Raw genomic sequence first — 47,269 nt, 5'->3', positions numbered from 1 at the left:
GTTTTCTGAATGAGGCTAATGTAAGTCAGCCTCGTAGATTAGACTTCTGCGTTTACAGCAACTAAAAACTGTGGAATCAAGTACCAAAAAATTAATTATCCAACGATAATTAAATAATCTGCCCGGATACAAATGCTATGTCTTCTATCTTTTCACTGAGCCGTTCAGCCAACGCTAAAGCGAATCCCGTGCCATAGCGTTTTTCATCTGCTGTCACATTTATTAAAATACCTTCTCCTTTCAAATCATTTATCAACTCAACCCTAATCGGTAAGCTGGTATGGTCACGCACATCTTCATCAGTATTCACCAACCCTTGCTCTAATAACTCATTGCGAGAATGAAAATGAACGTAGCTAAATGTAGCCTCGAAGGGTGGCCCTCCTAACATGGTTTGTATTTCTGAATATGGAAAACGTCTAAAGGGCAATATTTCTTTTTCAGCATCGAAAGCCTGTCTTGCCAGCATCTGCCAGTTATTAGCAAAGTCAAGATTCAACTTTATCGGAATATGATTAAGGAACAGTCCAAGAGTCAAATCAGCGCCTTCCCTCTCAGGCCTACCGTTAACAGACATCCCTGCGACAAAGCCAATATCTTGTAACTGATGAGCTGTTGTCAGATAGAAACCAGCAAAAAACATACTTTTTAACGGAATGCCCCAATCTGATACATTTTTTAGCAATTGCTTCACTGTTCGTTCCGGCAAGACCAGTACTGCTTTCCTATAATCAGTATCTTGATATCTATCCGTTTTTTCTTTAGCTAAATATTGACTAAAAAACTGTTTCGCCTTGTCGTTACTGAGCGCTTCACGCTCAAGTTTGACAAATTCTGACAATGGTGCTGGTTGCTCCAATAAAACAGACTCGCCAGCTAAATTGGCTTGATACAATCTCAAAAGCTCAAGGATAAAAACAGACTCACTCCAACCATCAAGGATCGCATGATGAAAGGCATAAGCTAACCGAAATTGTCCTTCATTCAATGCCGCCGCATGTACCCTCATTAAAGGAGCCTCTTCAGGATCAAATGGTTGGCTTAACTCAACCATTACTTTTTCGTGACGTGCTGCCAACTGTTCATCATCAAGATTTGTGTAGTTTTCCACTATAAGTGGCAATGATGGTAGTGATTCAACCAATTGCATCACTTCACTAAAAGAGGCCAAATCAAATCTTGTTCTGAGAACCGGGTGCCTTTTGGCTATTGCCTGAAGCGTGTTGTGAAGTATTTTTTCATCCAGTGGCAAGTTGACATCCCGAGCAATAACATCAAGGTAGATTGCTTTACCACTGTATAATCCCTCAAACAGCATCCCTAGCTGCAATCTCGTCGCCGGATAAGCAGTTTCGATATTAACAGGCAACCTTTGCTTATCCGTTTCATTTATCAGTTGGTTCTCATTCTGCTGACTGAGAGCTTCTTCTGTTTGTGCCAAACCGCGGCAAATCCCACACAATGTCGGATTGCGAAATAACGTACCCAGCTCAATCATCAAGCCCTGTTTCTCGGCCTCTGCAATCACCTGGATCGCCAGAATCGAATCACCCCCTAGAGAGAAAAAATCGGCTTCAGGCACTGCGTCGAACGGGCCCAATACTTGTTGCCAAATCTTTGCGAGCAGTGCTTCATCTTCCGTCAGTCCATTACCTGTTTGTTCTGAGAGCACCAAATCTTTACACATCCCCCTAAGTGTCGAGGTACGAAATAAGGTAGAGAGTGTCAGATTGAGTCCTCGTTTTTCGGCTTCCGCGATAACCTTAATAGCCAATAACGAATCGCCTCCCAACGCAAAAAAATCAACATCAGGCACAACGTCAAATGGCCCTAAAATTTGTTGCCAGATCTCTGCCACCAGCGCTTCTGTCATAGAGAGTTCACCAGATACCACCTCTTCTAATCTCTCAGCCTCTTTCCAACCCATCAAAAATCGACGATCCACTTTACCACTGCTTGTTAAAGGTAGCTGTTCATGCTGAATAAACTGACTAGGCCACATATAGCTGGGTAACAACGCTTGAACCCGAGTGATGATAGCTTGCTCAACATCAGTGCTTTTATAAGTTGTATGATCAGTGTGAATTGTATAATGGGCGACCAGTTGTTCAACATGGCGATCACTGTCAATGTTCAGCACAACACAAACAGCGCTCACATCCTGGCAACTTTTTATTGCATGCTCTACTTCTGTCAGCTCAACTCGATGACCCCGCACTTTGACCTGATCATCAAGCCTGCCTACAAACTCAATCAGTCCATCATTCGACAATACCCCTTCATCACCAGTAGCAAACATTCTGGCTCCTGGTTGGGTGGAGAAAGGATCAGGTAAAAAACGCAGGCTGGTTAACCCAGGTTGATATAAATATCCCCGTGCGACAGACTGTCCCCCAATATAAATCTCACCACGCTCACCTGGCCTGACCGGTCTCAACATTTCATCCAATAAGTACATTTCCGCATCGACGATAGGTTTACCTAAGGGAGATTTTATCGCACCAATACTTAACGATGACATAGAGTAACTACTTACCAAGGTTGTTCCTTCAGTCGGGCCATATACGTTATTAAATAAAAAGTACTTGTCTGGTTTCTGCTTTCTGGACAAATATTTAAACGCATGAGTGACTGACATTGCATCGCCACCAACAAGCAATTGAGGTACGCTATCCAGAGCCTCTTCGCGATAATCTACTAATACGTGAAATAAGGCAGGTGTCAGTAGCAATATCGTAATACCATGTTCAACAAGGCATTTCGGCAGCTCATCAATGGCTTGATATGAAGGAGAAGCCAATACCAATGTCGCCCCATTAGTCAATGCTCCCCATATTTCAAAGGCAGAAGCATCAAAAGCCGCAGGTGCTAACTGCAATATTTTTTCATTAGGTCCGAAATGAACGTACTGCTGTTTCTGGCTAACGAGGTTGGCAACGCCATGATGAGTCACTCCCACTCCTTTGGGGCGTCCTGTACTTCCCGAGGTATAGATAACGTAAGCTAGCTGTTGACTGGTAACTTGTGGCAGGATTTTTGGCACTACAGATTGGATTTCATCGATATAAACAGTGGCAACATTTTCAATGACCGTTGAATCTTTCATCATGGTTCGAGTCAACACCAACCTTGCACGCGAGTCCGTTATCATATAACGAAGTCGCTCAGTCGGATAATCGGGTGGTAGTGCTAAATAAGCAGCACCAACTTTAAGCGCAGCCAACATCGCTATGATCATGTCAGAAGAGCGCTCAATATAGATTCCAACCACATCTTCAGCCCCGATACCTGACTCCACTAGTCGATAGGCAAGTTGGGTAGCACGGTCTTGCACATTTTGGTATGTCATTTCTACATGATGTGCACTAATGGCGATCTTATGAGGAGCATTCTCAACCATCGCATCAAATTGTTCATGCAACACTATGAGTTCTTTCATTATTTATTCCTATGAATAATGTGCAGCAGTCAATTTGACTGGCAAGCGATGGTAACCAGATAGAAAAGTCGAATAGATAGGACTGGGTTCTCCATTCAAAGAGATCTCATCAACGAGCTCCACAAGCGCCTCCAGCAGTGCAGTAATTTCTATTCTAGCAAGGGCGGCACCAAGGCAAAAATGAGCCCCATATGAAAAAGAAATATGTCGATTATCACTCCGATTCAGATCAAGCTGATTGGGTTTAGTAAAAACAGTTTCATCGAAGTTAGCAGACCGATTCCAAACAATGACAACATCACCAGCCCTAATCTGCTGACCGCCTAATTCAACACCTACCGTTGCGGTCCGACCACCATGTAAAGCCGGCGTGGTCCATCGCAACAACTCCTCTACTGCCTTACTAATTTCTGCTTCACCTCGTCGCAATTGAGCCCAGCATTCTGGATATTCGGCAAATGCTTTTATGATCCCTATCAATGCCAACCGAGTTGTCTCATCGCCACCCAGTAACACGCTATAGCAATTGAAGACTAATTCTTCTTCTGTTAATATCAGGGAGTCTTGAGTCATTGCTATCAAGTTACTGACAAGATCATCTTCCAATGGCTCGATTTTGCGAGTCTGAACACATTTATAGAAATACATCAACACTTCATTTCTGGCAAGGCGGGTATCTACTTTATCAACTGACAAAGAGTTCGAAGCCAGTGCTGCACTTGCATTGACAAATAGTTTTGCTCGATCCGATTCTGGAATTTTTAAAATGTCACATATGGCTGCTAACGGAATATGTGGTGCTACATCAGTGGCAAAGTCACATTGCCCGGATGCCACCGCATTATGTACAAGCTCATGCATCGCATTTTTGATTATTTTCTGTACCGACATCAGGTTTTTAGGGCTGAAAGACTTTAACAACTCTTTACGGATTTGACGGTGTCTGTCTCCATCAGACACTGCAAGCATGCGACCACCCGCTGTGTCTCCATCATGTAACAGTGTAGCCATGACATTTCCACGAACAGAGGTAAAGGTTTGGCTATCACGGTAAACCCGTATAGTTAACTCATGGGTGCTGACAACCCAAAATCCTGATTGACCATTGACCGCAGGATGCCAAGCGACAGGTGACTCATTACGTAATTGCCGCCAGATATTATCTATATCAGGACGTAAATGAGTCAGGGGGTCCGTGAGATTTATGTTATCCGGCACTTTAGCTACATTTGAAATAAGACTCATATCGCCCCCAATTCATGCGCATCAAGAATTTGAACTTCTTCACTGTCCATAAATCGAACATGAAAACGCAAGCACTGCCCCATACGCTGATAAATATCCAGAAATGCCTTATGGTTATCCACTTTGCCCAACACCATGTTAATTTCATTGGTTTGTGAGCCTCCCGGCAAAGTAGTTCCTGCCCACACATATGGGCGATATGACGATACACCATCAAGAGAGAGAAGCTCATCTTCCCCATTAATTCGGAGAATTTCACATGGACGTGTTGGCGCAATATGGCAGATATTGAAATAGACGTGCTCAGGATTGAACACAGGGAGATCAATCATTTTTCCCAGCGCTAATCGTGCAGCCATTTCAAGCAGACTAATATTGAGGCTGATTTTGGCCATCTCGTTGATACCCCCGCCCACTCGACCATTCACTTCAATGATCCTAGGTCCCTGCTCGGTCAACTTCAGCTCGGTATGGGTGATCCCCCGATTAACTCCTAACACTTTGATGGCACTTGACGTTAATGCATAAATTTGGTTTTGTTCTCTATCACTTAAGACTGATGGCCAGATATGACCATATTCACGAAAAGGGGGACTAAGTGGCATCTTGCCGGTCACATTTATATGCTTAATCTCTCCGTTAACCACCAAGCTTTCAACCGAGACATAGTCGCCAAAAGGCAACGATGGCCGCCCCCGGAGGAACTCCTCCAATACCAGTGAACGACCACCATCAAATCCAATCTGTTTATTTGAAAGCAGTTTTTCTACAAGTCTCTTTCCTGTTTGCGTATCTTCAATAAAATAAGTATCGATGCTGCCACCACCATAGGCTGGTTTTAACACTGCGGGAAGACAAACCTGTTCAACAGCTTGCTCCCAATCTGACACAGTGTTAATGAGGTAGAATCTTATCGACTCAATGCCAGCCTCTTGTAAAGCCACTCGTTGCTTATTTTTGTCAGTAAGTCGATATGCCGTTTCGAGATCGTGAAAAGGCAAATTCAAGTGTTTTGCCAGCGTAGCTGTAAGACGTAAGGCACGCTCACTAAATGTCACAATCCCCGCAGGATTAAGGAGAGCGAGTTCTGATACCGCCCTTTCAATATCAGAACCATCAACTACGTGACCAAATCGTGAGAAGTAGGATATACGCTCTCTTGTGTGTTCGTTTGAATTGATAACAACTACAAGTGGTGCAACCCCATTCAATTCAGTGACAATATCTTTGGGAAGGGCTGCGCCTTCATCATAAATCACTATCAGGGGTTGATTATCAAAGGATTGTGGGTCATTACGCAGAGAAACCGGGCGCATATCGGTCCAAACTTCTTCAATCCATTTTTTACATGCTTCTTGCGTCCCACTAAAACCGGTCGCTCGCCATCCGGTAGCGACAGGCCATTCAGAATGAACACAGGCATATTGCTCTTCATCATTTATTACAACCAAATATTCATCCGTCAAACCTTCAAAACTGGATGAATACTTCATTTGTGTTTGGGTATTTTCATCACTCATTAGTGCAGACTTCCTTTTTTAAGCAAGCTTGATGGATACACAAATAAATGTCGTAAAGCTGATCTCGATAATAGAAGTGATCTCCAGGGAACATGACTAATTGGAAAGAATCATGTGTCAGCGATTGCCACTCTTGTAAATGATATGGGCTCACCCACGGGTCACGATCACCGCCGATGGCTAAAATAGGGCAATGTACCTTGCCACTGGCTTGTTTGTGCTCAGCCACCAACAAATAATCAGCACGCAATACAGGCAACATGAGATCAATCACATCCTCATGAAGCAGTTTCTTATCTTCATTTCCTATATTGGTTTTTAGCTCTTCAATCCAGGCTTCCCGGCTCATGCGGAGTATCTCTTCTGGCACCATGCCATTCAAATGTGGTGGACGTGCTGCTGATAAAACCAAATATTCAACGGTTCGGTTAGCTTGTTCTAAAAGTAATGCCAATTCATGACATAACAATGCTCCCATACTATGACCAATAAGAAGAAGAGGATCCTGTGTATACAGCAATACATCTTTTGCCGCTGTAGCCGCCAAATCTCTTATACATACAGGGAGTGGTTCAATACTTCGAGAACCTCGTCCCGGATACTGAAGCACCAGCACTCGATAACTACCAGCCAACAGTTGCTGAACCCAGTCGGTCATAGAATAAGCACTGCCGCCGCCAAAAGGCGCAATCACAACAGTCACTGTCGTTTGCTCCTGATCGCAGTAATTCCATAATCCTGGCGTCAGTTGAACACGTTTCATTCCAGCGTCTCTCCGGAAATTTTCAATTTGGGATCACTCCAATATGTAGCTATCCAATCCAGGCATTCTTGTTCTGATCCCGAAAAACCCACATTTTGCCACCCTACCGGTAATGTCCGCCCTTCTGGCCAAATGGAGTACTTACCTTCTTTGTTACATACCACTCTGTAATTCATGATGTTTCGCTCCGCCGTTTGATAGTCACCACTTGATCCGCCAGAGCAAGCAGGTCAATATTTTGCGAGGCTACAATCCAGATCCCCGACCACTTTTTAGGCAGTGCTAACCATATGGCTCGGGCTGTATCAGTATCCAGAGATGAATCGCAATCATCGACGACATAAACTTCAGCTGAATGGCATAACATACGGGCTAATGTCAAACGTTGGCGCTGGCCTCCTGATAACTGTTTGACACCACCAGAACCCAGCACAGTATCAAGCCCTTCAGGAAGAGCAGATGAACCTGGTTTCAGATATACTGCCGCTAACGCCCGCTCCATGATTTCATCACTGACAGAGACGTTACCCAGCGCCAAGTTATCTCGAACAGTACCGCCAACAAAGCCAGCACCTTGACGGGCATAAGTAACTTTAGGGCTTTGCCACCAATCGGCGTCTCCACAAACTTCTTTGTTATTCCAAAGCACACTTCCTGATAAGTGTCGTTCCAGCGCTAGCAGGCCGCGAAGCATACGACTTTTACCAGAACCGACTTCTCCATTAACGACAATGAGTTGATTGGGTGTGGCTGTAAACGAAATAGGTTGTGTATCGCTATTGCAACAAAGCCCCCTCACCGTCAGTGATTTCAGCATGTCATCAGCAATAAGGACTTCTCTAGCAGGCTTCTCTGTCTGTAACAGTGGCTGAATTCGCTCGTAGCAGACATCGGCATTTTTATAGTTAGCCAATGCGCGACCGAAAAAGAAGATCTGCTCACTGACCCAACCGATATAAGTCAAAAACAGAGCCAATTTACCAATAGTGAAATCACCACTGACAATTCGGGTACTGACAACAATCAAGACAATAGATGTACCTAGCATCACGATGTTACGAAATAACCCCGACAGCAGATCAGTGAACATTTGGTGCTTTGCCTGCACCGTCCGACGACGTTCAAAACTTGCCGAAAGTCGTTCAATATGCAGATCCAACTTTCCACCAAGGCGAAGGTCACGGATTCCTGCCAGTATATCGGTGATACGACCCGCAATTTGGCCTTGATATTGACGTTTCTCTTCCTGTAATGCTCCGACCTTATGCTTGATAACTACGCCCAACCACAAACCACCAACCATCGGCAAAAGCGCCAATGTTGTCACAATGTCGGTACTTAGCAACACGACAAGTGCTATCAACAATAGTACCGCCCGGTAGAAGAAATCCGCTGTCCAACCGAGAAAGGAGGCTACTTCATCGCTGTCATTACGAATACGGTTGAGCATATCCCCTTGAGAAAGACGCAGGTCCGCACCAGAGTGACTGCAATTTATTCCCTCCAGAATGCGTTGTTTAAGATATGCGCTGACCTTAAAAATAAGTGTAAAATCAATCTGTAAGCCAAAAATCAGTATCACTGAGCGTAGTACCATCGTGCCTACCGCCAATGCCAATAGCCACCAAACCGCTGAGCCTATAGGATCGATAACAGCACTATCAAGAAGCCGGCTGATGGCAAAACCAACGACCAAAGGTAAGCCATGGATCATTGTCCATATAACCATGCTGGTGAAGTAAAGAAAGGAAAATCTGTGCACTAAACTCAGTAAAGCAGGCAACATTTTTGATGGGAAAAAGAGGGTTAACCCCGTCATGATATAAGTTCCCTATTTTTTGTTAACGTTTTGATCTCTGCGCCATGAAGGAGTTCCTCGACACGGCCTTCATTCATGATAATGACTTGGTCAGCAGTGGATAATGTATGCAGGCGATGGGCAACGATGATAACGGTACGATTAGCGCTAATTTTTTCCAGTAATCTCATCCAACTCTGCTCAGTACGAGGATCTAGTAGAGAAGTACCTTCATCGATAATGATTAATTGTGCGTCTTGAAGCATGGTTCTTACCCCGGCAATCATTTGAACTTCCCCTCCCGACAATAAACGCCCCCCGACACCCACCAAAGTATCCAGCCCCTCTGGTAATGTCTTCGCCCATTTATGGATCTCTAACTCTTCGAGCGCGTGCCAAATTGCATCATCTGAAATGCTGTTATCGAACAGGGTTAAATTTTCACGTAGCGTTGCTGAAAATAAATGCGCCTCTTGGCTTAACACCGCCACACGACTGGCAAATTCATCAGGATGAATGGAAGTGACCTCAACACCAGCAAGGGTAACCCGTCCGCTATCAGGCTGAGCCAACCCACACATGAGATTTAGTAATGTGCTTTTACCTGCCCCCGTGCGCCCCACAATGCCTACTTTGCTTCCAGCGCCCACACTGAAGCTAACGTTATGTAAGACTTGTTTACCCTGATCTTCATAACGAAAGTCAACCTGATCAAATTGAACTGACAAGGGGCCTTCTGGTAGCTGATTCTCTACACTGTCGTGATTGACTTTCTCCTCATCTCGTAACATCTTGACTATCAGTGATAAGGTCGCAATCAATCGTTGTACCTGATCTACTTCCGAAGACATGTCTTCCATTGGTTCTCTGAGTCGGTCAACATAAAGATAAATCATGGTTAACGTACCAATACTGATACTGTTATGACCGAGTAATTGCAGCCCAAATCCAAAACCCAGACCAAAACTCAAGGCAAAAAATAGCTGGGTAATCGGCCAAAATATGCGTCCGCTGACATAGGCTTTACGTTCTATTTTTAATAAGCCAGAAAGCATCTTCTGTAGTTGCAAAGCAGGCCAACGGCTCCTTCCCAATGAATGCAAATCATCTTGTGCGGCAAGAGTATCGCCGATAAAACCAAATATGTGCGCTCTCTCTTCACGGGCTTTTTTCCATCGCACTACTGCGAGGTTAGTAAGTTTCACCAGAACATAAGCCACAACGAGAACCAACACGGTAATTGCGATACCTATTTCTGGGATAATAGAAAACAAAATCACCAAAGTGCCTAATGCTAATGCGATATTTCCTATAATCCGGAATCCGGATTCCGCAATAGTTTTTCCAATGATGTCCGCATTCCCCTCTATCTTTTCAAGGAGCTTACCCTGAGCTTCACTTTCAATTTGCAGGATAGACCGATTGTGCACAACATGATGAAATAGCTGACGCCTAAGTGCATCGGCAATACCCCAACCTGCACTGGTACTGCAATAACTGGTAACCAGACCAGCGATAACACCGCCAAAAGAGATGATTGCGTATCCCAAAGCCAAGAGGACAAGCTCATAAACGAAAGTACCTGCGGTAGCTTTATCGATGTAATGACGGATCACAAATGGCCCCACTAAATCGCAAACAAGTGTGACAACTAATGCCAGGAAAGTACCAATAATGGCTTTTTTCATTGTCCGGGCGCTCTGCCAAAGCAACTTAAAACCTGTTAATGGGTTAGGAGAGTTCATACCTTGCATATTCGTTTGTATTTTCATATTAATTTTTATGAGTTATCCGTTCATTAAATTCAGATAGGACCGTTTTCATTTGCTCTTTTGGCATGACATCACCTGCAAATTGAGCACGAATTTCCATCTGCCCATCATTCACACTGATGTTAAAACAAAGCAAATAATCCATCGGTGTTACCCGAGGCTTCCAGTAACCCGTTCCCTCTGTGGTAATATCAATAAAGATCGGATTAACTTTCTCCTCATCAGGCGTATTCAGAAATAAAAGCTCTCCTTCAAAATCCAGTCTTAATTGTGGTCTAGGAATTGCCTTTAATTTTTCGGTAATTTGAGGATTAACAGAAAGATAGCGAAGTGCTTCAAAGCCGAACCCTCGAGCAGGTACCTCACGTAACAGCCGCGCCACGTCAGTTGCATGTTCATTAAAACTGCGTTCCATCGAAAAGGGCAACAGGAACGGAAAACCACATGTAAACCAGCCGATAGTGCGTCCTAAATCAACCTCGTCGAATAGGTCTTCTCGACCATGTCCTCCCAACTCAACAAGGATATTGTTAGCACTGGAAGGAAAATGGCTTTCTAAAGACCGAGCAAGCAGAGTCAGTAATCGGGCAAGTACGGGAAGTTGACTGTGCTCAGATGGTTTTAAAAACTGCTGAGTCTGTACTTCATCAAATACTGTTGTTTGCTCAACCATATTCGCCTCAATGCCAATAGCATCCGTACTTATTAACTGCTGTGCTTGTTCATAAGGTTGTGAAAGCCAGTAATGAACACCAAACAACTCTGGATCATCCTGCACCAATCGGTGTAAACGCCTGGCCCAAGCGAGATACGAAGTTGTCGGAATATCTAATTCATGGGCTTTAGCTCCTCCAAGCAACGCCGCTAAATCCTCTGTAAGTAAATCCCAGGAATAAGGATCGACTACCAAGTGATGAACTATAATCAACAACTTATCCGGCAAATTATGAGCAGTCCGATAAAGTTGTATGCGGCAAATTGGCCCATTTAGCAGATCTAACGACTCATGACCTATATTCGCTAACTCAGTAATTTTCTGCGATAAGCTATTTGGGGCTATCTGCTGCAATTCAAATTGTTCGATTGCGATACGGGCTTGCGGGTTAATTCCTTGCCACCTCCCCAATGCAGTAACTATAAAGCTGACTCCCAAAATAGGGAATCGGGCTAATAGCGCTGATGCCGTCAGTTCAACAGTCTCCAATGACAAAGTGCGACTAAGTGTAAACAACACACCATGATTACAATGATTTTCATTTGGATTATCACGCTCAAAAAAGGCATGCTGAGCTGGTGTCAAAGGGGCCAGATCACTTAATTCATTCGGTGCATGTCTGACTTTGGTTAGTGCGCTCTTCCACTTGGCTAATAACGCATTAATTGCAGCTTCATTATGACGGAAGGGGGTGTATTCAAGGGTAATAGTTAGTTTCCCATCAACGATGGCCGCATTGATTTCCCATTCCAGTGGACGATGTCCCGTTGCTGCCCGCCGCATTCCAATATCTTCTTCTACACTGAAAAAGCCATCATTCTGCTGCTTCGTATTGAAGCGCCCTAAGTAGTTGAATCCAATGTTTGGATTCTTCTCCATAACATAAGTTTGTTGTAAATGGGTCTTGATATAGGGACTAGCTTCAATCATTGCAGTCGCAACTTCGACTACCGTAACCACAGCGTTGACTGGTAGCACAAAGGGACCTATTGTTGTAAACCAACCCACAGTTCGCATTACGTCAATAGACTCGTTTTCCTCTTGCCTGCCATAACCTTCTAACTCAATCAAGAGTTGACCGTTACCCTGCTCAACAGCAATTGTATTTGCAAGTCCCGTCAAGAGAACGGCAGGGACTCCTCCATTAGGCACTAATGCCGAAATTTCCCGAATATATTGTGTTTCTGACTCAGATAACTTGACTTCAGCAACCGAACGTTTGCCATAAAGGTTACTTACATTACTATTCACCTGTACCATATCAATTGGTGCGGTTAACTGGATCGGAAGAAGTATTTGGGGAGATGTTGCTGCTTGTTGCTGAGCCCAATAGAGATATTGCGTGCTTTTTCTCGGTAACCTCGGCATTTCTTTTTGAATAATAGCCTGATACGCAGTTTCAAGATCTTCCAGCAAGATTTGCCAGGAAACTTGATCCACAATTAAGTGATGTAATGTCAGCAAAACTCGAAAATCATCCAACATCACAATTCGTAGTAACGGTCCTTCCTCGATTGATAACGATGCATGAGCCTTATTGGCGATGGTTTCTTCCGAACAATCTGATTCAGCAAACCAAAGTAAGTTGTCATGAGGCGAGCGCAAAGCTTGATAATGCTTCCCTTTCTTTTTGGGGAAACAAACACACAATTGTTCATGGTGCTCAACTAGCGACTGTATCGCCAGGGATAATGCATCTGCATTTAACTGCTCCCTTGTACTGATAACATGTGACTGATTCCAATGGTGCTGTTCAGAAAACCGCTGCTCGAAAAACCATTGTTGGATTGGTGTCAATGGTGCTTTTTCTATACGCGGAATTGAATTTGCTGCCATTTCGTCTTTGGCACTCGCCAGTTTTGTAAGTGAAGCGATAGTTGGATGTTCAAGTAAATGACGAGGGCGTAAGTTGATCCCCAAAGAGCCTGCCTCATGTATCAGCCGGATACCAATAATGGAATCCCCACCCAAAGCGAAAAAATCATCCATAATGCCCACTTTAGCTAGTTTGAGGTATTTACACCATAAATCACAAAGCTGTTGCTCCAACTTGGTGCGAGGTGCAATATAAGAAGCAGATTCAGATTGTTGTTGTGCCAGTGCCTTTAATTGGTTACGATCGACTTTACCATTGGCATTACATAACAGCGCATCAAGAAAATAAAACCTGCTCGGCACCATATAATCCGGCAATTGCTCAGCCAAAAATTTACTCAACGATTTGGCATCCACAACGGCATCACTCGGCTGCGTCACGAAAGCGCTTAATTGCTCAAAGCCACCCATATCAACAAGTTCAACTGCACACATCGCTACATCTGGATAGCTTGCCAGTACTGCTTCAATTTCTCCAAGCTCGACGCGTCGGCCGCGAATCTTCACTTGGTTGTCGGACCTGCCAAAGCACTCCAATATGCCATCCTCTCGCCAACGACCACGGTCGCCCGTCCGATACATACGAGCACCTAGGACAGGCAGAAATGGGTCAGGCAGAAAAGCTGCCGCCGTGAAGCGATTACTGCCGATATATCCCCGCCCGACATTCGGTCCACCAATGAAAATTTCACCACCGATCATTGGAGGAACAAGTTGAAAATCTTTATCTAATACATAAATTGTCACGTTTGGCAAAGGTGTACCCACTGGACAATATAGCCCATCAAACTGTTCTTCGACCCTTCCTTGAGTCACATCATCGGTGCACTCAGCGGGACCATAAGCATTTAGCAGTGTCACCGTTGGTATACACTGATGCCAACGACGTGCCAGCTCCGTGCTTAACACTTCTCCGGTTGAGATCATCCCACGTAGCTGTCGCTGAACCAGCGTCTTCAGTGAAATTGATTTTTCAAGGATATCCAGGATGACTGCGATGAGAGAAGGAACCAGTTCAATATATTCAAATTTCTGCTCAATAATGTATTGAATTAACTCTTGAGGATCTTTTACAACATCATCAGAGACAATAGAAACCGTCGCACCTGCGGTCAATCCGGTAAACATTTGCCAAACTGAGATATCAAACGAAATGGGTGCTGTTTGCGGTAATACCACTCCTGGTTTCAATTCACAGTTTTGGACCCGAAATGCCAGTAAATTAAGGAAGGAACGATGTTCAATTCCTACACCTTTGGGAAAGCCTGTCGAACCTGAAGTAAAGATTACATAAGCTAATTCGCTTGGTGATGGCTCAGTTACCTGCTGATTAAGTAACTTTATCTCATCATCCACTAAAGCCGGGCTTTGAAAACTAAGTTCACTGAATGAGAGCCAAACTATCTGCGGCATATCCACAACATGATCTGCAATCAATGCTTTCGCATGTTTTAGCATATTCTGTTGCCGGGCTTTCGGTAAAGTTGGATCAATGGGTAAGTAAGCACCACCAGAGAAGAAAATACCAGTAGCAACAGCAATAAACCGAGCACTGCGTGGTGCTGAGAGCGCCACAATATCATCGGCACTAATGCCTGCATTTTTTAACTTCAATGCTACCGATGACGCCAACCGAAATAGTTCCCGATAGGTAAGCGACTCTGTTTCATCACGGAGAGCTATCGCATGGGGAGTACTTTCCGCTTGCTCCAATACTCGCCGATAAAACGATTTTCCTGAACCATAATCAGGTTGCGAATTGAATCTGTCTAGCAATTTTGTTTGCATCGCCTCATCAACGATAGCCATATTATTCAGACAGATGTCGAGATCGAAAAGTCCCTTGTTTAACAGTGTAGCGATACCTGTCGCCAAATGATGAAGCGTCTGAGCCTCAGCAACAATTCCACTAACACTAACTACACCATCAATAAGCTCGATAGCTATCCCAGTTTCCGTCTGAGCGCAATTAACGACAATAGGCATGAAATGCTCCAAGAACGGCATCAACAGCGCCTTGTCTATCGATCCATGATTAATAGCCTCAACAGCAGCCATGCGAACATTGCTTAACCATTCACGAAAAGTCACAGCAGGAGGTACAGTCAATAAGACAGGCAAACGCTTGCCTTGTTCTGTGTTAATATGCAATACAACAGAGGATACGCCCCCAATACGGCGCAACACGATACTAGTCACTGCCGCCAAAATTGCCCATGTCAGCAATTCAGAGTTGCCCGCTACTTGTTTCAGCCGGTCAGTAACGGTGGAGGAAAGCAGACATTGCGCACTTACTAGAGATCCCTCATGGTGAGGAAAAATATCTGCGGTTGCGGCAGCGGCCTTAGTTAAATCACCAACCCGCATCAGCCAGTATTCACGATCAATCAGCTTCATAGTTGTCATTTTTTATCCACATCTAGAACTGAAAATCTGGAATATCGCTAAGAACATCGTCTTGACCATCAAACAAAACGCAAAGAGTGGTTTCTTCGCCTAATGTCATCAGCCGTGTCAGTGCATCTATATAAATATTCAACCAGCGAGAAACCGTGTCTTGTGAGAAAAGGGAAGCGGAATATTCCAATCGCGCTTGAAGTTCATCACCATATTCAATACAGGTAAGATTGAGCGGATATTTTGCTCCATTAGGATCGACATCCAACAATTCAACAGCGGCTCCATTTCCCCCTAATACCCTAATAGGATCAACATCATTCTGAAAATCAAACATTGTGAGATGATAGGGGGTATTTGCCATCAGTTTCTGGATTCGATCAGCAGGAAATGCACTGTGTGAAATCGCGCTGAGCGATGCCTGCCTAACCGCATTCAGCACTATGTGAAATGGCTGGTGTGGATCAAGCTGTGCACGCACAATCACTGTATTAACATAACAACCAATGGTGTTTTCATCTTTCAGTTGTCGGTTAGCCACCGGCATAGCAACACAAATATCACGCTGCGCACTTATCTGCCATTGTAATGCTACCCAGGTTGTCAACATTAGCATTTGCACCGTTACGCGAGAATTCATCGCTATCAACCTCAACCTCTCGGTAACATCCTTCGATATCATCACAGGTAAATTAGCTCCCCGGAGGTCAGATGCTGTCCCTCCCTCACCATCACAAGGCAAAAGCAGAATTGGGATGTTTGCCAAATATTCGTACCAGAAAGCCTCCAATTTTCGACCCTGTTCACTTTCAAGTAAGGTATATTGCTCCATAGCATAATTTAAATAATCGTTCACAGGCGGGGATATCTTGCCACCACTAAGAGCTGCTAATACCAATCGCCATGACCAGCCATCAAAAAACAGGTGATGAAAATTCAGCAATAGTGCTTGACGTACTCCATCGCTAAAATTCACTTGCAACAGTTCGAATCGTGTGGGAGGAATACCATAAGGTGAGAGCGGCGCTTCAACCATCTGCCGGAGACGCTGAGTCAAAACGGGCATGCCCGTTGCAATAGTGTATTTTGTTAAATCGACTTCACTATGAACCAGTTTGACCGGCATCGGAGGATGGATTACCGGGTTAACGCCTTGTTCGTTGTATTCCAGACTACAACGCAGCATCAGCTGCTGTAAGACAAGCTCAGTTAGCGTTTTTTCCAGCCAAGCAACATCCGCCTCCGCATTGATAAGCAAAACAGCGGGAACATTATAAGCGCCAGATTCATCAGCAATTTCCGTTGCCGCCCAAATTGCTAATTGCTGACCAGAAAGTACATGCTCATTGTTCCTCGTTTCCATCTCCGGTGTTGTAGATACGGAGGATAATTGAACATTGTCTTTCACCAATTGATAAAACTCGTTCAGATCCAGGCAATCCAACAAATCCATCAATTTCAGATCCGTACCTAATGCCGCGTTCAGTCGAACCACAAGTTGCTCACCATTAAGTGAATTGCCTCCGGCCGCAAAAAAATCATCGTCAAGTGTTAATTTCGGTTCTTTCAGCACTTCTCTGACTTGAGTCAACAGTATCTCTTCAACATTTTCTCCTGAATTTGATATCGAAGTGTGCGGTACAACGTCAGAAACCATAGCAGGGTTCTCAATAGTCTCTGGCCAGCAATAGGTGACCACAAAAGGAGCAAATGGCAGTTCAATACGACAATTGATCTTGCGTTCACACCCTTGCTGCCAATCCAAATTAGCGCCATTGACAAACCAATCTCCAAGCAATGTCAACAAAGATCTTTCACTATCATATGACTGATAACCCAACGTGTTAATGGCTGTTGCAAGCTCACCACAACGACTGAATCTCACCAAGCATAGTTCAACCTGTTCTTGCAACAAGGTTTGCAAACGCTGGTGATCAAATGTTGAATCAGTGACTAGTTCATCAGCAAGACGCAATGCATCAACAAATTCAAGACCACCATCGACGACCTGTGCAGCCAATTTCCCCACACCGTAGGCCAGTAACAAGTCAATTGTCACCCCAAACGCTGTCAATACCGCGTGATGTCCCAACAACCAAATAATCCAACGCTGCCGAAGCGTCCAAGTTTTCCTTGAACATAAGTTCTCTGCTTGTTTTATTACACGATGAAAAGCCGGAAATGTTTCTCCTCGTTTCATCAATAGTTGAATATCTATTGGAGAGCATTCATCAAAAATAAGACCAACAGATAACGAAGATGATGGTGAAGATAGTGAGATTGAACCGTGGTTCGTGAGTTGCTGCACTAAATGCGAAATAGATGAAGCCACGCAGCTCCAACGATATGGGAAATGCTCCCGTCCCAACATTAATATATCGGCAATCTCGTCAATTGATGCTTCGGTTGAGGATAACGCATTAGTTATAGCACTTAGGTAAGTGCTGAGATCTTGTGTCGTCTGTGCCGATATCAGCACCAACCTCTCATTTATTTCGTATTTTTTGTGCCTTAAAGTTGAGGGAGCCTCTTCAACGACTAAATGCACATTAGTACCACTTAGCCCAAACCCACTGATTCCCGCGCAGTAAGGACGCTGACCTTGACGTGGCCACGGCTCACAAGAGGAAGAGACACGTATCGGCAGCTCTTCTGTAGATCTACACAATGGATTCAACTGTTGGAAGTGAGCCGTAGGGAAAATCTGACCAGTGCGGAATTGAGCTATAATACGAACAAGCCCCGCCAACCCAGCCATACCACTTAAATGTCCAAAATTACTTTTTACAGAAGAGATAACACAAGGCTCCTGCTGCACTCCATAGGCGGCAAATGTATCGACTAAACCTTGCACTTCTATCGGATCACCAATTTTAGTCCCCGTACCATGAGCTTCTATGTAACCAATATCAGTAGCTGTGACCCCTGCTTGATGCCATGCTGCCGTAATCACCTCGGTTTGTGCGATGCTGCTAGGTGCAGTGATACCATTGCTACGGCCACCGTCATGATTAATCGCACTCCCTCGTATGACAGCATGGATAACATCATTATCTTGATGTGCACGACTCAACCGTTTAAGCAGGACAAAACCGCCTCCTTCCCCAAATCCAGCACCATCAGCCATTGCATCGAAAGGACGGCATCGATCTGTCGTTGACTCAACCCCTAACCCACTTGAGTTCTCACTACGCTGAGGCAAGGTGCCTAAAACAAGTTCACAGCCTCCTACCAGAGCAAAATCAGCCTCCCCTGTCAGAATTTTGTTCCGTGCTTCGTGAAGTGCGACCAAAAATGATGAACATCCCGTATCTATGGCATAAACTGGGCCACGCAGATCAAGCAGATACGCAATGCGACCTGCTGAAAAAGCATGCAAGCTACCGATAAAAGCGAACGGATTGGCTTTTCCCTGTACTGACAACGACTGAAAAAGATCTGGATGTGGCCCGCCATGCGCAGCAACAAGTACTGCTGTACGCGCATCTGATAACTCTTTCAGAGTGTATCCCGCATTGACAATCGCTTCTGTAGCCAGTTGGAGCCCTATGCGTTGTTTGGGATCGATATATTCAGCTTCACTTAGTGCAATACCAAAATAACGATGATCGAACCCTGTAATTTCATCAAGCCATCCCCCCTCTTTTTCATTACCTGTAAGAACCTGCCCCGTATTGACCACCCGACTTTCAGGTATTGGGCGAATGCAATCCCGACCATCAGCCAGAATATCAATCAATTCACGCCAATTTGAACATTGTGGTAACCGAAAAGAGACGCCAATTATGGCGACCGCATCATCTGAATATAGTGTCGTCACAGCTGTACCACCTTAGTTTTATTGGGAGCTGTGCTCTCGCCACCGAGCACTTTGGCTAAGGACTCAATGGATGGATATTTAAATAGTTGGGCAACAGTGAGATTTGGAAAATGACGACGTAATCGCCCAAAAACCACTAACGACTTGAATGAGTCACCTCCCGATTCCAGGAATTTAGCCTGCATATCAATATCATCACGCTTAAGCACTTCACGCCAAATATCTAAGATAAGCTTTTCTATGTCATTACGAGGAACGGTAACATCAGAAGAAATCGATTCAACAGTATTAACAGAAGCCTGCAAACGCTCTATATCAAGCTTTCCATTAGCATTAACAAGGATTTCATCAATATTGTAGATTCTGGATGGAATATGACTGGCCGGTAATCGGGTAGCTAAGTTTGAAAGTAGTTCATTTTCTCTCACAGTACCCACAACATAAGCAACCAGTTCATCAATCTGGTGAAACTCAGATTTTACACTTGTAACAACAACCTGCTTAATCCCAAGTTCAGCAAGCAAGGCATTCTCAATCTCTTTAGGTTGGATTCGATATCCACGGATTTTGAGCTGGCGATCTACGCGCCCGATAAATAAATAGTTGCCTTGCTCGTTTTGTTTAACCAAATCACCACTGGCATAAAACCTACGTCCAAAGATATCAACAAAGTGAGTTTCTGTCAGATCTTGATCCCCATGATAGCCTCTGGCCAACGCACGCCCCCCTATATATAGTTGCCCCACTTCCCCGAAGGAAACTGGTCGCCTGGCGTCATCCAGTACAGCTATTTCAACGCCATTTAAGGGCTTACCGATTGGAATTGAGTCATTGCCCAGGAGTGTTCCATTCAGCTGATGCATTAATACACCAATAGTCGTTTCCGAAGGGCCATAGTGATTAAATATTCTCAGATTGGGGTTCGCTGCAAATAAAGTTTTAGCAAGTGCCGAAGTTAGTTCTTCCCCACCAATAATAAGTACTTTTTCAGGTAGTAATTCCGCAAGGTTACCTTCTCTGGATAACATCTCTAATTGCGAAGGCGTGCATTTCAACATCTCAATTGAAAATTTACTTATATGCTTAGCAAGCGCGATTGAGTCCAGCATCATTTCTCGATTGATAAGCTCAAGGGTACGACCTGTTAGCAGAGCAACGAAAATAGACGTATTACCAAGATCCGAAGCAAAAGTTGTTGTACTCGCCAAACTGGAGGGTATTGGTGATACGCGCTCAACAAATGCCGAGACGTAATTCATGATACTGCTGTGTTCAATTGCGACAAGTTTGGGAATTCCTGTTGAGCCGGAAGTTGATACCAAATAAGCCAAATCACCGGCTTTGCGACCTGATACCGGAATGTATTCCTGTGACTCTAATATTTGTCTATCAAGATTAATGTAAGAATGGTGCTCAATACGTCGGCAGTTCAAATCATTAGTTAATACTTTAACCCCGCCTGCACGCTCTATTAATTCATTAATTCTACTGTCGGGTTCACTGACCTCTAACTGAATATATGCAGCGCCAACTGCCCAGATAGCCAATGCAGCTACAAGACTTGTAGTAGATCTTTCCATAAAAATTGCCACAACATCACCATTTACCACTCCTTGTGAAATGAGTAATTGAGCAATGGCACCAGCCTTCCCTGCCAATTCTTTATAAGTAAGCGCAATGTTGTCATGGCGTACAGCATATAATGAATTTGAAGTGGCTACTGAATTGGCAAAAAGATCTGCACAAGTTCTTGATTCTGTCAAAGTGTTCCATGTTTGCATCTCATGTCCTCATTTGGCAGGGAAAAATTGCAATGCATTGGTGAAGCCATGATCACATAGACTTTGCGTGATCCACTAAACGGTTCCCTACCGTGGGCAACAGCAAGGTTGTCAACAACCGCCACATCACCGTTCTTCCAATCCGGGTACACTGTCTCCGCATCAATAGCGGCTCGAATTTCAATTAATGTGGATTCGCTGATAAGAGTACCGTCGCCATATTTCGCCATTCGTGGAAATATCCCCGCACCGAGTGCAGCTTCCAAAGCAAGCTGAACTTCTTCAGGCAAACTGGAAGGATGGAACAGATTCGCTTGATTAAACCAGCTTTCTTCCCCAGTGTAAGGATGAGTCACAACACCTTGTACAACCTGCCGTGTGATTAACTGCTCTTCATCTAGCCACTCAAAGTCAACACCTTCAGATCTGAGTTTCTCTTCAACTATTCTCCTTTCCTCAGTCTGAAATACTTGCTGCCAAGTTAAGTCAAACCCAGTGTTATAACGTCGTTCATATAAAACACCTTTACTTTTAAATTCTTCACGGGTTTTATTCGAGAGGCGTTGGAGTACTTTTCGATAGTCTGCCAATGTTGTCTGACCACCAGAATCAGCAGCTTTTTTTGACCACAACCATAAATATTTTGGCCAAGTACGCCGGTAAGACATTTCATTATGCAAAGGTATTCGTTGATCAGCAGGGTACTCTGTAGAAGTGAACACCCGATCATTGACTTTAGTACGTGGTGTTGATGGTTCTTCATAATCCAATATTTCAGGAGTTGCACTTAATACTGCTTCTCTGAATGCAATAACATCTTCAATGTTGAATCCACGAAAAAGTAAGGCACCATGATCATTAAGCTTTTTTTTACACTCGTTCCAGTTATTACTAAGCCAGGAATACAGTGTGATCCCACTATTTGGAGAGTAAATCGTATAAGGTAGCATATCATATTAATCCTATTTAAAATGGATTAGCTAAACTGCCTACATCATTCATTTTCCAAAGTTATTGATTGAGTAAATTACCAAAACTAAAAAGAGCAGCAGGAATTCGAAATATCTGGCACTATTTCAATACCATTAAAATATATTTAAAACGTATATCCAAGTAACTTGGATATATAAGTCTTAGAATTTGTAAACGGTTAGTAATCCCAAACGCTAGTGAAATTACATTTAATAAATTGATCTATTGCTGTTATGAACATCTTATTACATAAACCAGAAAGACTCAATACTCCAACAGAATTTAGATGGATAAAATTGCCGTTTGTCTCAGACGCTTTATCCTGAACTTTTTTTATAAGAGTAAGTATATTCAGTTAAATAGTTAATAATCTGTATGGTTTGATAGGTTGAAAAACTATTACTGACATTATTATCAGACTTATTTTTCATATTTTAGGTAATCTTTGATATACCTAACGATAGTCGTTTTATAAATTTGTAATACTTGAAAACCATGAATATAAATAACTTTTCAAAATAGTAGATCACTTGGAGGGAACTCAGTCCAATTTTTGCGATCTGATCAATTGCAAAAAATCCCAAAACCACAAAACGGACTGAGTTATGCCTATCATAGCACTGATACCCCGCAATGAACGACGCCAGATGAAAAAAATTATCCAGCGCACCCGAGATAAAAATTATGCTCGCAGACTCATGGCCATATTGATGCTACATCGAGGCGAGTCTGTCTCACAGGTCGCCAGAACCCTTTGTGCCGGTCGTTCTTCCGTCAATCGCTGGATAAATTGGTTTACTTTATATGGTCTGGAAGGTTTGAAAAGCCTGCCTGCGGGCAGACCCACTGTCTGGAATTTAATCCCACTTTATCCTTTGATATCTTTTTTATTGCAACATTCTCCCCAACAATTGGGTTGCTTGCGTTCTCGTTGGAGTCTTGAACTTTTTATAATTAAAATCAATGAATTATTAAATATAAAATTATCCATCAGCACCTTCTATCGTTACTTACATAAAACAGGTATCGTTTGGCGAAGGGCAGCGCCGACGCTTAAATTACCCGATCCCGAATACCCTGAAAAAATGGCGAAAATTACCGAGGCGTTGTCAACGTGCTCGGAAAAACATCCCGTTTTTTATGAAGACGAAGTCGATATCGAGCTAAATCCCAAAATCGGTTCTGACGGGTATTTAAAAGGACAGCAGAAACGTATCGTGACACCAGGAAAAAACTAAAAACATTACCTTGCGGGCTGCCTGAATGTTCAAACAGGGAAAATCACTTATGTTGGCGGATTAAATAAAGATTCTCGATTATTTATCAATGTATTGAAAGAACTTGATCGCCAATATTGCCATGCTGAAACCCTCACGTTAATTTTGGATAATTATAGTATTCACAAAAGCCGGATGGTCAGTGATTGGCTGACCTGTCATCCTAAATTTAACCTATTGTTTTTACCTGTTTATTCCCCCTGGCTGAATAAAATTGAGCGCCTGTGGCAATCCCTGCATGAAACGGTGACACGAAATCATTGCTGCCAGTATATGTGGCAGTTGCTCGAAAAAGTGAAAACATTTTTGAATTCATTCTCCTACAGGACTAACAGAGAATAAAAAGAGAGGGTGTATCATAATTATGAAAAGTTATTTATTCCAACCTTCAGAAAAAAGTAAAACCACTTTAACATAGTTACACATACAGCTATTAAGAGTTATATCGCACATGTATTGGAACTTTTTCTTTTCCTGCGAAATAAGGGTCTTTAAGTTGTATCATGATACAATTCACCGTTAAATAACATAAATTATTTTTAACAACCGTAAATATATTGATTGGATTTACTACGAACTTCTTTTAAGAAGCAAAATAAATTTATAAAAATTTTAAAAAACAACTAGAGCGCAGAGTTAAAAGGTATCGTTAAAAACTTATTACGGTTAACAAAAAACACGACCCGAACGAATTATTTTGGCAGAGTGATGTCGGTTTCACCTAAAGAATATCACATAAAAAAATGATTTATATCTACATTTTAGAATACACGATAACTGAGGTTGTCACCTTGTTGAGTAGCAACAAATCGATTAATCCCTTACCGGAAAACTTTATTATCCCTGCACATTAAATTTAAAAAATCAAATTCTAGGAAAGGAAAAACAAGAAAATCTGATTATCAGTTTAATACAGATTAAAATACGGAGAAAATAACAGATAAAGGTTAAAAACATAGGCGCTTCATTAATACCAGATTTTAAAAAGAGACAACGTGACTAAAAACGGTTTTATTTTCTGGCACGTTTAATGCGTTTATCAGCAATGCTAATCGTCTGTCTATTTTACATTCATCTAACCGATCTGACTATTTAAAAACACTAATATAAAAAGATTAAAGTTTTATATAAAAGACCAATTTAAATCAATAAATGCACTTTTCAGATAAAGGGTAAATCGCATTTAATCGAAAGCTATTAAACATTAAAAGAGAATTAAAAAGAAAACAGCGAGAAAAAGAATATAATCTAAATAAGTTCATATTAAAGTGTTTTCCCATCGTTATTTTACGAAGAAAACTATGAAAAAAATAGTAAAACGGTTAATTTGGCAAGATTTAAACCCTAAAAAAAGAGAGATTATCTTAAAAGAACATAAACGGGTATCTTTATATCATTAGACTATTTACTCATTGATTTATACCCGTCATCTTTCAAGTTGCCTCTTTGTTGGCTGCACTCGCTCACCCCGGTCACATAGTTACCTATGCTCCCGGGGATTCTCTCCCTTGCCGTCGCGATCCATCTTGAAATCCATAGGGTATATATAGACCATTGTTATGGAATATACCCGAACTATAACAATTGTCCCAAGGAATATATACGCTTGCCGATGCAGACCCAATTCCTCCGGTTAATGTAATACCTGCCGATAATACCCCAACTGCTAATAATTTCTTAAACATAAAAGTTTATCCTTTAATATTTTAATCCTGTTAATATTAGGGTTTTATTTTATTAAATGGAAAATTATTTTTAAAAAAATATAAAGCCATATGTAATAATGCATGCTAAATCATCATTAACCTATATTACAATTTTAAAATCTTTTTATATTTTTCATTTTAAATTGGAAGTTTAATTTCTTATTTAAAAAAATCCTCGCACAATGTAAATGGCCTCCTGTCGATTAAATAACTTTAAAAGGTACAATTAAATAATCTGAATTTCATATTTATATGAATTCAGGTTGCTCACTTTATTTTAAAACCTATATTAATGGAGTGTGTATTTAAAAAACCCTTCACAGTAAACCGTTTAATGTGAAGGGGATTTTATCAAACTAACATCTCTGTTTTTTATTTTCTTTATCTCAAACTACGTGAAATCTCTCTAAAAGTTCGCTTTGCTCTCAATGAGTATTGAGGAAGGAGTATTACGCAGATTTGTTAAACTCAGATAATTCGATGTTTCTCTAATTGAATCTGCCGCGCAGCTTCACGCGCCATACGTCTCTTACGAGCATCACAAGGTTCCGGGCAGTCACATATTTTCTCTACGCCAATACTGCTTAAACCACCACAGCTCCCTTGTATGCTTTTACGTTTAATCATATAGCCTAACGACATTCCCGCAAAAGCCAGCAGGAAAAAGACGAAGGCTGCAATAAATACTTTCAGCATTTTCTTCCCCTTCTCATTGATTTTTCTGTAAGTATGGCTCAAAGGCTTTATTGTAACGCTCTTCAAAACCATTTTTCGTTTTTATGATCATAAAAACCGGGATACTCAGATTTTCTGCAACTTCCATCCCTTTTTCCGGCCCTAAAACATTCAGTCCAGTAGAAAGGCCATCAGCACTCATACAAGCTGGAGCAATCACTGTAATAGAAACTAAATTATGAGAAATAGGGTTCCCCGTTTTTGGATCAATCGTATGTGAATAACGCACACCATCTTGTTCAAAGTAATTACGGTAATCACCAGAAGTCGCTATCGACATATTCCCAGGCATTATCACTTCCTGAGCATTTTGTGCCATGCCAGTGTCAGATGGCTTTTCAATCGCAATCCGCCACGGCAGATCTTTACCATTATGGCCTGATGTACGGACTTCACCGCCAATATCAACCATATAATCCTTGATATTCTGCGATTCCAGATATTCGGCAACAACATCTACGCCATAACCTTTAGCAATAGATGATAAATCGATATATAGCTCTGGAACAGTTTTAATCAGGTTATTACCTTCTACCACCAGTTTATCAATCCCAGTCCATTCACGGCGTTTTTCCAGTTCACTTGCAGAAGGTGCTTTCGTCACGTGCCCCTCAGGACCAAACCCCCATAAATTAACCAATGGGCCAACCGTCACATCCAAAGCGCCATCCGTCAATTTATTAATGTAGATCGCTTCTTTAACCACTTTGGCTGTCGCAGGCGATACCGGGAATGGCCGATCAATTTGACGGCTTTGATTAAAACGACTCAATTCAGAATCAGGGCGATATGTCGACATCTGGTCGTTAACCTCCTCCAGCAAACGATCAATCTCTTTTTGCAGAGCTTCTGACGAAGGCGCCGACGAACCCGTAACAAATTTAATGGAATAGTAAGTCCCCATTGTTTGCCCATGAATATTTTTCTGCTCCAGACCATCGCATGCCGCCAGCAGCAATACTGCAAATATTAACGCTATCCAGCTACTTATCTTTTTACGCACAGTTAATTACTCTTTCTGAATTGTTAGCGCCCACAAAGTTGTGGGCGCCAGTCATTAAAATCAAACTATACCCGTTATCTTTCAAACTGCCTCTTTGTTGGCTGCGCTCACTCACCCCGGTCACATAGTTTTCTATGCTCCCGGGGATTCGCTCCCTTGCCGTCGCGATGCATCTAAAATCCATAGGGTATATTTATGGCCTATCAGCCACCGAAATCATCCAACATGATGTTTTCATCCTCGACACCAAGATCTTTCAACATTTTGATCACCGCGGCATTCATAACCGGAGGCCCACACATATAGAACTCACAATCTTCTGGAGCCGGATGATCCTTCAAATAATTCTCATACAGAACATTATGGATAAAGCCTGTGTGACCATCCCAGTTATCTTCTGGCAGTGCATCAGATAGAGCTACATTCCAGGTAAAGTTTTCATTTTCAGCCGCTAGCTGATCGAAATCCTCTGTATAGAACATTTCACGTTTAGAACGAGCACCATACCAGAAGCTAATCTTACGTTTGGAATTCAATCGATTAAGCTGATCAAAGATATGAGAACGCATTGGCGCCATACCTGCGCCACCACCGATGAAGATCATTTCCGCATCAGTATCTTTTGCGAAAAATTCACCGAACGGACCAGAAATAGTCACTTTATCACCGGGTTTTAGTGACCAAATATAAGAAGACATAATTCCCGGAGGCGCTTCCGAATTTTTTGGCGGCGGCGTCGCAATACGAACGTTAAGCATGATAATTCCGTGTTCTTCTGGATAGTTTGCCATTGAGTAAGCACGAACTGTTGGCTCTTTCACCTCAGAAACAAAACGGAACAAATTAAATTTATCCCAGTCCTCACGGTATTCTTTCGGCACATCATAATCCTCGTAACGAGCAATATGTGGCTGCGCTTCAATCTGGATATAACCACCTGCACGGAAAGGCACAACTTCCCCATCAGGGATCTTCAATTTTAGCTCTTTAATGAAAGTTGCTTTGTTATCGTTGGAGATAACTTCACATTCCCATTTCTTAACACCGAATATCTCTTCCGGTAACTTAATTTTCAGGTCCTGTTTTACATTGACCTGACAAGCCAGACGACAACCCTCTTTCGCTTCACGTTTACTAATGTGAGAAAGTTCTGTTGGCAGAATGTCGCCACCGCCATCTTTAATCTTTACGCGACACTGACCACAAGAACCACCACCACCACAAGCAGAAGAGACAAAAATCCCCTGGCTTGACAACATATTTAGCAATTTATCACCGGCAGGAGCGGTAAAGCTCTTTTCCGGATCACCATTAACTTCAACCCTAATATTCCCAGTGTTAACTAACTTTGATTTTGCAAACAAAATCAGCGCCGTCAGTACCAACACAATTAGGGTAAACATCACTACGCCTAAAATTATTATATCCATGAACGCTTCTCGCCCTTATAACTGCACACCAGAGAAGGACATAAAACCCAATGCCATCAAACCCGTAGTGACAAAGGTGATCCCCAATCCTTTCAGCCCTGCCGGAACATCAGCATATTTCATTTTTTCACGGATAGAAGCTAGCAGAACAATCGCCAACATCCAGCCTATACCTGAGCCAAAACCATATACAACGGATTCCGAAAAACTATAATCACGCTGTGCCATGAAAGAGACACCACCAAAAATTGCACAGTTAACGGTAATCAGTGGTAAAAAAATGCCGAGCGCGTTATAGAGTGAAGGGAAATAACGATCAAGGATCATTTCAAGAATCTGCACTAATGCAGCAATCACGCCAATAAATGTAATAAAGTTCAGGAAGCTGAGATCAACCCCTTCAACCAATGCACCGTCACGCAATACCAAGTTATACACCAGGTTATTAGCAGGAACAGAGATCCCTAAAACCACCGTGACGGCAATACCCAGACCAAACGCCGTTGTGACGTTTTTCGATACGGCCAAAAAAGTGCACATACCGAGGAAGAAAGCCAACGCCATATTCTCAATAAAGACGGCGCGGACAAACAGGCTTATAAAATGTTCCATGTTGTCAGTTACTCCTTCTCAACCTGCGCCGGTTTTAACGTCCTCAGACCCCAAATCAGCATACCAATAATGAAAAACGCGCTAGGGGCTAACAGGAACAGACCATTAGGCTGATACCAGCCGCCATTCTGTACCGATTCCATCACGGTAATTCCGAACAGCTTGCCGGAACCAAACAACTCACGCAGAAAACCAACCATTACCAGAATAACACCGTAACCCAGACCATTACCGATACCATCCATAAAGCTCTCGATGGGTGGAGATTTCATCGCATAGGCTTCCGCACGTCCCATCACGATACAGTTAGTAATGATAAGGCCAACAAATACAGACAACTGCTTGGAAATTTCATAAGCATAAGCCTGCAAAATCTGATCTACCACGATAACCAATGATGCAATAATCGCCATCTGGACAATGATTCGCACACTGCCGGGGATGTAATGACGGATCAACGAGATAAAAAAGCTGGAAAAGGCAGTAACCAATGTTACCGCTATTGTCATTACCAACGCCGTTTCCAGCTTGGTTGTTACCGCCAGCGCTGAGCAAATCCCCAGAACCTGCAATGCAATCGGGTTATTATCCAAGAGTGGCCCAAGCAGGACTCGTTTTATTTCTTTACTATCAGCCATCTTTCAACGCTCCTTCGCGTACTTTTTTCAGGAACGGACCAAAACCGTTATCCCCTAACCAGAAATTAAACATATTCTGGACACCGGCAGAGGTCAGAGTCGCACCAGACAAGCCATCAACACCATAAGAGTCATCGGCAGCAGCCCCGCCACGAACAATTTTGATCGCCGGATTGCCTTCATCGTTATACAGTTTTTTACCTATCCACTTTTTACGCCATTGTGGGTTATCCACTTCTCCCCCCAACCCCGGTGTTTCGCCGTGCGAATAATAAGTGATACCACGAGCCGTTTTGCCGTCCACATCAACGGAGATAAAAGCATACATGACAGACCACAGGCCAGAACCATAAATAGGCAGAACGATTTCGCGAGTTTTACCCTGTTCATTTTTCACCAGATAGACCTCGGCCATATTGGCGCGACGGCGAATTTTCGCCAGATCCTTTTCAGGCGGTAATGCAATACTGGTATCATCACTGCGCAACGCATCGTTCAGGTTAAACTTGCCCTGACTGCTTTCAAGCGTTGCCGTCTCCAGATTCAATAACTCGGTTTTAATCCGACTTTTGAACGTTTCTTTAACTTCATCGGCACTCATCTGAGGCTTGAATAACCCCGCAACATCGAGGATATTACGCTGTTTATCCAGCAATTTCTGTTCCTGTTGCTGAGATTTCAGCCCTACCGCAGAACCTGCTACCACAATTGAGCAAACGAGACATAGCACAAAAACAACGATAAATGTTCTGCCGACGCTGTCATTATTTTTGGGTTTATCATTAGCCACGGGCTTTTCTCCGCTTAATATTGGCTTGCACTACCAGATAATCAAACAATGGCGCAAACAGGTTTGCGAACAGAATCGCCAGCATCATACCTTCTGGATATGCCGGGTTAACAACCCTGATCAGAACACACATCACACCAATCAGAATGCCGTACCACCATTTACCTTTATCGGTAAATGAAGCCGATACTGGATCTGTTGCCATAAAGATCATACCAAAAGCAAAACCCCCCAGAACCATATGCCAATACCACGGCATAGCAAACAACGGATTAGTATCTGAACCGATAGCATTAAATAGGTAGGAAGTTGCAACCATACCCAACATCACCCCGGCGACAATCCGCCATGAAGCAATACGGGTAAACAGGATAATTGCACCACCGATGAAAATCATTAGAGTAGACACTTCACCGATAGAGCCAGGAATATTACCAATGAAAGCATCCATCCAGGTAACAGGCTGACCGGTAACGGTATTCACTAATCCCTGACTACCACCAGCCGCCCATTGAGATAACGGGGTCGCCCCAGAGAAACCATCAGCCGCAGTCCATACCAAATCACCTGAAATCTGTGCAGGATAAGCAAAGAATAGAAAAGCACGGCCAGCCAGTGCCGGATTCAGGAAATTACGGCCTGTCCCACCAAAAACCTCTTTCGCAATGACAACACCAAATGTAATACCTAGCGCAGCCTGCCACAAAGGAATAGTAGGTGGAACAATCAACGCAAACAAAATAGAAGTAACAAAAAAACCTTCATTAATTTCATGTTTACGGATAATGGCAAACAGTACTTCCCAGAAGCCGCCAACCACAAATACAACGATATAAATAGGTAAAAAGTAAGTTGCGCCAAGTAACATTTCGCTACACCAGCTAGCGCCTGGCGTCAGTGATGCACCGAAAAACTGAGCAACACGATAGTGCCAATCAGATGCCAGAATTTGCTGTAATTCTGCGCCACTATATAAATGATACAACGCAGGGATCGCCTGCTGACCAACGTTATACATTCCCCAGAACATTGCCGGGAATACGGCCAGCCATACCATGATCATCATACGCTTTAGATCGATGGCATCACGGATATGGGCACGGCCAGAAGTTACTGTACCTGGTGTATAGAAAACCGTTGTTACCGCTTCATACAACGGATAGTATTTTTCTAATTTGCCCCCGGGCTCAAAGTGGTGCTCAATTTTTTCAAAATAGTTTTTCAGGCCCATGAAATCATCCTTCCTGCTCAATCTTAGTCAGCACTTCACGCAGTACCGGACCATATTCATACTTGCCAGGACAGACATAGGTACAAAGCGCTAAGTCTTCCTCATCTAACTCCAGACAACCCAGTGCCTGAGCACTATCGGTATCACCCGCCAGCAGATCCCGCAGTAAATGTGTTGCCATGATATCCAAAGGCATAACACGCTCATAGTTACCGATTGGTACCATAGAACGTTCACCGCCATTCATTGTCGTTGAAAAAGCAAAGCGCTTATTTTTCAGGAAATGACCAATGGTGGTGCGGGTGATGGAAAATTTATCGATACCCGGCATTATCCAACCAAATAGCTCTTTTTCGCGACCTTCACGCAAAACGGAAACCAAAGTGTGGAAACGACCAAGATAGTGATGAACCTCATCTGACTGTGTACCGCACAATACGGAACCTGAAATAATACGGTTTTCACCCTCTTTAAGCTGCTCCTGAGTTAACTCAAGCAGATCAGCTCCTAAGCAAGTACGTATAAGACGTGGTTTTTCAACCTGTGGACCGGCCAGTGCAATGACACGATCAGTATAAAGTGTGCCGGTAGTGAATAATTTACCGATAGCAATCACATCCTGATATCCCAGGTGCCATACCGTTTTAGTCGCACTGACGGGTTCAATAAAGTGAATGTGAGTTCCAGCTAATCCCGCAGGGTGCGGACCTGAGAACTGATTATAAGTGATTTGTGCATTATTACCGACACTCGGCAAGCTTCCTGCACTATGGCAAACATGGACTTTACCTTCGGTCAGTCTAGTCAGCACATTCAGACCATCAACAAAAGCCTCTTCATCGGTAGCAATAATAACCTGTGGATTTGCAGCCAGAGGCTGAGTATCCATCGCGGTTACAAAAATTGCTTTTGGCGAGGAGCCGGGAGCAGGATTTCGACTGTAAGGACGGGTACGCAGTGCAGTCCATAACCCAGAATCAATCAGATTCTTTTCCACTTGTTCTCGGGATAACTGAGAAAGTTGGGAACGATCATAACGGTCAAAATTAACCTGTTCGTCTCCCGTTATCTCAATCACAATTGACTGCAAAATACGTTGTTCACCACGATTAATCGCCACAACCTGCCCACAGGCTGGGCTGGTGAAAACCACACCTGGATTCTTTTTATCTTCAAAAAGAATCTGGCCCTTCTTAACATGCTCACCTTCCTTCACCAACATAGAAGGACGCATTCCAACATACTCTTCACCCAACAGTGCTACATGGCGAATCGTCGGACCGTCTTCTATTACTTGAGCAGGCGCTCCTGCAATCGGGAGGTCGAGTCCTTTTTTAATTTTAATCATAAGATTTGCACAAGTTTATCAATTAAATCATATGCTACAGATTACCTGGTGGTAATATAGCCACTCTATAAAAAACCCCTTAAGTCACGAATCGTGCCCAGGTTATAGTTCTCCGATAATTGTTACTATTTTTTGTTAATCTCCGGGCGGCAATTTTAACATCTCCCTTCTTAGACTGTCTGACTAATCAAGTGATTTAGTTCAAGCAAACAGGAATAATTTTGGCACTGAATGATTAACCGATCGCAAAAAACGAATGATTATATCACCTTTACCGACAACTGATTGTATTTTAACCTAACAATCACTTTGTAGTGATAAAGTTACCGTCATCATTTTCTATTCACAAAGTCGATGACTCATGGCAATCTTAAGCTAAATTTTCAGTTAGTCCGCTACATCGCTATTACGGTAGTCACATGAAAAAAACTGCGGCTTTTCCTGCAATAATATTGTTGTTATTTAGTTCATTCACTCCTGTCTATGCTCAGGATACTTTAGTGCAATTGAAGCAAAATTTCCCTGTGCAGCCTGGCTCTCCTGTCTTTATCCAAATATTCAAAGAAGAGCGGATATTGGAGCTTTATACTAAAAATAGTCATGGAAGCTACCAACTGTCTAAAAGCTACCCCATCTGTAATTACTCTGGCGGCCTTGGTCCCAAAACCACAGAAGGCGACCTGAAAAGCCCGGAAGGTTTCTATCGTGTAAAACCCCATCAACTCAATCCAAATAGTCGATATTACCGATCTATTAATCTCGGTTTTCCAAATGAATACGATAAATTCAGAGGCTATTCCGGCAACTATTTAATGATCCACGGAGAGTGTAAATCTGTCGGTTGTTACGCTATGACTAATGGTTACATAGATGAAATCTACGATTATGTAGAAAGTGCATTATTGCGCGGGCAGTATGAAATTAATATCAGTATTTATCCATTCAGAATGACACCGCAGAATATGTTACGCCACCGTTCATCCTCCTATTACATGTTTTGGCTACAATTACAGCCAGCCTATGAGTATTTTGTAAAAAATCACCGGCCAGCAACGATTAGCGTCATTAACGGCCAATATGTGGTTAATGCTACACCTGAAAAATCGCCACTTTTGCAGCATCAATCACAATATGCGTTCACCAAGATGAAATAGTGCATAGCGACCCGGCTCAATACGATTCCAAGCTTCATTACCCGTTAAAGGTTGAGTAACAATAACAGAAACAACATCATCCGGCTGTGTATGTTGTTGAAAATCAATTTCAATATCCTGATCCAGAAGTTTTGCTTTTCCAAACGGTGCCCGACGGGTAATCCAATAAAGGTTGGTTGAACAATATGCCATCACAAAACGCCCATCCGACAGCAACATATTGAATACGCCTTTTTTGCTGAGTTCATCTGCGAGTGAGGCGATAAAACGAAAAACCTTAGGCCAGTTCGAGGGAGTTCTTGGATATTTTTGTGAAAGTCGCTGTAAAATCCAGCAAAAAGCATGTTCACTATCCGTTTGTCCAACGGGACGATACTGACCAGTTTCAAGCTGCCGATAGCCCCGAAGTTGCCCATTATGGGCATAAGTCCAGTTGCGTCCCCACATCTCACGAATGAAAGGATGAGTATTTTCCAACGCAACATTACCGCGGTTTGCCTGCCGGATATGAGAAACCACCACTCTAGATTTAATCGGGTACTCTTGTACAAAGCGGGCAACGGGCGAATTGTAACCTGGTTGATGATCTTTAAATGTGCGACAGCCCCGCCCCTCATAAAATGTGATCCCCCAACCATCTTTATGGGGCCCAGTATGACCACCTCGTTGAATCAAGCCACCTAAACTAAAGCAGATATCTGTTGGCACATTTGCACTCATGCCAAGTAACTCACACATTGCCCACCTCTGTAGCCTGTAAAATCAGGCTTTAACCATCTCTTTTTCGATAAGTTGAATCAGGATATGAATAACTTTGATATGAATTTCCTGAATACGATCTGCATAACCAAAATGCGGGACACGAATTTCCACATCAGCGGTTCCTACCATTTTACCGCCATCCTTGCCTGTCAGCGTAATGACTTTCATGCCCTTTAAGCGGGCAGCTTCAACTGCTTTAATAATATTACCGGAATTACCGGAAGTAGAAATACCCAGTAACACATCCCCCTCTTTCCCAACCGCTTCCACATAACGAGAAAAAACAAATTCATACCCGAAATCATTACTGACGCAGGAAAGATGGCTGACATCAGAAATCGCAATCGCTGGATAGCCAGGGCGATTTTCGCGGTAACGGCCTGTCAATTCTTCAGCAAAATGCATCGCATCACAATGCGAACCCCCATTACCGCAGGACAGTACCTTGCCACCCGCTTTAAATGAATCAGCCAGCAATACTGCTGCTTTTTGAATTGCTTCAATATTTGCATCGTCACTTAAAAACTTTGCCAGCGTATCCGCGGCTTCGTTCAATTCACTACGGATCAGGTCTTGATACATAGGCTCCTCACTTCGGTCAGGTAATCTTCAATGTTGTGTCGGATGGCAGTTTACCGGATCAAGAGAATTGGAAGAAGACAACATCACGTTTCTGGAGAATTAATCCGCTCCCGATCACCATGAGTTTGTGAGCTACATTGTAATTAAGATGTAAAGATATTGCTAAAAGCAATTTCCTGGTCTAAAAAGAGAAGAACATCACAACAGGTCCGACCTCTGATGACTTACCTGACCCTGAGATTAACCAGGAGCTTTTATTATGACCACATTGAGTATTGTTCTATTCTTAGTATTGATTGGGATACTTTGCTATCACAAAGTCAATCTCAGTCTTAGCAGCCTACTGCTCCTTGTCTATACCGTCTTGATGGGCGCTATTGATGCATGGAGCTACTGGATGTTGTTACCAATGGCCATTATTCTGTTCCCACTGAATTTTGCGCCAATGCGCCACTCCTTACTTACTGTTCCGGCCTTAAAAGCCTTCCGTAAGGTGATGCCAAGTCTATCTCGCACAGAAAAAGAAGCTCTTGATGCAGGTACTACCTGGTGGGAAGGCGAACTGTTCCGCGGTAAACCCGACTGGAAAAAATTACATGACTATCCAAAGCCTCAGTTAACCGCTGAAGAACAAGCATTTCTGGACGGCCCTGTAGAAGAAGCTTGCCGTATGACTAATGATTTCCAAATAAGCCATGAACTGGCTGATTTACCACCTGAGTTATGGCGTTACCTGAAAGAACACCGCTTCTTTGCCATGATCATTAAAAAAGAGTATGGCGGTCTGGAGTTCTCAGCCTATGCTCAAGCACGAGTACTGCAAAAATTAGCAGGTACATCCGGCATTCTAGCAATTACCGTAGGTGTACCTAACTCTCTCGGCCCTGGTGAGTTATTACAGCATTATGGCACCGAAGAGCAGAAGAACCACTATCTACCTGGGCTTGCCCGTGGTGAAGAGATCCCATGTTTCGCACTGACCAGCCCGGAAGCTGGCTCTGATGCCGGATCAATCCCAGATACAGGCGTAGTCTGTATGGGAGAATGGCAAGGTGAACAAATTCTCGGTATGCGCCTGACCTGGAACAAACGTTATATCACACTTGCCCCTATCGCTACCGTACTCGGTCTGGCTTTCAAACTGTCTGACCCTGACCATTTATTGGGTGATACAGAAGAATTGGGCATTACCTGTGCATTGATCCCGACCAATGTACCGGGGGTAGAAATTGGTCATCGCCACTTCCCACTGAACATTCCATTCCAGAATGGCCCAACTCGCGGTAAAGATATCTTTGTTCCGATTGACTATATTATTGGTGGGCCGAAAATGGCCGGACAAGGCTGGCGTATGCTGGTTGAGTGTCTGTCTGTTGGCCGCGGTATCACTCTGCCATCAAATGCAACCGGCGGTTTGAAAAGTGTTGCGATGGCGATTGGCGCATACTCTTATATCCGCCGCCAATTCAAAATGCCAATTGGTAAAATGGAAGGGATTGAAGAACCACTAGCACGCATTGCCGGTAACGCCTATTTGATGGATGCCGCTTCAACGCTTGCAACAACCGGTATCATGCTAGGTGAAAAACCCTCTGTGTTATCCGCTATCGTCAAATATCACTGTACTCACCGAGGCCAAAAATCTGTTATTGATGCAATGGATATTGCCGGTGGTAAAGGGATTTGCCTTGGTCCATCCAACTTCCTTGCTCGCGCTTATCAAGGCGCACCTATCGCCATTACCGTTGAAGGCGCCAATATTCTGACCCGAAACATGATTATCTACGGTCAGGGAGCTATCCGCTGCCATCCTTATGTTCTTGATGAAATGGCTGCGGCTGAAAATAACCGTGTTAAAGACTTTGATAAAGCACTGTTTAGCCACCTTGGTCACGTTGCCAGTAACATGTTACGCAGCTTCTGGCTTGGCTTAACCAATGGCCACACCAGCAGCACACCAGTCAATGATGCAACACGCCGTTACTATCAACAATTAAACCGCCTGAGCGCCAACCTTGCGCTATTATCAGATGTGGCAATGGGGGTATTAGGTGGTAGCCTGAAACGCCGTGAACGTGTCTCCGCCCGGCTTGGGGATGTTCTGAGTCAAACCTATCTGGCTTCCGCGACGTTGAAACGCTATGAAGATGAAGGTCGTCAAAAAGAAGATTTGCCACTAGTTCAGTGGGCAGTTCAAGATAGTTTGTATCAGGCAGAACAAGCAATAGATAATTTACTGAGTAACTTCCCTAATCGTCTGGTCGCCGGCCTGATGCGTGTTATCGTCTTCCCTCTAGGGCGTGTACATTCAGCACCATCTGACCATCTGGATCACAAACTGGCCCAGATCTTACAACAACCGTCTGCTACCCGTGATCGCATTGGCCGCGGTCAATATCTGACACCAAGCGAGCACAATCCTCACGGATTACTGGAAGAAGCTCTGCACGACATTATTGCCGCAGAACCGATCCATGCCCGCTTGAGTCGCGAAGCAGGTAAACGCCTCGGCTTTACTCGCCTTGATAAACTGGCAGAACGCGCACTCGCGGAACGTAAGATCACGCCAGACGAAGCCGAAATTCTGAAACGTGCTGAAGCAAGCCGCCTGCGTTCTATTAATGTCGATGAGTTTGAACCAGAAGCGCTGGCTGTTCCTGTTCAGGACAAAAAACCAAAAACGAAAGCGGCCTGATACTGACAACTAAAGAATGGATGTCATTACGGGACGATACCTTAGGGTATCGTCCCAAGTTGCCAAGGTAGGATTTCGCTTTGCGCAAAAAAATAGACACAGTCAAAAATATCCGATATTTCCTTTGAAAGAGTAGATGAAATTTACTCTCTACAGCACCCTACTCACGATACAGACGACAATCCGCTTGTAATGTCACACCAGCACATCCTTCAACATAGCTTTGTCGAGGCTCAGATCGGCAACCAACTGATTCAGTTGCAATAACTGAACAAATGGTTAAACATAATTTTTTATCGTAGTTTATTGATACACTAGATAGTTAAACTCATTCAACAGTGGTGCTTATGGACAAGTTAAGAGCAATCAGCGTCTTCCGGCGTGTTGTAGAACTAGGCAGTTTCAAAGCCGCCGCCCAAGATCTGGGCTTATCCAAGGCAGCTGTCAGTAAAAACATCAATCAGCTTGAAGAGTATCTCAAAAGCCCCCTGATTAACCGAACGACCAGAAACATGCACATAACCGCAAACGGCAGGAATTACTATCATCAGGTGTGCAACATCCTGGATGAGCTTGAGAATGCTGACTTATCGGTTATAGAAACGTCTCACACTCTGACAGGCTCGATAAAAGTCAGTATTCCAATGTCTATGGGGCTAAAGGCATTAAATCCACTGATATGCCAGTTTATGCATACTCACCCTAGTATTTCTGTAGAAGTTGTCATGATTGATAAATATATCGATTTTATTGAGCATGGAATAGATGTTGCGATACGTGGAGGAGGTGAACTGAGCGACTCCAGCCTTCGTTCTAGGAAACTGATAAAAGTCCCCCGAGTCTTATGTGCCTCACCAGCATATATTGAGGCTTCTGAAAAAATACTCATCCCTGAAAATCTCACCTCCCATAACTGTCTTGTCTACAGTTTATCTTCTTCTCCACGACGCTGGATATTTCACAATCAAAATGATGTGAAAGTCGTTGACCTTAAGCCCGGAACCTATGTGGTGAATAACGGGCTTGCACTCAAACAGGCGGCTCTTTCCGGACATGGTGTGATTTTACTGCCTGAATTACTGGTCACTGATGAGCTGCTGTCAGGCAAACTTGCCAGACTACTTCCGGAATGGGAAGCTGACATGCAGGCACTTTATGCCATACAACCCTTTCATAAAGAACACTCTAACAAGACAAGGGCTTTTATCGATTTCCTTATAAATGCACTAGACAAAACCTGCTGAATATCTGAAAAGTGATCGGTGATTTTAAATGGCAAATCTCCGGTTGAAATAAATGCCAGGCCAACCGGTTTTGAAAAGTCATGGTCAAATCAGAGAAGACCCTATAATTGTTTACTATCAGTGCACAATGTTTTCACATAATAGGCGTTTTAATAAACTATCTCTCTCCCTATACTCGGTTCTGCAAATGAACTTATCGGTTACATCAAAATTGAGGAGATGTAGATATGAACAGTTCCGTTACTTCAACATCAGAAAATCTTGTTCTGTCCTATCTTGACGGACGCCAGCCGACCGTTGGCATTGAGAACGTAAACAAGGTCTTATTTTCCATCGGGGTTCGGGTCAGTACAACGCCGATCCCTAAAGAAGCCAGACCTATTCTTGAAGCGTCAAAAACCCGTGCGCTCACGGAAGAAGAGAGCGAGAAGCTGATTTCGCTGTTTCCTTTACACCGAGGAGAACTTCTGGAACAAATCCGACTGGCTGGCCGCCAGCCGGAAGCTCACCGCGGCGGTTTCCTGTCAACGTCGGAAGTCGGTGTTGCACCTTATCCTAAAGTTTACGATATGAAAGCAATTTCGGCTGAAACCAGAAAAACTGTTCTCGAAAAATTCGGTAAACTGCATGTGAACAGCGCTGAAAACGGGATGGGTATTGATGAAGTCATGACAGTTGTGGCTGGCGGACCGTGGACTTGGTTCTTCCGTCTGCCAGATGGCGTGATTACAAAGCTGTCGGGAGGACGTGTGGAAGCTGGCGATCCTGCTTGGCGTCTCAGCTATCCCGGGCTAGGAATGCATGCTGCGTTTCTGGATTCTGAGGATGGATTGATCGTGGCATTTGCCCACGGACCAAAGCATTTCGTTATGCGCTATGACGAACCCAGTGTTGACGGTGCAGAGATGCTGGGCACCAACCCGTGGATTGATTTCAGCGTTGATATCCCGAAATTAGTAAAATAACATCCTAATAACGCTTTATTACATCAACGATAATGAAAAGTCTGGCGGATTAATCCGCCAGAAAAATTATAGGTATTTAAGCGTTAACAGGGCGCGAAAATAGCTTGGAAAAATAACGATATAAATTGATTTTAGCGTTAAATCACATTAATGATATAAAAGGGGAATAGTTTAAATCAAACAGTAAAAAAGAAGTGCTATCTGGACGGGTTAAAGCAGTGTAAAGCCTGTTTAAATTGACGAATTTAAGATATCACGGTTTTGTATAATAAATGCAATATCATAACGCTGAAAGTGACCCAATTCGTATTCTATTAAATCGTTTATTTCGGATTTTGTTATTCAGGTTTTTCATGATTTAATGATTTAATGATTTAATGATTTAATGAAAAAATTCATTCCCTGATTGAAAACATTATTAAAGCCGATGCTTTTTGAAAAATAGATTAGGATATCTTCAAATAATATCCGTTACCTTTATCTCTTAATTTAATTAATTAAAAGGTAAAGGCAAGGCTGAGATATTATCAATGAAAGCTGCTTTATATAAACTTATCGTTTTTCACTACCTGACATTATTATTTTTTTGAATTAATCATTGAAAGAAAAATAGTAGAAATAACTATTGAAGAAATTAATAATATTGTAAATCCAGTAATGATTTCTTCAAGACCAACACCTAAGTAAATAGTATAAAAGAGAATAATCATAGTAATAAATACATAAATCCCTGACTGCATACCCAAAGTATAAAGAGAGTTTTTTGAATATAACCCTAGATAAGAGAAAAAAACAGGTTGCATAATTGTATTAGCTAAAAACACCATAATTGTGAATAGCAAATAGAGCATGCCAGAATTTATAATAATCCCAAGTGAACAAAACCCGAGAGAAAATAATTGAATGATATTACCTACCATGATTCTTTTTTTAAAAGTACGGATTTCATAACTTTCATGATGCCAATTGCACAGGGGAACCATATAATCAGTAGTATGATATACATTTGAACCATATCAATATGTTCAAAATATTTTGTTCGCATTGCTGGCATAATCATTAAAGAGAGGAAAAAACAAACATTGATTATAACCAAACTTGAAAAAGAAAAGAAAACAACTAATTTATTGTCTGTTTTTACAGAATCCTTAATATCATGTTTTTGTTTTTTTGCATTATTATTTTTAAAGCCAGTAAAATAGATAATTGAAGCAATAGAATAAATAAAAGTAGAAAAAAATCTGCTGATGTACGGGAGTTTAAACCGAAGAAAGAGAAAGTGACTGGGATTATAAATGGCAGGCTTAATAACGCCAGGCTTAAGATAGAAAAATCCTTATTCGTTCTCTTTTCATTTCCTTCGGTTATAAGAATATTTCTTCCCATTATGACAATAAATCCACTTATTACTCCCCATAATATTCTATGTAGAGCATCCAGCCAAACTGAAATAAGTGTTGTTTCTCTTGCAAAGAGAATGCAGTTTATAGTTGCTAAAAATAAGAAGAATCCAAAAATATTTTTTTCAAAAAGAGCAATATTCATTTTTCGAATGAGGAAGGATATTGTCATACACCCCAGAGATAACCCCAATAAATAGGAAAAAACAGGAACATAAGCGTATAGCCGACATTCCGCACCCAATTCAGAAATAAAAAGACTCGTATGGTGGCCCCAATATTTTCAGCAGAGCATTTTGGTACGGTTGCATTCCCGTCACCATCCGGTGTTCTTCAAATTCAAAGGTATTAATACCTTCGAAAGTTAAAAATACCCAACGAGCGGTGGGCAATTGCGTCTGCTGCTGCTTCATATCCGGGTAGAATGCCTGGCTTTGTTTCAGACCCGTGCGAATTTTATGTTCCAGCGCCGCATACACCATTAAGCTACACGTCATCACCATCAATAAGGCTTCGATGCGTTCCGGTTTTTTCAGGTACATGGATGAGGTTAAGAACTCAGGACTTTTTAGGAATCGAAAACCTCGCTCAACTTTCTGCTGGGCTTTGTCATTCGCGAGCAACGCGGCCATATCCAGCGCTTTATCGTCCGTTTCATTGGTCGCCAAAATAAACATCCCCACCTTGAGTCGGGCATACACGACTTTATCCAGTTGACTGTAAGCCCGGCCTGAGAGCCGGTAATGAATCTGAGAGGGTTTATCTTTAGCCGGACGTCCACGCCCTTGATATGTCATGATTTCCTCCACTTGTGGGGCGTCAATACCGATAAACTGGCATTCGGAGCCAAAATCACGCAGGGCGCATAACGCATCTTCCTTGCAGGCAAACCCTTTTTGGCACAATTTTTCAAACGCTTTCAGCTCTTTTTCCGTTGATTTGAGCGTATTTTTCGTAAAAGTCTGCCCTTCACGTTGACGGGCAGCCGCACTACTCACCAGCAACCCGCGTTGAGGGATCCCGCCATAGCAGGATTCAACCCAACATCCAGCATAACCTTCGGTGAAAGGCTGTAGCTGATGGGGATCCACGTTCAAAAGCTGCTGTTTAGCTTCTTTGAGCGTTAACGGCACGCGGGTAATGAAGCGTTGTTTTTGCTTATGCAGTGAAGTTATTGCCTCTTCGCTATAAAGGGCGGCATCGGCGACAAAGTAGCGGCTGTTCTGCGCGGCTTTCAGGCAACGAATATGATGTTTTGTGAATTCTGTGAACGCCCGGGTATCATTGGTATTTCCGCTCATCGCCTGCATGTAAACGGGTATCCCGGCCTGATTTTCACAAATCAGCTCAAGGATAACCTGGTTCAGCTCAGGCCGATGGTCGCGGCTGTACCCCGAACCAGTTCAATACGCTGCGTGTCGTCTTTCAGAGGAGACTTGTACTCGCCATCCACATGGAAACTGGAGATGTCGAGATGCACAGAATGGGGTGTTATGCCCAATTTATCAATGACCTGTTCAGCCAGTATCTGATAGACTTCTGACACGCCGGCCTCATATAAAGCATCCAATGTACGACCCAGCACGTCATCATTCAGATGTCCAGCATCAATACCGGGGCCAATCAAACGTTCAATCGGCTTATGCTGGAAAAAACCGGAAAACATGTGCAGTGTCCGGCTGTGAAACCCCAACCCGTTAAGGATCATCGCAAGAAAAGCCTCGCCATGAGAAACGGTGTGACCCGAATATTTTGGCATGATGGCATCAATGATACGGGGCAATCCGGCTTCATAGCAGAAAGCCGCGATGAGACCAGGGTGATCAAGACGTTTAATGGCAGGTTCTGACTTGAGCATATTCACTTTCCGGCAAATAAAAGTAATAGATCAAAATGGGCGATCGCCGTCAATCTCATGGGAACAATAAATATGTAAAATATGCGTAAGATCACACTATTTTTAAATCAGGAATGAGGTGCGGAATGACGGATATAAGCGTGATGAATATCGTGATGGCTCTCACTATTATACTTATCATCATTTGGTCACCACTCGGACTGATCCGGGTTTAATGGCTTTGCGCTTAGATTTGCACAGTGATGAATCTCAACCTTTGAAATTGAATGAAGGGCATGGTTCAAAAGAGGTAGTGTATGTTACGAAAGGAAAAGTTCGGGTACAGTGGTTGGATGAGAATAACTCACTAAGAGAAGATGTTATGAATGAAGGAGATTCAATATTTATCTTGCCAAATGTATCTCATAGTTTCTCTAATTATGAGAAGGATATTAAATCAGAAATTATTGCCATAAATTATCGATGATAAAGATTGATTTTAGATGTTTCACACAGAAGATGGTTTTTATTTAAATTATATTCCTGTAATTAAAGTTGGTGGTATGCATTGCCACCAACAATAATCTACTTTGGAAGATATATTAATGAAATCATGGGAGAATAGTATTTTTATTTGTTATTAATAATTTATTCCACATGAGGATTTTCAATAATATTTGATATAATGATAGAGATTAAAATTTTATTTATTGTCGTTTTTTATAATTTATTATATAAACGCACATTCTTATGTATTTATAGATATGATGGCTAAAATGGAAAAATAATTTTTATTTTTTTATAAAAACAGGTTGTGAAAATTCACAATTTAGTGGTGCAAATTAAATTTTAGATAGAATTAATTATGACAAGGATAAATAAAATATTTTATCGTTATTAAAATTATAAAGAGTTATGAATATGAATAATATTGGTTTTATTGGATTGGGGCGGTTGGGAAAGGCAATCTGCTCTAAGCTGTTAGAAGAAAATGTTGAATTATATATACACAATAGAAGTTCTAATAAAGCTACTGAACTTATACAGCATGGAGCTATATGGTGTGAAAATATTTCAGAGCTGGCTAGAAATTGCCGTGTGATTTTTATCTGTACAGCAGGAGAAACAGCCATTGAAAAATATCTTATGAATGAAGTAACCGGGCTAATAGCTTTTCTAGAAAAAGGTAGTATTATTATTGATTTAAGTACAATTTCACCTACTAAGGCAATCCAGATTCATAATAAGTTAAGTTGTCATTCATTAAGCTATATTGAATGTCCGGTGTCTGGTGGTAGTGAAGGGGCATTGAATGGTTCATTGTCAGCTATTGTAGCAGGAGATGAGGCAGTTTGGGACATGATCCAACCTTTACTATATTACTTCTGTAAAGAGATTACCTATACGAATAAGTTGGGTGAAGCTCAGCAGCTCAAAATCTTAAACAATATAGCAGAAAGTATAAATTTAGCCGGGGCTTTGGAAGTTATTAAGCTGGGTTTATTGCAGGAAATTGATATTGGGCTTATGCAAAAGGTATTCACAAGTTGTCGAGGATGTTCGGCTTATATGAATGTTGCCCTGAAATATATCATTTCGGGAGAGAAAACTAGTGATGTTAGCTTGGCAATACGTTGTAAAGATTTGCATTTGGCTGAGTCACTTTATCAGAATTTCAATGCGTTTCAGATGATCGATAAAGTGAAATCTTTATTTTTATATACGAAGGAAATCTACGGTGAAGAAAGTGATCAATGTGATTATTTTTCTTTAATTTCAAAAAAACTAAGTGAGATAATTTAATATGGCTTTCTGCGATGACATTATTCTTGAAGATACTACTTTACGAGATGGTGAACAGGCACCTGGTATGGCATTCAATCGTGAGACAAAATTAAAAATTCTGGATGCTTTAATTTATTGTGGTGTTAAATGGATTGAGGCTGGAATTAACGCTATGGGTGGAAGTGAATCTAATACACTCAGGGAAATGCTTGAGCGTGTACAAGGTCAGGATATTCATCTTATTGCTTGGAATAGGGGAATGAAGCAGGATATTTCTGATTCACTGGATCTTGGTTTTACTCATGTTCATATTGGCTTGCCTACCTCCGAGATTCACTTAGTTAACAGTATTAAAAAAAGTAAATCATGGTTGATCAAACAGGCTTGTGATCTTGTTGATTATGCTAAACAGCGAGGAGCGTTTGTATCTATTAGTGCTGAGGATGTAGGACGGTCTGATCTGAATTTTGTTGTTGATTATGCAGGTGAAGTTTATGAGGCTGGGGCTAATAGATTAAGATTATCCGACACAGTCGGTTTACTGACTCCGCAACAATATTATAACGTTGTAAATACAATATCTTCTGCTATACCAATTGATACTCAATGTCATACTCATAATGATTTTGGTTATGCAGTAAGCAATACTATTGAAGGATTACATGCAGGTGCACGTTATTTCCATACTACAGTTAATGGCATTGGTGAAAGAGCTGGTATGCCTGATATGGCTTAAACAGTGCTTTCACTGAAATTACATTATAATATTGATATAGGGATTAAAACTGAAGCATTGAAAGGTCTCTGTGAGTGTGTATCGAAAGCAACCAAAATACCTCTTTATCCTTGGCAGCCTATTGTTGGTGATAACGTTTTTTCACATGAGTCTGGGATTCATGCTAATGGAACACTAAAAAATAGTGCTTCTTTTGAGCCGTTTTCTCCCGATCTTGTTGCAGGTATTCGAAAAATTATAGTGGGCAAGCACTCAGGTAAAGCATCAATTAAATATGCCCTTGAGAAATTGGATATTAGTTATAAAGAACATGAATTAGCTCCTTTACTTGCGATGGTACGGGAAGTAGCAATAATTAAATCTTCAGGTCTATCCTTTCAGGATGTTGCGGATCTCCATTCTATACTACGTAAAATATGAGCCATGAAAAATCATCTATTTGTTTTCAATCAAGGTGCAATTTCCGCATTATTGAATAGCCACAAGAAGTCTCTGGACAATATACCATTTCTTAATCTTATTCTTAAAGGCGAAATATTTTTCAATGATTTCAATAGCATCAAGGCTTTTGCAAGTTCCATTAGTCTGCCAGTGCAAGATATTTTGTCTTTGCTAGATAATTATCCTTATGATCTGGAATCTGGAGTAAAAATTAGTCGCGAAGGAACTCAATTTGAGAGAATAAAAACAAGTGAGGCTGGTGATCTTTATCATTACCGTCATGTAATGAAAACGCTTGCTGACCCTGAGTTAATGGTGCTTAAAACTACCCCACTTTGCAATGATTTGTATAAGATGAAATTGAATACTGGTCATAAGGTCAAAGAAGTTGTTTATGTCCTTCAAGGAGAAGTTGGTGTTTTATGGCTGAATAAGCAGAGAGAACGCCGTAGGGATAGCCTTAAGCAAGGGGATTCCATTTACATTGACTCTTGGGTTCCTCATGCTTTCTACTCAATAGTTAAGGATTCTCATATACTTGCCATTGATTATTTTTAATTTATCGGGCTGGTTTATCCAGCTCGTATGAATTATCTCCAGTATTATGGACATCCTTTATCGTTATAGTTAATCTCAGTTTTGTTTAAGGATAGCTATTTCAAAATTACACAAATTTAAGCTCGGCTTTTTCGGCTGAAAAGTGTAGGCCATTAATCCTGACACGACTTCCAGCAGAAAACCGAGAACACTACGATGTCTTGAGTGTTCTATCTGAGAAATATTTTTCAACTGATCCACAAC

General features: G+C 42.3%; 32 protein-coding genes and 3 pseudogenes. 10 read left to right on the top strand and 25 right to left on the bottom strand.

Annotation, left to right across the window (positions count from 1 at the left end; translation table 11 throughout):
* Nucleotides 1–109 precede the first annotated feature (109 nt).
* Genes LG003_RS16655 through LG003_RS16605 form a run of 11 tightly spaced genes read right to left on the bottom strand, consistent with a single transcriptional unit; the run spans nucleotide 110 to nucleotide 22,075 of the window.
* Nucleotides 110–3,439 (bottom strand): amino acid adenylation domain-containing protein, encoded by a 3,330-nt coding sequence (locus LG003_RS16655; RefSeq protein WP_262981201.1) that lies wholly within the window; start codon nucleotides 3,437–3,439, stop codon nucleotides 110–112.
* A 9-nt stretch (nucleotides 3,440–3,448) separates the two neighbouring features.
* The gene (locus LG003_RS16650; RefSeq protein WP_262981200.1) at nucleotides 3,449–4,684 is read right to left on the bottom strand and encodes a cytochrome P450; all 1,236 of its coding nucleotides are present in this window, start codon (nucleotides 4,682–4,684) and stop codon (nucleotides 3,449–3,451) included.
* Complete coding sequence (locus tag LG003_RS16645) at nucleotides 4,681–6,204, bottom strand: MbtH family NRPS accessory protein (RefSeq protein WP_112879503.1); 1,524 nt, start codon at nucleotides 6,202–6,204, stop codon at nucleotides 4,681–4,683. Before LG003_RS16645 ends, LG003_RS16650 begins: the two co-directional genes overlap by 4 nt.
* Nucleotides 6,197–6,967 carry a thioesterase II family protein gene (locus LG003_RS16640; protein WP_112879502.1) on the bottom strand — a complete coding sequence of 257 codons (771 nt, stop codon included), beginning with the start codon at nucleotides 6,965–6,967 and terminating at the stop codon, nucleotides 6,197–6,199. The genes LG003_RS16645 and LG003_RS16640 overlap by 8 nt, the downstream gene beginning before the upstream one ends.
* Entirely contained in the window at nucleotides 6,964–7,143 is a 180-nt protein-coding gene (locus tag LG003_RS16635; protein WP_262981199.1) for an MbtH family protein, read from the bottom strand. Before LG003_RS16635 ends, LG003_RS16640 begins: the two co-directional genes overlap by 4 nt.
* Nucleotides 7,140–8,786 carry an ATP-binding cassette domain-containing protein gene (locus LG003_RS16630; RefSeq protein WP_262981198.1) on the bottom strand — a complete coding sequence of 549 codons (1,647 nt, stop codon included), beginning with the start codon at nucleotides 8,784–8,786 and terminating at the stop codon, nucleotides 7,140–7,142. Before LG003_RS16630 ends, LG003_RS16635 begins: the two co-directional genes overlap by 4 nt.
* Complete coding sequence (locus LG003_RS16625) at nucleotides 8,783–10,537, bottom strand: ABC transporter ATP-binding protein (RefSeq protein ID WP_262981197.1); 1,755 nt, start codon at nucleotides 10,535–10,537, stop codon at nucleotides 8,783–8,785. Before LG003_RS16625 ends, LG003_RS16630 begins: the two co-directional genes overlap by 4 nt.
* Before the next feature lies 1 nt (nucleotide 10,538).
* A complete protein-coding gene (locus LG003_RS16620; protein ID WP_262981196.1) occupies nucleotides 10,539–15,533 on the bottom strand; it encodes a non-ribosomal peptide synthetase in 4,995 nt (1,664 codons plus the stop codon).
* 13 nt (nucleotides 15,534–15,546) lie between these two features.
* Entirely contained in the window at nucleotides 15,547–19,344 is a 3,798-nt protein-coding gene (locus LG003_RS16615) for a beta-ketoacyl synthase N-terminal-like domain-containing protein (protein ID WP_262981195.1), read from the bottom strand.
* The gene (locus tag LG003_RS16610) at nucleotides 19,341–21,125 is read right to left on the bottom strand and encodes a non-ribosomal peptide synthetase (RefSeq protein ID WP_112879496.1); all 1,785 of its coding nucleotides are present in this window, start codon (nucleotides 21,123–21,125) and stop codon (nucleotides 19,341–19,343) included. Before LG003_RS16610 ends, LG003_RS16615 begins: the two co-directional genes overlap by 4 nt.
* Nucleotides 21,104–22,075: a TauD/TfdA family dioxygenase gene (locus LG003_RS16605; protein ID WP_262981194.1), complete on the bottom strand. Its 972-nt coding sequence runs from the start codon at nucleotides 22,073–22,075 to the stop codon at nucleotides 21,104–21,106. Before LG003_RS16605 ends, LG003_RS16610 begins: the two co-directional genes overlap by 22 nt.
* Before the next feature lie 627 nt (nucleotides 22,076–22,702).
* Between LG003_RS16605 and LG003_RS16600 the strand changes: the two are divergent.
* Nucleotides 22,703–23,716, top strand: a pseudogene (locus LG003_RS16600) (IS630 family transposase).
* Nucleotides 23,717–25,548: 1,832 nt separating this feature from the next.
* Here LG003_RS16600 and nqrM read toward each other — a convergent pair.
* The 8 genes from nqrM to LG003_RS16560 all read right to left on the bottom strand — a co-directional run bounded on the left by nqrM (nucleotide 25,549) and on the right by LG003_RS16560 (nucleotide 32,867).
* Complete coding sequence (nqrM, locus tag LG003_RS16595) at nucleotides 25,549–25,776, bottom strand: (Na+)-NQR maturation NqrM (RefSeq protein WP_112878719.1); 228 nt, start codon at nucleotides 25,774–25,776, stop codon at nucleotides 25,549–25,551.
* 13 nt (nucleotides 25,777–25,789) lie between these two features.
* Entirely contained in the window at nucleotides 25,790–26,818 is a 1,029-nt protein-coding gene (locus LG003_RS16590; RefSeq protein ID WP_112878720.1) for an FAD:protein FMN transferase, read from the bottom strand.
* Nucleotides 26,819–27,021: 203 nt separating this feature from the next.
* Nucleotides 27,022–28,248: an NADH:ubiquinone reductase (Na(+)-transporting) subunit F gene (gene nqrF / locus LG003_RS16585; RefSeq protein ID WP_112878721.1), complete on the bottom strand. Its 1,227-nt coding sequence runs from the start codon at nucleotides 28,246–28,248 to the stop codon at nucleotides 27,022–27,024.
* Nucleotides 28,249–28,263: 15 nt separating this feature from the next.
* Nucleotides 28,264–28,860, bottom strand: coding sequence for an NADH:ubiquinone reductase (Na(+)-transporting) subunit E (nqrE, locus tag LG003_RS16580; RefSeq protein WP_112878722.1), 597 nt, complete (start codon nucleotides 28,858–28,860; stop codon nucleotides 28,264–28,266).
* An 8-nt stretch (nucleotides 28,861–28,868) separates the two neighbouring features.
* Complete coding sequence (locus LG003_RS16575) at nucleotides 28,869–29,498, bottom strand: NADH:ubiquinone reductase (Na(+)-transporting) subunit D (RefSeq protein ID WP_112878723.1); 630 nt, start codon at nucleotides 29,496–29,498, stop codon at nucleotides 28,869–28,871.
* Nucleotides 29,491–30,288 (bottom strand): Na(+)-translocating NADH-quinone reductase subunit C, encoded by a 798-nt coding sequence (locus LG003_RS16570; protein WP_112878724.1) that lies wholly within the window; start codon nucleotides 30,286–30,288, stop codon nucleotides 29,491–29,493. The genes LG003_RS16575 and LG003_RS16570 overlap by 8 nt, the downstream gene beginning before the upstream one ends.
* A complete protein-coding gene (locus LG003_RS16565) occupies nucleotides 30,281–31,519 on the bottom strand; it encodes an NADH:ubiquinone reductase (Na(+)-transporting) subunit B (protein ID WP_112878725.1) in 1,239 nt (412 codons plus the stop codon). Before LG003_RS16565 ends, LG003_RS16570 begins: the two co-directional genes overlap by 8 nt.
* 4 nt (nucleotides 31,520–31,523) lie before the next feature.
* Nucleotides 31,524–32,867, bottom strand: a complete 1,344-nt coding sequence (locus LG003_RS16560; RefSeq protein WP_112878726.1) for a Na(+)-translocating NADH-quinone reductase subunit A — start codon at nucleotides 32,865–32,867, stop codon at nucleotides 31,524–31,526.
* 419 nt (nucleotides 32,868–33,286) lie between these two features.
* Between LG003_RS16560 and LG003_RS16555 the strand changes: the two genes are divergently transcribed.
* The gene (locus LG003_RS16555) at nucleotides 33,287–34,021 is read left to right on the top strand and encodes a L,D-transpeptidase family protein (RefSeq protein WP_112878727.1); all 735 of its coding nucleotides are present in this window, start codon (nucleotides 33,287–33,289) and stop codon (nucleotides 34,019–34,021) included.
* On the opposite strand, the gene LG003_RS16550 is transcribed toward LG003_RS16555, so the two are convergent.
* Nucleotides 33,992–34,759 carry a class II glutamine amidotransferase gene (locus LG003_RS16550; protein WP_112878728.1) on the bottom strand — a complete coding sequence of 256 codons (768 nt, stop codon included), beginning with the start codon at nucleotides 34,757–34,759 and terminating at the stop codon, nucleotides 33,992–33,994. The genes LG003_RS16555 and LG003_RS16550 overlap by 30 nt on opposite strands.
* A gap of 24 nt (nucleotides 34,760–34,783) precedes the next feature.
* Complete coding sequence (lpcA, locus tag LG003_RS16545; RefSeq protein WP_112878729.1) at nucleotides 34,784–35,365, bottom strand: D-sedoheptulose 7-phosphate isomerase; 582 nt, start codon at nucleotides 35,363–35,365, stop codon at nucleotides 34,784–34,786.
* A 259-nt stretch (nucleotides 35,366–35,624) separates the two neighbouring features.
* On the opposite strand from lpcA, the gene fadE reads away from it, so the two are divergent.
* The 3 genes from fadE (at nucleotide 35,625) to LG003_RS16530 (ending at nucleotide 40,269) form a co-directional block, all read left to right on the top strand.
* Complete coding sequence (fadE, locus tag LG003_RS16540; protein ID WP_262981193.1) at nucleotides 35,625–38,060, top strand: acyl-CoA dehydrogenase FadE; 2,436 nt, start codon at nucleotides 35,625–35,627, stop codon at nucleotides 38,058–38,060.
* A 347-nt stretch (nucleotides 38,061–38,407) separates the two neighbouring features.
* Nucleotides 38,408–39,304, top strand: a complete 897-nt coding sequence (locus tag LG003_RS16535) for a LysR family transcriptional regulator (RefSeq protein WP_112878731.1) — start codon at nucleotides 38,408–38,410, stop codon at nucleotides 39,302–39,304.
* Nucleotides 39,305–39,531: 227 nt separating this feature from the next.
* On the top strand, nucleotides 39,532–40,269 hold the full coding sequence (locus LG003_RS16530) for a hypothetical protein (protein WP_262981192.1): 738 nt from the start codon (nucleotides 39,532–39,534) through the stop codon (nucleotides 40,267–40,269).
* A 578-nt stretch (nucleotides 40,270–40,847) separates the two neighbouring features.
* On the opposite strand, the gene LG003_RS16525 is transcribed toward LG003_RS16530, so the two are convergent.
* The 3 genes and pseudogenes from LG003_RS16525 to LG003_RS16515 all read right to left on the bottom strand — a co-directional run bounded on the left by LG003_RS16525 (nucleotide 40,848) and on the right by LG003_RS16515 (nucleotide 43,527).
* Complete coding sequence (locus tag LG003_RS16525) at nucleotides 40,848–41,189, bottom strand: hypothetical protein (protein WP_262981191.1); 342 nt, start codon at nucleotides 41,187–41,189, stop codon at nucleotides 40,848–40,850.
* Nucleotides 41,190–41,406: 217 nt separating this feature from the next.
* On the bottom strand, nucleotides 41,407–41,841 hold the full coding sequence (locus tag LG003_RS16520; protein ID WP_262981190.1) for a hypothetical protein: 435 nt from the start codon (nucleotides 41,839–41,841) through the stop codon (nucleotides 41,407–41,409).
* Nucleotides 41,842–41,914: 73 nt separating this feature from the next.
* A pseudogene (locus LG003_RS16515) lies at nucleotides 41,915–43,527 on the bottom strand (IS1634 family transposase).
* Between the two features lie 118 nt (nucleotides 43,528–43,645).
* On the opposite strand from LG003_RS16515, the gene LG003_RS16510 reads away from it, so the two are divergent.
* The 5 genes from LG003_RS16510 (at nucleotide 43,646) to LG003_RS16490 (ending at nucleotide 47,026) form a co-directional block, all read left to right on the top strand.
* Nucleotides 43,646–43,993 (top strand): cupin domain-containing protein, encoded by a 348-nt coding sequence (locus LG003_RS16510; protein WP_112878733.1) that lies wholly within the window; start codon nucleotides 43,646–43,648, stop codon nucleotides 43,991–43,993.
* Between the two features lie 434 nt (nucleotides 43,994–44,427).
* Complete coding sequence (locus LG003_RS16505) at nucleotides 44,428–45,309, top strand: NAD(P)-dependent oxidoreductase (protein WP_262981189.1); 882 nt, start codon at nucleotides 44,428–44,430, stop codon at nucleotides 45,307–45,309.
* A 1-nt stretch (nucleotide 45,310) separates the two neighbouring features.
* Nucleotides 45,311–46,027 carry a hypothetical protein gene (locus LG003_RS16500; protein ID WP_262981188.1) on the top strand — a complete coding sequence of 239 codons (717 nt, stop codon included), beginning with the start codon at nucleotides 45,311–45,313 and terminating at the stop codon, nucleotides 46,025–46,027.
* Between the two features lie 3 nt (nucleotides 46,028–46,030).
* The gene (locus LG003_RS16495) at nucleotides 46,031–46,447 is read left to right on the top strand and encodes a homocitrate synthase/isopropylmalate synthase family protein (protein WP_262981187.1); all 417 of its coding nucleotides are present in this window, start codon (nucleotides 46,031–46,033) and stop codon (nucleotides 46,445–46,447) included.
* Between the two features lie 3 nt (nucleotides 46,448–46,450).
* Complete coding sequence (locus LG003_RS16490) at nucleotides 46,451–47,026, top strand: cupin domain-containing protein (RefSeq protein ID WP_262981186.1); 576 nt, start codon at nucleotides 46,451–46,453, stop codon at nucleotides 47,024–47,026.
* 75 nt (nucleotides 47,027–47,101) lie between these two features.
* Here the strand turns inward: LG003_RS16490 and LG003_RS16485 are convergent.
* A pseudogene (locus tag LG003_RS16485) lies at nucleotides 47,102–47,269 on the bottom strand (IS982 family transposase); the annotation flags it as partial.

This window comes from Photorhabdus kleinii, from assembly GCF_025384885.1.
Taxonomy (GTDB): Bacteria; Pseudomonadota; Gammaproteobacteria; order Enterobacterales; family Enterobacteriaceae; genus Photorhabdus; species Photorhabdus kayaii.
This window is presented reverse-complemented; position numbering and strand designations above follow the sequence as displayed.

What these genes read in the sequence shown, in the direction of transcription:
- LG003_RS16550 (WP_112878728.1), bottom strand. Translation starts at nt 34,759, where the DNA reads ATGTGTGAGTTACTTGGCATGAGTGCAAATGTGCCAACAGATATCTGC.
- nqrE (WP_112878722.1), bottom strand. Translation starts at nt 28,860, where the DNA reads ATGGAACATTTTATAAGCCTGTTTGTCCGCGCCGTCTTTATTGAGAAT.
- LG003_RS16490 (WP_262981186.1), top strand. Translation starts at nt 46,451, where the DNA reads ATGAAAAATCATCTATTTGTTTTCAATCAAGGTGCAATTTCCGCATTA.
- LG003_RS16535 (WP_112878731.1), top strand. Translation starts at nt 38,408, where the DNA reads ATGGACAAGTTAAGAGCAATCAGCGTCTTCCGGCGTGTTGTAGAACTA.
- LG003_RS16525 (WP_262981191.1), bottom strand. Translation starts at nt 41,189, where the DNA reads ATGGTAGGTAATATCATTCAATTATTTTCTCTCGGGTTTTGTTCACTT.
- LG003_RS16530 (WP_262981192.1), top strand. Translation starts at nt 39,532, where the DNA reads ATGAACAGTTCCGTTACTTCAACATCAGAAAATCTTGTTCTGTCCTAT.
- fadE (WP_262981193.1), top strand. Translation starts at nt 35,625, where the DNA reads ATGACCACATTGAGTATTGTTCTATTCTTAGTATTGATTGGGATACTT.
- LG003_RS16655 (WP_262981201.1), bottom strand. Translation starts at nt 3,439, where the DNA reads ATGAAAGAACTCATAGTGTTGCATGAACAATTTGATGCGATGGTTGAG.
- LG003_RS16620 (WP_262981196.1), bottom strand. Translation starts at nt 15,533, where the DNA reads ATGACAACTATGAAGCTGATTGATCGTGAATACTGGCTGATGCGGGTT.
- nqrM (WP_112878719.1), bottom strand. Translation starts at nt 25,776, where the DNA reads ATGCTGAAAGTATTTATTGCAGCCTTCGTCTTTTTCCTGCTGGCTTTT.
- LG003_RS16625 (WP_262981197.1), bottom strand. Translation starts at nt 10,537, where the DNA reads ATGAAAATACAAACGAATATGCAAGGTATGAACTCTCCTAACCCATTA.
- LG003_RS16500 (WP_262981188.1), top strand. Translation starts at nt 45,311, where the DNA reads ATGGCTTTCTGCGATGACATTATTCTTGAAGATACTACTTTACGAGAT.
- LG003_RS16650 (WP_262981200.1), bottom strand. Translation starts at nt 4,684, where the DNA reads ATGAGTCTTATTTCAAATGTAGCTAAAGTGCCGGATAACATAAATCTC.
- LG003_RS16630 (WP_262981198.1), bottom strand. Translation starts at nt 8,786, where the DNA reads ATGACGGGGTTAACCCTCTTTTTCCCATCAAAAATGTTGCCTGCTTTA.
- LG003_RS16565 (WP_112878725.1), bottom strand. Translation starts at nt 31,519, where the DNA reads ATGGGCCTGAAAAACTATTTTGAAAAAATTGAGCACCACTTTGAGCCC.
- LG003_RS16635 (WP_262981199.1), bottom strand. Translation starts at nt 7,143, where the DNA reads ATGAATTACAGAGTGGTATGTAACAAAGAAGGTAAGTACTCCATTTGG.
- LG003_RS16640 (WP_112879502.1), bottom strand. Translation starts at nt 6,967, where the DNA reads ATGAAACGTGTTCAACTGACGCCAGGATTATGGAATTACTGCGATCAG.
- LG003_RS16605 (WP_262981194.1), bottom strand. Translation starts at nt 22,075, where the DNA reads ATGCTACCTTATACGATTTACTCTCCAAATAGTGGGATCACACTGTAT.
- nqrF (WP_112878721.1), bottom strand. Translation starts at nt 28,248, where the DNA reads ATGGATATAATAATTTTAGGCGTAGTGATGTTTACCCTAATTGTGTTG.
- lpcA (WP_112878729.1), bottom strand. Translation starts at nt 35,365, where the DNA reads ATGTATCAAGACCTGATCCGTAGTGAATTGAACGAAGCCGCGGATACG.
- LG003_RS16645 (WP_112879503.1), bottom strand. Translation starts at nt 6,204, where the DNA reads ATGAGTGATGAAAATACCCAAACACAAATGAAGTATTCATCCAGTTTT.
- LG003_RS16575 (WP_112878723.1), bottom strand. Translation starts at nt 29,498, where the DNA reads ATGGCTGATAGTAAAGAAATAAAACGAGTCCTGCTTGGGCCACTCTTG.
- LG003_RS16555 (WP_112878727.1), top strand. Translation starts at nt 33,287, where the DNA reads ATGAAAAAAACTGCGGCTTTTCCTGCAATAATATTGTTGTTATTTAGT.
- LG003_RS16560 (WP_112878726.1), bottom strand. Translation starts at nt 32,867, where the DNA reads ATGATTAAAATTAAAAAAGGACTCGACCTCCCGATTGCAGGAGCGCCT.
- LG003_RS16520 (WP_262981190.1), bottom strand. Translation starts at nt 41,841, where the DNA reads ATGACAATATCCTTCCTCATTCGAAAAATGAATATTGCTCTTTTTGAA.
- LG003_RS16610 (WP_112879496.1), bottom strand. Translation starts at nt 21,125, where the DNA reads ATGCAAACATGGAACACTTTGACAGAATCAAGAACTTGTGCAGATCTT.
- LG003_RS16505 (WP_262981189.1), top strand. Translation starts at nt 44,428, where the DNA reads ATGAATAATATTGGTTTTATTGGATTGGGGCGGTTGGGAAAGGCAATC.